This window comes from Roseovarius sp. D22-M7, from assembly GCF_037083785.1.
Taxonomy (GTDB): Bacteria; Pseudomonadota; Alphaproteobacteria; order Rhodobacterales; family Rhodobacteraceae; genus Roseovarius.
The window spans coordinates 1-57,671 of record NZ_JBAPKY010000007.1 but is presented as its reverse complement, the minus strand read 5'-3'; the positions used below and the strand labels follow the sequence as shown (position 1 = coordinate 57,671).

Here is a 57,671-nt window from a genome sequence, read left to right as displayed (position 1 = left end):
GGTGGCAAGGATGCGCCCCTGCCGGTCGGTGATGTCGGCGCGCTGCGCGAGGATGCCGGCGCCCGCGACGCTGGTGCGCGGCTCGCCCGGCTCGGATTGCGCGAGGATCGCCATGCGCCCGCCAACCAGAACGAAGGCGCACAGGAAGGCGCCTGCCAGAACCAGAAGCCGCCCCTCGGCGCGGCGCCGGGCGCGGTCGCGCATCTCCTCATGGCGCAGGCGGATGTTCTCGCGCTCGATCGCATCGGGGTTCTCGCCCCGGCTGCGGGCCTCGAGGATCCGGGCGAGCGGGCGCAGCGGGATGCGGGTCATTGCGCGGGCTCCATGTTCGACACGTCGACGGGGTTGGTGATCGGCAGCCGTGGCGGCGCGGGGAAGGCCACCTGGTCGATGCGCCCGAACTGGTCGGGCTGCATCGGCATCAGCTCCAGCGTGTCGTAATTCAGCTCGACCAGGTCCATCAGCCGGTCGGGCCGGTTGAGATAGGCCCATTCGGCGTTGAGCACCCGCAGCCGCTGGCGCGCCTCGGCGATCGATTGCTGCAGCTGCTGCGCGCGGGCCTGCGCCTCTTGCGTGCGGTAATTCTCGCGGTAGGCCCAGAAGGCAAGGCCGATCACCGCCAGCGATGTGAGAACGTAACCGAGGCTGCGCATCATGTCCCCCGCCGCAGCATCGGCATCCCGAGCACGCCGCGATCCACGGGCCCCGCCGGCGCGGCGGTGCGGGTGGCCACGCGCAGCTTGGCGCTGCGCGCCCGCGGGTTCTCGGCCAGCTCGGTTGCGTCGGGGCCGATGGCCTTGCGCGATTTCAGGGTGAATTGCGGATCGGGCCGGGCGCTCGCGGGGGCATGGCGGCTGCCGCCCCCCATCGCCCCGGCGCGCGCCTGCAGGAAGCGCTTGACCATCCGGTCCTCGATGGAATGGAAGGTCACCACCGCCAGTTGCCCGCCGGGGCGCAGCGCGCGCTCGGCGGCCTCCAGCCCGTCGATCAGCGCGGCGTACTCGTCATTGACGGCAATGCGGATCGCTTGGAAGCTGCGCGTCGCGGGATGGGTCTGGCCCGGCTTGGGGCGCGGCAGGCAGCGCTCGACGATATGCGCCAGATGCAGCGTCGTCTCGATCCGCGCCTCGGATCGCGCCCGCACGATGGCGCGCGCGATCCGGCGGCTCGCGCGTTCCTCGCCGTAAAGATAAAGGATATCGGCCAGCTCGGCCTCGGGCGTGTCGTTGACCAGATCGGCGGCGCTCGGGCCCGCCTGGCTCATCCGCATGTCGAGCGGGCCGTCCTTCATGAAGGAAAACCCTCGCCCCGCCTCGTCAAGCTGCATCGACGACACCCCGAGATCCAGCACCACACCGTCAAGATCCGTGGCAAGCGCGTCCATCTGCGCGAAATTGCCCTCGACCAGCTCCAGCCGGTCGCCAAACTCGGCACCCCAGCCGCGCGCCATCGCCAGCGCGTCGGGGTCGCGGTCCACGCCGATCACCTTGTCGGCGCCGGCCTCCAGCAGGCCGCGGGCATAGCCTCCGGCCCCCAGCGTGCCGTCCAGCCAGACGCCCGACACCGGCGCCACCGCCGCCAGAAGCGGGCGCAACAGCACCGGCACATGCGGGGCGTCCGAGGGCGTGCGGGCGGCCGCGGCCATCGCTCAGACCCCCTCGGGGTTGTCGAGCAGCGACAGCGGGTCGAAATCCTCGGGCTGCTGTTGCAGCCAGTCCTCGGTCTTCGGGGCCTCCTCGGCGGCGTAGGTCTCGGGGTTCCAGATCTGGAAGGTGTCGCCGGCGGCGATGAAAAGCGCCTCGCCCCGAAGCTGCAGCTTCTCGCGCAGCTTGGCGGGCAGCACCAGGCGCCCGGTCTCGTCGATGCTGGTGGGATGGCTGTGGCCGTGCATCACGGATTGCAGGATCTTGCGCGCGTTCGAGCCGCGCGGCAGCGCGGCGATCTTGGCATCGACCTCCTGCATCGCATCCATGGTGTAGCACTCAAGGCATTTGCGGCGCGGATCGCCGTAGACGATCACCAGTTCGGGGTTCAGCCCGTCGGTCCAGTTCGGGTCGGAGGCCTCGATGACGCGGCGAAACAGAGCCGGGATAGAGACCCGGCCCTTGCCGTCCACCTTGTGCGTGCTCTGGCCTCTGAATACCCGACCCACTGCCTCGCTGGTCCTTCTTGCACCCCCGGCCCGTGAAAAACTTTCTTCGTCGCATACGAAAACAGCGGGTTGATCTGCTGCCACCGATCAACCCGCCGCCCTCGTCCCGTCTTGCGGGGTGTCCGACTGCGCGCGCCACCTGGGGGGATGTCTGCTCGCCCGCGCGCCGGATCTCTTTGTGCGATGAAACCGGGTGCCTGTATGAAACCTGACTTGGGAGTTTTCGGGGTCTTGGCGCCCCTGTGTGATCCCGTCCTCATCGTATGTCCTGTATACTATGGGAATACCTCCCATGGCAACGAATTTCTGACTGGACTTGGCATGAAATGACCCTCAAAGCGGTTAATAATGATTAATTCGACCGTCTTTTGCAGCTTTTTATGGCTTATATGGGTAATATTGCGATCACCACCACAATATAGGTACCTATTTCAGGCGTGCTACGATTTCCCATGAATTCCAAGAAAATTCCATCAAGCCCATGGAAATCCCTGGATCGACGAGGTGCGGGGCGCAATCCTGCACGGTTTTCACCCCGGATCGCCCGCCATTCACAGGAACTTGATTCGCCGCGCGGGAATTGGTGCTGCCCTGCTGCGGCACGGCCCACGATTTCCCATGCGTTCCACGGAATCCCGCCCGGTCCCGGCCACCACGCTTGAACGCGGCGCTCCTATCCGTTGAAAAGGGGAAAGGGCCCGGCGTCAGGCCACTGCGTGGCTCAGCCGTCCAGCCATTTGTACATCACCCGCGCATCGACCAGCCCCGCTTCGGGGTGCCGAAAGGCGCGCGGCAGCCGGCCCACGGTCTCGAAGCCGAGGTCCTGCCACAGCGCGATCGCGCCGCGATTGGTCTCGACCACGAAGTTGAACTGCATGGCCAGGTATCCCATGGCGCGCGCCTCGTCCTCGGCGCGCAGGCACATCGCCCGCGCGAGACCCTGCCCGCGGGCCCGCTCGGCCACGACGAAGCCCGCATTGCAGACATGCGCGCCGCCGCCCGGCAGGTTGGTCTTGATGTAGAAGGTACCGCAGATCTCGCCCGCGACCTCGGCCACATAGATGGCGCGCGGGGCCTCCATCCACAGCGCGTACGCGCCCGCGCGCGACAGCCCCGGATCGATCGCGTAAGTCTCGCCCGCGCGGATCACGCAGCGCAGCATCGGCCAGAGCGTGGCGAAATCCGCAGCCCCCGCCGCGCGGATCGCGACCCGCCCGGCACGGCCCTCCTCACGGCCCGGCTCAGGCGTTGACATCGACCACGACGCGGCCCTTGACCTGACCGTTCAGGATGTCGCGTCCCAGACCCGGCAGATCGCCCAGGCACGCGGGCTGCACCATCTCTTCAAGCTTCTCCATCGGCAGATCGCGCGCGATACGCTCCCAGGCGCGCAAACGATTGTCGTAGGGTTGCAGCACGCTGTCGATGCCCAGCAGGTTCACGCCGCGCAGGATGAACGGCGTGATCAGCGCGCCCTCGATGGCGGCCCCGCCGGCCAGCCCGATCGCGGCGACCGAGGCGCGCATATGCATCTGCTTCAGCACGCGGCCCAGCATCGCCCCGGCCACGGCATCGACGCAGCCCGCCCAGGTCTCGGCCTCCAGCGGCTTCTTGCTGACCTCGGAAAGCTCCTCGCGCGGCACGATCCGGGTGGCGCCGAGACCGCGCAGATACGCCTCCTGCTCGGGGCGCCCGGTAACGGCGGCCACCTCGTGCCCCAGATGCGCAAGGATCGCGGTCGCCACCGATCCCACGCCGCCCGCAGCCCCGGTCACCAGCACCGGCCCGTCGCCAGGGCTCAGCCCGTGATCTTCCAGCGCCATCACCGCCAGCATCGCGGTGAACCCGGCGGTCCCCACCGCCATCGCCTGACGCGTGTCGAGACCCTCGGGCAGCGGCACCAGCCAGTCGGCCTTCACGCGCGCCTTCTGCGCGTACCCGCCCCAATGCGCCTCGCCGACGCGCCAGCCGGTCAGCACCACCTTGTCGCCGGGCTTGTAGCGGTCGTCGTCGCTGGTCTCGACGGTGCCGGCGAAATCGATCCCCGGCACGTGCGGGTACTTGCGCACAAGGCCCCCGCCCGGGCCGATGCACAGCCCGTCCTTGTAGTTCAGCGTGGAATACTCGACCGCGACCAGAACCTCGCCCGTCGGCAGGTCCGCGTCCGAGATCTGCTTGACCGCGGCGGATGTCTTGCCGCTTTCCTCGTCCTTCTCGACGACCAGTGCGTTGAACATGTCTCTCTCCTTTCGCAATCGCAGGGCCAGCCCCCTGCTTCATCTTGCCGGAAATACTCCGGGGAGCGCGAGGGGCTGGCCCCTCGCTCCCACGCTCGAAGGCCGCTCAGGCCCAGAACCGCTCTTGCACGACCCCGCGCCGCTCGCCGTCCGGGGCCACGATCCGCAACTCCGTCCCCGGATCCCAGTCGGTCATCCGCACCATGCCGATGGCGACGTTGGTGCCATGATCGGGCGACCACGCGGCGGAACTCACACGGCCCACGCGCCGGCCCTTGGCCGACAGCACCGGCCACCACTCCACACAGGGCGGCACAGCCGCCCCGTCGATGGCGATCGCACAGACCTGCTGCACGGGGCCCTCCTTGGCCACCCGCAGCAGCGCGTCGCGCCCGATGCAGCCGATCGCGGTATGGGTGTTGCAGAACCGGCCCAGCCCGCATTCATGCGGCGTGTTGTCATCGGTCATGTCGTTGCCGTAGCTCAGCAACCCGCCCTCGATCCGCTCTATCAGGTTGGGACAGCCCGCGCGCACATCCCATGGCGTGCCGGCCTCCATCAGCGCCTGCCACAAAGGCATGCCGATATCGCCGCCCTCGACGTAGATCTCGAACCCGCCCTGCTTGGAATAGCCCGAGCGCGCGATCACCATGTCGCGGCCCTGGAAATCGAAATGCCCGAAGCGAAAGAAGCGGATGTTCCGCACCGCGTCGCCGAAGACCGCCACCATCAACTCCTCGGCCTGCGGGCCCTGCACGGCCAGCGGGCTGACATCGGGCTCGTCCACCAGCACATCCAGACGCCAGCCATGCGCCGTCGCCCGCACCCAGTAGAGAAGATCCGAATCGGCGATCGAGATCCACCAGCGATCCTCGGCCAGCTTCACCGCCACCGGATCGTTCAGCATGCCGCCCGTCTCGTCGACGATCGGCACATAGGCGCATTGCCCGGGCATCATCCCGCGCAGGTCGCGCGGCGTCAGCATCTGCATCAGCCGCCCGGCATCGGGGCCGCGCAGCTCCACTTGCCGCTCGCAGGCCACGTCCCAGACCTGCACCGCCTCCTTCAGATGCCGGTAATCCTCCTCGATGGAGCGGAACACCGTCGGCAGAAGCATGTGGTTGTAGACGGTATAGGCCTGCACCCCCGCCGCCTCGACGCCCTCCGAGAACGGCGTGCGGCGCAACCGGCGCGACAGCGACAGGCGCGGCGCGGGGCTCATGCCGCCTCCGGGCCGGGCATCAAGACCCGCTCCGCTATCGGCGCCGCCAGCAGCATCAGCGCGGGCCTTTCCAGTCGATCTGGCAGATCTCGGCGCTGCGCCCGTCGAAATCCCAGACCCGGCCGAAGGCGCGCACCCGCCCCTTGGTGGCGGTGGCGACGGTGATGTCGGGACCCATCCAGTACTCGGTATTGGTGACGACGACATCCTCGCCGCCATGCCCCTCGACAGGGACCACCTCGCCCTGGATCTTCTTGCCGACCATCAGCCGACGCGCCTTTCCTTCCGTCTCGAAGATCACCGGCGCGCGCTCGGCGCCCAGGAACTCGCTGACCAGCACGCCGAACAGGCCCGTGGTGCCGCGCGCCTTGCCTGAAAAGATGTTGACCAGCGCCTCGTAGGCGTCCTCGTCGGCGCGCTCGTCGATATAGGCGGCGGCCTTCCAGTTGCCCCGCGCCATCAGGCCGGGGATCTCCAGCATCAGGCCCACGTTCAGTCCCGACAGATCGGTGTCGCCATACTGGCCCTCGTCGATCCGCACGCCCGACCAGGCCTGGCAATAGCCCTCGGTCGGCGCATGCTTTCCCAAGCTGATCACGCAAGGACAGAACACCGTGCAGTTGCAGTTGAGGATCAGCTCCCCCTTGATCGTCCAGGGCACCGTGCCCACCGTGTCCAATGCCATTCCCGGCCTCCTTGCGTCATTCAGATCGTCGTCAACAGAACCCATGCAGAGGCGGCCAGCAGCACGACCCCGAGGGGATGTGTCAGGTACCGGCCCAGATCGGGCAGCTTTTCCAGAACCATGATCACCGTGGCCAGCCCCATGAAGGCAAGGTTCATAACCCCGCCGACAAAGGCCAGCGCCATCAGCGCCCAGCAACAACCGAGGCAGACGAGCCCCAGCCGCACGCCGTTGCGCAGCGGCCCCGCCTCCCAATGCGCGATGAAGAAAGCCAGCGGGCGGCGGCATCGCGACAGGCACGCCTCTTTCATGGGGCTGAACTGGTAGGCGCCGGCCACGGCCAGCAGCCCGGCCGACAACAGTCCCGACCGGCTGTCGCCCAGGGGTGTCAGCAGCCCGGCCCGGAAGAGCGCCATCTGCGCCGCGGCAGCAAGCAGCGAGAACCCGATCCAGACCCCGAGATAGCCCGCGACCAGCGCGCCAAGGCGCGTCTCGGCGCTGTGGCCCAGATCCTCGTAGGTGGCGAAGGCCGGCAGCGCCGTGGGCGCCATCATTGCCGCCGACATCAGCGCCCACATGACGGTGATGCGCCCGAACCCGGCGGCGTCGGGTGTCACGATGCACAGGCCTTGCAAGAAGCCGTCGCCGTAGATGGCCGCGCCCTCGCGCAACTCGGCCGGCAGCGCCATGGCATACAGCGCGCCCCACGCCCCGAGGATCAGGCCGAACAGGGCCAGCCAGTGGACCCCTCCCATGCGCCTGACCTGCGTCGCAATCATCGCCATGCTCTCCGGCCCTGCGTCCCGTGATCGACAAGGTGTCACACAATCACATGCCGGACAAATGAAAAGCGCGCCCCCGACGCTAAGGACAGCACCGCCCTCGGCGACAGTGGTCTGACAAAGACGAAACCGGGGCTTCATTGTGCTGGGGATACTCGAGACTCCGCCGGCTCAGACGGCGCTGCGCTGCCAGCGATGCATCACGTCGCCGCCGACGGCCCGTGTCTCGGCCAGCGTGAACCGCCCCGCCTCGTCGAGCCGCGCAAGACCAAGCGCGCCGATCCCCGGCAACCCCTCGGCGCCGATGGCCATCCCCGCGGTGAAGCCCACGAACTCGTCGACCAGCCCGGCGCCCAGCAGCGACGCCGCCAGCGACCCGCCGCCCTCGCAGAAGACCCGGGTGAGGCCCGCGCGGCCCAGCGCCTGCAGGACCGATCCGGGGTCGACCTGCCCCGCCGTCACCTCGCAGGGTATCAGCCGCGCGCCCACCCCGCGCCACGCCGCCGCGATGCTGTCATCCACGTCCGGCCCGTGGCACAGCCAGACCGGCACCTCGCGCGCGCTGCGCGCCAGCGCCGACATCAGCGGCACGTCGAGGCGGCGCGACACCACCACCCGCACCGGCTGGCGCACGGCGCCCATGTCGCGCACGGTCAGCGACGGATCGTCGGCGCGCGCCGTGCCCGCCCCCACCATCACCGCGTCGTGGCGCGCGCGCAAGCTGTGCACCATGCGCCGCGCCCCGGGTCCGGTGATCCACTGGCTGTGGCCGGTGGCGGTGGCGATCCGGCCGTCGAGGCTGGCGGCCAGCTTCAGCGTGACCCACGGGCGCCCGATCTCGTTGCGCATCAGGAATCCCGCCAGGTCACGCGCCGCCTCGTCCACCATCACGCCGGTCGTCACCTCGATTCCCGCCGCGCGCAGCCGCGCAAAGCCGCGCCCCGACACCCGCGCATCGGTATCCTCGAACGGCGCCACCACCCGCGCCACGCCGGCGGCTGCCAGCGCCTCGGCGCAGGGCGGCGTGTGCCCGTGATGCGCGCAAGGCTCCAGCGTGACATAGACGGTCGCGCCGCGCGCGGCCTCCCCGGCCCGTGCCAGCGCCTGCGGCTCGGCATGCGGGCGGCCGCCCGGCGAGGTCCAGCCGCGCCCGACGATGCGCCCCGAATTCACGATCACGCAGCCCACGGCCGGGTTGGGCGCACATTGCCCCATGCCCCGCCGCCCGAGCGCCAGGGCCATGGCCATGAAGCGGGTATCGACCGCGCTCACCGGTCCTCGCTGCCCGGCGGCACGACCGCGTCCTCGGGGCGCAACTCGCTGACGAACCGGTCGAAATCGTCTGCTTCCTGGAAATTCTTGTAGACGCTGGCAAAGCGCACATAGGCCACGGTGTCGATCCGCGCGAGGCTTTCCATGACGATCTCGCCCACCACCTTCGAGGGGATATCGGTGTCGCCCATGCTTTCCAGCCGCCGCACGATGCCGGAGATCATCTGCTCGATGCGCTCGGGCTCGATCGGGCGCTTCTGCAGCGCGATCCGCACCGAGCGTTCCAGCTTGTCGCGGTCGAACTCCTCGCGGCGCCCGTTGCTCTTGACCACCACGAGGTCGCGCAGCTGCACGCGTTCATAGGTGGTGAAGCGCCCGCCACAGGCCGGGCAGAAGCGTCGCCGCCGGATCGAGACGTGATCCTCGGCGGGACGCGAGTCCTTGACCTGCGTGTCGATGTTTCCGCAAAACGGGCAGCGCATCGGCCATCCCCCTGATTTCAATCTCGTCAAGGCGTTATGGGCCTGCCACCCGTTCACCCGCCACGACTATAGGACAGCCGCAAGGTTTTGGGTAGGGGGGAAATCGCACCGCAAGATAGGCGCGCGGACGCGGTTTGCATCCCCGCGGCGGGGCACCTATGTGACGGGGCAACGCAAACCCGAAGGAGATATCATGGCAGTCAAGACGCTCTTCATCACCGGCGCATCCACCGGCATCGGCGCCGAAACCGCCCGCGCGGCGGTCCGCGACGGCTGGCAGGTCGCGCTTTTCGCCCGCAGCGAGGACAAGCTCGCCGCGCTCGTCGACGAGCTTGAACCCGAACTGGCCATCGCCCTGCCGGGCGACGTCACCAAGAAATCCGATCTCGACGACGCCGTGCGCCAGACGCAGGAGCGGTTCGGGTCGCTCGACGCGGTCTTCGCCAATGCCGGGCGCGGTCTGGACACCGCCGGCATCTCGGAAGGCGACCCCGACGAGTGGCGCGAGATGATGGAGATCAACGTCATGGGCATGCTCTGGACGCTCAAGGCCAGCTACGAGGCGCTGAAGGCCACGCAGGGTCACCTCGTGCTGACCGGCTCGGCGGCGGGACGCAAGCACATCAAGGGCTCGATCTACAGCGCCTCGAAATGGTTCGTGCACGGGCTCGCGGGCAACATGGCCGACGACATGCGCGACTGGGGCGGGCGCTGCACGGTGATCGCGCCGGGCATGGTCGACACGCCGTTCTTCGACAGCCCCAAGCCCGAGAAGCTCAAGCCCGAGGACGTGGCCGAGGCGGTGATGCACGCGCTCAACGCGCCCGCGCGCGCCGCGGTCGAGGAAATCTTCCTGATGCCCACCAACTGAAGAGGCCGCGCGATGACCGGCGACGAACCCGACAACGAGACTGGCGGCAAGCCGAACGAGACGACCGACCCGTCAAAAGGCCGGGGATCGACCGCCGATCCCCACCAAGCCGATCTCAACGATGTCGATCCGTGGCCCGACCCGGACGCGGACGTGCCCGAAACCCCGGACGAGGCTGAGGCCGATCCGCCCGACCCCGACGAGGTGCCGGGCACCACAAAGGATCCCAACCAGGCCGATCGGACCTGACATGAATGGAAGCACGCCGGGACGCGGCGCCTGCAACGACGTCCTGCGTGCCATCGGGCCGCACATGTGTCATGTGACGGCCCGCTCCAACCTTGATGGCATCGTCGAGCACGGGTTGTGTTCTGCGGCAGATCTCGCGAGGCGCTGCGGCCGCGCGCCAAAAGACATGGCGCTGCGACGGGATCGCAAGGTACTGACCCTGCCCGGCGGCGCGACGGCCCGACTGAATCACCAATTGCCGATCCTGCACGGTCGCCGCGCCGCCGACACCATCGTCGACGGTTTCGATGCGCGGGGCTGGGCGTGCCAGCTTGACGAGCGGATCTTCCTGTGGCCGGCTAGGCGCGGCGAGGCTTTCGGCCGCTCCATCGCGAAGGATGCAGATAGCGTGACGCTGTGGTTCGACACCGCGCGCCTCTTGGGACGCATGGCGGATCATCTCTGGCTCGCGCCATTCAACACCGGCAATTTCCGGCAGGGCGGCGCACGGGCGCAGCGCGGTAGTTGGATCTATCGCCCCGTCACCGACGGCCTGGCGGATTTTCGCAGCAACCGGCAGCGACGCGGGCTCGTGAAACGGCCCGACAGGATCGTCGAAATCTCGCTGACCGCGCCGCTGCCGCCCGACATGGTTGCCGATCTCCTCTTGGCGACGGCCTGAACGGGCGCACGTTCGATTGTGTGGCTCAACGACGCACGGCCTCCGGGGTGTGAAGCCATGCCGACACCGGTTTGATCCGCGTCAAGGCGTCGTGCGGCGACGTCGATTATCGCCGTTATACGCGGCATGCCAAGCCGCGCGCGAAAAGGAGATCCGCGATGGCGTCGATTGTCAAACTGGCCTCGGTACTGGGCACCGTCCTTCTGGTCGCGGGGTGCGCGACGCCGGACCGCTACCCGGTCTCGGGCGAGGAATGCGGTCCAGAAGATCCGGTCAGGACGATGGATACCGGCGCGACGGACTGCGTGCCGGCCGTCTGACGCGCCGGTCGGGGTTGCGGGCGTGCCGTACGCAGGCTAGGGCGTCGGCACGGCAAGACGACGAGGGACGCATGACGGGCCTGTTCGACCACCGCAACCGCACGCGCAACGCGGACACCCGCCGTGTCTACGCGGCCTACGAGATCGCGCACACCGTCGCGGATTTCATCGCGGCGATAAGCTTTCTCGTCGGATCGGTTCTGTTCCTGTGGCCGGTCTACGAGACTTCGGCGATCTGGTTCTTCATCGTCGGGTCGTTCTTCTTCTGCCTCAAGCCCAGCTTGCGGCTGGCGCGCGAGGTTCAGCTTTGGCGAATGGGCCGGCTTGCCAAGCTTGCCCAGCGCGCGGGCGAGTGAACCGGCGCCCGCGAAACCGCGTCGCCGACGGACGCGCCGGCATCACCGCGTCCCGTCCGATGCCGCGTTGCCGCGCGCGAAATGCAGCAGCGCGCGGGTCGAGGCGTCCTTGCCCGCCGCGTCGCCGCCCGCCAGCAAGTCGGCCATGTCGCGGGCCAGCACCTTGCCCAGTTCCACCCCCCATTGATCGAAGGAATTGATCCCGAGGATCACCCCCTCGACGAACACGCGATGTTCATACAGCGCCACGATCTGGCCCAGCCTTTTGGGCGTCAGCCGCTCATGGATCAGCGTCACCGAGGGCCGGTTGCCGGGAAACACCCGGTGCGCCGCCTGCCGCTCCAGCTCGGCCCCCTCATACCCTTCGGCGCGCATCAGCTCGCGCGCCGCGTCCATGCCGCGCCCGCGCATCAGCGCCTCGGATTGTGCAAGGCAATTGGCCACCAGCAGCCGGTGATGATGCGCCAGATCGGGCTCGTGGCCCTGGCACGCCACGATGAATTCGCACGGCACCACCGCGGTGCCCTGATGGATAAGCTGGTAGAAGGCGTGCTGCCCGTTGGTGCCCGGCGCGCCCCAGACCACCGGCCCCGAGGGCCGTGTCAGCGCCGCGCCCGCCACCGACACGCGCTTGCCGTTGCTCTCCATCTCCAGCTGTTGCAGATAGGCGGGCAGATGCAAGAGGCGCTGGTCGTAGGGCAGCACGGCGCGCGTCGCGTGACTGCAGCCCTGGTGGTGCCAGATCCCCACGAGCGCCAGCATCACGGGCATGTTCTGCTGCAGCGGCGCGTCCTGAAAGTGCCGGTCCATCGTCTCGGCCCCGGCGAGGAACGCCTCGAACCTCTGCGTCCCGATGGCGATCATCACGGCCAAGCCGATCGGCCCCCAGANGCCTCGAACCTCTGCGTCCCGATGGCGATCATCACGGCCAAGCCGATCGGCCCCCAGATCGAATAGCGCCCGCCGACGTAATCGCCGAAGCCGAACACGCGGGACGCATCGATTCCCCACGCGGCGGTCTTGTCCTCGGCCGAGGACACGGCAGCGAATTGCGGCCCCGGATCGACGCCCGCGCGCTGCATCCAGTCGCGGGCGGTTGCGGCGTTGGTCATCGTCTCGATCGTGGTGAAGGTCTTGGAGGCGACGATCACCAGCGTCCTCTCCGGATCCAGCCCGGCCAGCGTGTCGGCGATATCCGCGCCGTCCACATTCGACACGAAGTGACAGCGCGGTCCGTCATGGTAAGGCGTCAGCGCGCGCACCGCCATCTCGGGGCCCAGATGCGAGCCGCCGATGCCGATATTGACCACATCCGTCACCGGCCCGGCGCGGACCTGTTCGGCGAATTCCGCCATCCGCGCGCGGGTGGCGTGGATGGCGGGCATGATATCGTGGCCGTCCTGCAGCACCGGCCCGCCCGAAAGGTTGCGCAGCGCGGTATGCAGCACGGCGCGGCCCTCGGTCTCGTTGATCGGCTGGCCCTCGAACATCGCCGCGCGACGCGCGGCCAGCCCCGCCCCCTCGGCCAGGTCCAGAAGCGCCGCGCGCGCATCGCCATCCAGCGCGGTCTTGGAATAATCCAGCAGCATGCCGCCGGCGCGCACCGAGAACGCCTCGGCCCGGCCCGCATCCTCCAGCAGGTCCGAAATGCTGCGCCCCTCGGCGGCGCGGGCCGCGCGCGTCACGGCGTCCCACGGGTCGCTCATTCCGCCTCGGCCGCCTCGTCGGCCTCGAGCGCCCAATGCACCGTCAGATCGTCGAGCACCGCGGCGACCGGCGCTTCGCTGGGGTGCATGTGCGCGGCGCGCTCGACCGCGTCGCGCTTGGCCTGTCCGGTGATCACCATGTGCTTGCAGATCGCGCCGTTGAGCACCCGGGCCGACAGCGTCACGCGCGGCTCTTGCGCGTCCGGCGCGCGCATCGGCACCAGCACCGGCGCGTGGCGGTCCAGCGCCTCTTCCAGCCGGTCGGCGCCGGCGAACAGCGAGGCCACGTGCAGGTCGGTTCCCATGCCCAGCAGGCAGACATCGATCGGCAGCGCCGGGGTGATGTTCGATTCTAGCTCGGCCAGCACGGCCTCGGGCGCCTCGGCCTTGGCATAGAGCGGAAGGTAACGCGCCGCCCCCGCGCGCCCCGTCAACAGCCGCTCGCGCACCAGCCTTGTGTTGGACCGGACATGCACCTCGGGGCGCCAGCGCTCGTCCGACAAGAGCACATCCACCCGGTCCCAGTCGAGATGCGTGTCGCAGAGCGCGTCGAAGACCGGGCCCGGCGTGGTGCCGCCGGGCACCACGAACAGCACGCGGTCCTCGGTGCGCAGCGCGTTGCGCAATTCTCCGGCCAGCACGTTGGCGAGGTTGATCGCCATCATCTCGGCATCGGCGTAATCAATGATCTTCATGGTCGTATCTCCCGCCAGCGGCGCCCGTCGCGCGTCATCAGCCTCAGCGCCTCGTCCGGCCCGGACGTGCCCGGCGCGTAGGCCAGCGGCCTCTCTCCGGACCGGTCCCAGCCGGCGATCACCGGATCGGTCCAGCCCCACGCCGCCTCGACCTCGTCACCGCGCATGAACAATGTCTGATTGCCCCGGATCACGTCCATGATCAACCTTTCGTAGGCATCGGGGAAATCGGCCTCTTCGGGGCCCAGCGCCTCGGCGAAGGTCATGTCGAGCGGCACGTCGATCAGCCGCATGCCGCCCGGCCCCGGTTCCTTGATCGTCACCCCCAACTCGATCCCCTCGTTGGGTTGCAGGCGGATCGTCAGGATATTGCGGTGGCGCCCGGCCTCGGCGCCGAAGATCGAATGCGGCGCGTCCTTGAAGACCACCGCGATCTCGCTCGCGCGCTCGCGCAGCCGCTTGCCGGTGCGAAGGTAGAAGGGCGTGCCCGCCCAGCGCCAGTTGCTGACATGCGTTCGCAGCGCCACGAAGCTTTCGGTGGTGGTGTCGGGGCGTCCGACCTCGGACGTATATCCCGGGATGTCGCCCGACGCGGCGTATTGCCCGCGCACCACCTCTGATGCATCGACGGGATCGAGCGCGCGGATGACCTTCAGCTTCTCGTCGCGCACCGCGTCGGGGCCGAACTTCGCCGGCGGCTCCATGGCGATCAGGCACAATAGCTGCATCAGGTGGTTCTGCACCATGTCGCGCATCGCGCCGGTCTGGTCGTAATACTCGCCCCGGCCGCCGACGCCGCCCGCCTCGGCCACGGTGATCTGGATGTGATCGACATACTGGCTGTTCCAGAGCGGCTCGAACAGGACATTGCCGAACCGGATCGCCATCAGGTTCTGCACGGTTTCCTTGCCGAGATAATGATCGATCCGGTAGATCTGCGTCTCGTCGAAATGCGCCGCCAGCCCGCGGTTGAGATCGCGCGCAGAGGCGAGATCGCGCCCGAACGGCTTTTCCACCACGATCCGCGCATCGCCATCCGACAGGCCGTGGCGCTGCAGACGTTCCGCCAGGTCGGCGAAAAGCACCGGGGCGACCGAGAAATAGAAGGCGCGGATGCGGTCCGCGCGCAGCTTCGCCGCAAGTTCGTCCCAGCCTTTGGACCCGCGCGCATCGATGGTCACGTAATCCAGCATCGCGAGGAACGCTTGAAGCGTCGCCGCATCCGCCTCGGCGGCGCAGGTCTCGGCCAGCAGCGCGCCCACCATCTCGCGGTAGCCGGCCGCGTCCATGTCGGTGCGCGCCGCGCCGATCACGCGCACGTCGCCCTCGATCTGGCCGGCGACAAAGCGCCGGTAGAGCGCCGGCAGGATCTTGCGCCGCGCGAGATCCCCCGTGCCGCCAAATATCACCAGATCGAACGGATCGACCGGGATCACCCGAGACGCCATGTCATGCCTCCCCCTCGCTTGCCGCACGCCCGGAGACAAAGGCCCAGACGGCTGCGACAGACTGTACCACGTCGCGGGGGCTTCACAATGGCGTCAGCAGCCTTCCAATGTCCGCACACGCCCGATAAGCCGTGACTGACACCGCAAGAAAACGGATGCTGCATGAAAGATGCCGCCGCAAGCCCCGCGAATCAGGGCAAGTTCCAGGACCCCGCGCGCACCGCCGACGGCCAGCCGCGCGCGACCGTGGCGCTCAGCCATCCGCAGACGCTGTGGTTCAATACCGGCTCGCAGTGCAACATCGAATGCGTGAACTGCTTCATGTTCTCGTCGCCCACCAATGACGCGCTGGTCTACATCACCGAATCGGAGGTCCGCGACTACCTCGACCAGATCGCGGCGCGCGGCTGGCCGGTGTCCGAGATCGGCTTCACCGGGGGCGAGCCGTTCATGAACCCCGAGATCATCGGCATGACCCGCGCGGCTCTCGAGGCGGGGTTCGAGGTGCTGATCCTGACCAACGCCATGCGCCCGATGATGCGCCCCGCCATGCAGGCCGGGCTGCGGGACCTGGTGGCGCGGTGGCGCGACCGCCTGACCTTGCGCATCTCCATCGATCACTGGTCGGAGAACTGCCACGACACCGAACGCGGCGCGGGGTCTTTCGCGCGCACCATCGACGGCATGCGCTGGCTGCGCGACGAAGGGATCCGCATGACCGTTGCGGGGCGCACCGTCTGGGCAGAGACCGAGGCCGAGGCGCGCGCCGGCTACGCCCGCCTTTACGCCGAGCACGGGTTCGAGATCGACGCGCAGGACCCGGGCGCGACAGTGCTTTTCCCGGAAATGGACGAGGCCGAAGAGGTGCCCGAGATCACCACCGGCTGCTGGGACATCCTTGGCAAATCCCCCGACGACGTGATGTGCGCGTCCTCGCGGATGGTCGTCAAACGCAAGGGCGCGGCGCAGCCGGCGGTGCTGTCCTGCACCCTGCTGCCCCACGCCCCGGAATTCGAGATGGGCACCACGCTGGCCGAGGCCGAGCGCGACGTCGCCCTCAACCACCCCCATTGCGCCAAGTTCTGCGTGCTGGGCGGGGCCTGCTGCTCGGGCGGGTAGCACAGGGGTTTCAAGAGACTTTCGGGACAGCTGCGCCCTGCCCGAGAGTGCGCGCTTTTCGAAGATTGAACCCTGGCCGGTCCAGTCAATCAGCAGGGCGCGGCCACGGCTACGTCCCCGGCGCGATACGCGGCCGCAGGCCGCAGCGCCAGCGCATGTCCGCCCGTCGCACCAGAGGTGCGCCAGATAACACGGGCACGCCTCCGGCGTGGCGGACAGGCGATCTGGTGACGCTGGCGCATCGCGTCGGGCTTTTGCGGGGTGGCCGGGATAAAACGCACTGAATCTCGGTCTAGTCGCCTGCCCGCGGACATGCGCCGGCGCTGCTTCGCAAACTCTCATGTGACAGGGGAATACGCCAGCGGCGCCTCGACACCGCGCAATCCCAACAGCGCGGCAGCCCCTACCCCCCCTTCAACCGCTTCAGCAGCACCACCTCGCTGTCCTCGTGGATCGGCGTGAACCACGCGTCGTTGTAGATCTTGCCGTCGATCGACACCGACACCCCGCGCTCCAGCTCCGGCTTCAGGCCGGGGAATTGCGCCCCCAGCCCGTCCAGCAACTCGCGCAGCGTGCCGGCCTCAACCTCGACCTCACGGCTTTCTTCGGCCGCGTCGGCCAGCGACCCCCAAAGCAGCACCTTGACCATCAGGCGCCGGTCTTGTCCTGAAGCGCCGCCAGCACCTTCGGCGGCGACAGCGGCAGGTCGACCAGCCGCACGCCCGCCGCTGCCGACACCGCGTTGGCGATGGCAGCCAAGGGCGGCACGATGGAGGTCTCGCCGACCCCGCGCACGCCGTAGGGATGCCCGGGGTTGGGGATCTCGAGGATCACCGTGTCGATCATCGGCAGGTCCGAGGCCACGGGAATCCGGTAATCGAGGAAGCCGGGATTCTGCAGGATCCCGTCCTCGCCATAGACGTATTCCTCGTTCAGCGCCCAGCCGATGCCCTGCACCGCCCCGCCCTGGAACTGCCCCTCGACATAGGAGGGATGCACAGCCTTGCCGGCATCCTGCAGCACCGTGTAGCGCGCGATCCTGGCCGATCCGGTGTCGCGGTCCAGATCGACATCCACGATATGCGTGGCGAAGCTGACGCCCGCGCCTTCCGCATTGACCTCGTGATGCCCGGCGATCGGCCCGCCTGTATTGCTGGCGATCGCCGCGATTTCCTTCAGCGTCATGGGCGGGAACTTGCCCGCATTGGGCCCGGCAGGGCGCGCGGCGCCGTCCTCCCAGTCGACGGCGTCCTCGTCGATGCCCCAGACCATCGCGGCACGGCGGCACATCTCGCGCTTGGCGGCGCGGGCGGCCTCAATGGTGGCCAGACCCACGGCGAAGGTCACGCGGCTGCCATCGGTCACCTCGTTCTGGCCCAATGATCCGGTATCGGCGATGATGGTCCGCACCTGGTCATAGGGGATGCCCAGCTCCTCGGCGGCCATCATCGTCATCGACGCCCGCGAGCCGCCGATATCGGGATTGCCCTCGGACACGGTCACAGTGCCATCGGGGGTGATGTTGAGGCTCACGCAGGTATCGCCGCCGAAGTTGAACCAGAACCCGCAGGCGACGCCCCGGCCCTGACCCTCGGCCAGCGGCGCGGACCAATGCGGATGCGCCTTTGCGGCCTCCAGTGTCGCCTTCAACCCGATGGCCGGGTAGGTCGGCCCGTAGGACGCCCGCGTGCCCTCGTCGGCGCCGTTCATCAACCGCACCTCCAGCGGGTCGAGGCCGAAACCCTTGGCCAGCTCGTCGATGGCGCTTTCCACCGCGAAGGCCGCCATCGGCGCCCCGGGCGCGCGATAGGCCGCGGCCTTGGGGCGATTGGCGACCACGTCCCAGCCGATGGTCTTCACGTTCTCCAGATCATATGGCGCAAAGGCCGACATCGCGCCCATGTCCACCGGCGATCCGGGCCACGCCCCGCCCTGGTAGCGCAGCTCGGCGAACCCGGCGGTGATCCGGCCATCCTTTCGCATGCCGATCTTCACGTCGATTGATGTCGAGGATGTGGGACCGGAGGCACGCAGCACTTCCGACCGGCTCATCACCATCTTGACCGGGCGCCCCGACTTACGCGCCAGCATCAGCGCGACCGGCTCGAGAAACACGGTGGTCTTGCCGCCGAAGCCGCCGCCGATTTCGCTGGCGGTCACCCGCAGCTGGCCCTGCTCCAGCCCGAGGATCGCGGCGCAGGTGTTGCGCGCCATGTAATGGCCTTGGGTGCAGACCCACAGATCGCCCTGCCCGTCGGTGCTCATGGTCGCCACGCAGGCATGCGGCTCGATATAGCCTTGGTGGGTTGCGGCCGTCCGGAACGTCCGCTCCACGATACGGTCTGCCTGCTTCAGCCCCGCCTCGACATCGCCATGCCCGAATTGCGAGCGCGCGATCACGTTTCCGGACATGCCCGCCGGCACCGTCTCCTGCTGGCGGCCTGCGTGCAACACGGGCGCGTCGGGCGCCATCGCGGCATCGACATCGGTGACATGCGGCAGCACCTCGTAATCAACCTCGATGAGCCGCAACGCCTTGCGCGCCACCGCCGCGGAATTTGCGGCCACCGCCGCCACCGCGTGCCCGTCATAGAACGCCGTGTCGCCGGCCATGCAGTTTTCCAGCGTGTCGGCCACATCTTCCGGCACCTCGCCGAAATCGGCGCGGGTGACCACGGCCTTGACGCCGGGCAATCCTTCGGCCTTCGACGTGTCGATCGAGCGGATCCGCGCATGCGCATGGGGCGAGCGCAGGATGCGCCCCGTCAGCATCCCCGGCAGCACCATGTCCGCGCCGAACCGCGCGCGCCCGGTGACCTTGTCGATGCCGTCGGGGCGGTCCGGCCGCGTGCCGATCACCTTGAAATCCCGTGTCTTCTTCGTGTCGTCCAGTGCCATCACGAGGCCCTCCGCATGTCCGCCGCCGTCTCCATGACGGCGCGGATGATCTTGTCATAACCGGTGCAGCGGCACAGGTTCCCGGCCAGCCAGTAGCGCACCTCTTCCTCGCTCGGGTCGGGGTTGCGCTCCAGCAGCGATTGCGCCGCGACAAGGATGCCCGGCGTGCAGATCCCGCATTGCAATGCGGCCATCTCGATGAATTTCTGTTGAAGCGGGTGCAGCTGATCGCCGGTCGCCATGCCCTCGATGGTGGCCACGTCGCGGCCCTCGGCCTCGGCCCCGAGCATCAGGCACGAACAGACCAGACGGCCATCGACGGCCACTGTGCAGGCGCCGCAATCGCCGGTGCCGCAGCCCTCCTTGGTGCCGGTCAGGCCCAGCCGGTCGCGCAGCACGTCCATGAGCGTCTCGTCGGGCTCGCACAGGAACTCGGTCGCGTCGCCGTTGATCTGCGTGGTCACATGTATCTGGCTCATGCCATCTCTCCTTTCGCGCGCTTGGCGGCGATCTCTGCCGCGCGCCGGGCCAGAACGCCCGACACGTGGCGGCGGAAATCGACCGTCCCGCGCTTGTCATCCATCGGTGTCGCAGCCCGGGAACAGGCCGCGGCCAGGTCGGCCAGCGCCGCCTCGTCCAGCACCCGGCCGACCAGCGCCTCGGCGGCCTCCTCGACCAGCATCACCTTCGGCCCGACCGCGCCCAGCGCCACGCGCGCCGCGGTCACCCGGTCGGCGTCATCCAGCACCAGCCACAGCCCGCAGCCTACCACCGCGATATCCATCTCGCTGCGCGGGATGAAGCGCAGGTAGCAGTCGGCAGAGCGTGCCGCGCGCGGCGGCAGAAAGACCGAGGCGACGAACTCGCCCGGCTCGAGCGCCGTCTTGCCCGGCCCTTGTGGTACGTCGATCACCGGCACCTCGCGCGCGCCTTTCGGCCCGACGATCCGCACCACGGCCCCTGCGGCCACCATCGCCGGGACCGAATCGGCCGCCGGCGAGGCGTTGCACAGGTTGCCCGCGATCGTCGCGCGGCCCTGGATCTGCGTCGATCCGATCAGCCCCGCGGCCTCGACCACGCCGGGCCAGTCGGCGCGCAAGCCTTCGTGCTCTCCCATCTCGGCGCCCGAAACACCGGCGCCGATGCGCCAGCCGCCGGCCTCGGGCGTGATGTCGCGCATCCCCGCGATGCGCTTGATGTCGACGATCATCCCGGGCTCGATCAACTCGCCGCGCAGCCGGACCAGCAGGTCGGTCCCGCCGGCAAGCACCTTTGCCCCGGCCTCGGCGGCCAGCAGGGCCACGGCCTCGTCTTCGCGACTAGGCGCCTCGTATCGCATGGGGGTGTCCTTTCTGGCTGTGACGCGACCCCGCGGGGCCGCTGCTTCTGTCATTCTCTATATCACGCCTTTTTCGGGGCGACCACGGGGACAAGCCCCATGAACGGGCCGGCCATGCCACGTCCGGGGTCACGAAAAATTGCTTTCCCGGCGGATTACGTTATTTCCTGTCCTCTATATTACGACCATCAAATACTGTTCGATATCGACACAGTCGAAAAAGGCGCCGCACCGATGTCCATTCTCAAGCAGCTTGTGATCCTGTGCGTGCTCGGCGGTCTGGCCTATGGCGGCTACCAAGGCTACCGGACATTCCTTGCCCCGCAGATCGCCACCGAAGAGGACGAAGGCGGCCCGCGTCCCGTCACGGTGGAACTGGCCCGCGCCGAGATCCGCACGCTGCGCCGCACGGTCGAGGCCGTGGGCACCACGCGCGCGGTCAAGTCCGTCGCCATCGTGCCGGAGGTGGACGGTCGTCTCGTGGAACTGACGATCACCCCCGGCACGCCCGTCGACGCCGGCGCGGTGCTGGCGCGGCTCGACGACACGATCGAGCGCGCGGATCTCGATGAGGCCGAAGCGGTGCTGACGGAACAACGCCAGACGCTCGACCGCATCCGCACGCTGCGCGGCACCAACGCGGTCTCGCAGGCCGCGTTCGAGGACGCCACCGCCCGGCTGGCCGAGGCGCAGGCCGACATGGAACGCGCCCGCCGCCGGCTCGAGGATCGCCGCATCACCGCGCCCTTCGCGGGCGTCGTGGGGCTGACCAATTACGATGTCGGCGCGCGCGTCTCGGACGGGCAGGTGCTGACCCGGCTCGACGACCTGACAGAAGTCGAGGTCGAGTTCTCGCTGCCCGAGACAGTCTTCGCGCAGGTCCGCCGCGGCCAGGGCGTGACCGCGCAAAGCGCCGCCTTTCCCGGCCGCGCGTTCGAGGGCACCGTCACCGCCGTCGACAGCCGGATCGACCCGGTCAGCCGCGCCTTCCGCACCCGTGCCGTGATCCCCAATCCCGACAGCACGCTGCCGGCGGGGATGTTCCTGTCGCTGACGCTGGTGCTCTCGGAGGATGACCGCCTGACGGTGCCCGAAGAGGCGATCGTCTTCCAGGCGGCGGAAACCTACGTCTTCGTCGCCGATGACGGCACCGCGCGCCGCCGCACGGTTCAAACCGGGCAGCGCCGCGACGGGCGCATCGCCGTGCTGACCGGCTTGCAAGAGGGCGAGGCGGTGATCATCCGCGGCCTGCAGCGGGTCCGCGACGGCACCCCGCTCAACATCCTTTCGACCGAGGACGCCGCGACCGCCGACGCCGCATCCCGCGCCGAGCAGCCGTCATGACGCTGTCGGAACTGTCGGTCCGCCGCCCGGTGCTGGCGGCGGTGGCAAGCCTGCTGATCGTGATCTTCGGTCTGGCGGCCCTGCGCGACCTGCCGGTGCGCGAATTGCCCGACGTCGACAACGCGGTGGTGACCGTCACCACCACCTATCGCGGCGCCGCGCCCGAGGTGATCGACACCGACCTCACGGAAACGATCGAGGGCGCCGTCGCCACCATCGCGGGCATCCGCACGATCAGTTCCGAAAGCCGCCAGGGCCGGTCGCGCGTCACCATCGAATTCGAGACCGGCGTCGATGTCGATGTCGCCGCCAACGACGTGCGGGACGCCGTCGGCCGGGTGCGCGGCGACCTGCCCGAAGAGGCCGACCAGCCCGAGGTCGTCAAGTCCGATGCCGACGCCGACCCGGTGATGCGCGTCGCCGTCACCTCGGACCGGATGAGCACCGCCGAGATCACCGATTACGTCGACCGCCTTGTCATCGACCGCATCGCGACGATCGACGGCGTGGCCAATGTGAACCTGGTGGGCGAGCGCGAATTCGCCGTGCGGATCTGGATCGACCGCCGCGCGCTGGCGGCGCGCAACCTCACCGTCTCGGATGTCGAGGCCGCCCTCAGACGCAACAATATCGAACTGCCCGCGGGCGAGGTGGAATCCTTCAACCGCCAGCTTTCGGTGCGCCTCAACAGCCGGCTGGCATCGGTCGAGGATTTCCGCGACATCGTGCTCGACCGCGTGGCGGGCTACCCGGTGCGACTGGGCGACGTGGCCCGCGTGGTGCCGGGCGTGGCCGAGGAAAACACCGTGGTGCGCACCAATGGCGAGGACGCGGTGGGCATGTGGATCCTGCGCCAGAGCCAGTCGAACACGCTGGAAATCTCGCGCGCCGTCCGGGCCGAGATTGCCGCACTCGAACCCACGCTGCCCGAGGGGATGAAGATCATCGTCGGCTCGGATGACGCGCTTTTCGTGGGCGCCTCGATCCGCGAGGTGCTGATCGCGCTCTGCATCTCGCTGGGTCTGGTGATCACGGTGATCGTGGTCTTCCTGCGCAGCTTGCGCGCCACGCTGGTTCCGGCGATCACCATCCCGGTGGCGCTGATCGGCAGCTTCCTGCTGATCGGGCTGTGGGGGTTCTCGCTCAATACGCTGACGCTGCTGGCGCTGCTGCTGGCCATCGGGCTGGTGGTCGATGACGCCATCGTGGTGCTGGAAAACATCCAGCGCCGCATCGAGGAGGGCGAGACGCCGCTCGTGGCCTCGGTGCGCGGCGCGCGGCAGGTGACCTTCGCGGTGATCGCCACCTCGGTCACGCTGATCGCGGTCTTCGTGCCGCTTTCCTTCATGCCCGGCCAGGTCGGGCGGCTTTTCGTGGAATTCGGCTGGGTGATGGCCGGCACGGTCGCGATCTCGACCTTCGTGGCGCTGACCACCTGCCCCGCGCTCGCCTCCAAGGTGCTCGGCGCGCGCGCGCCGCGCGCGGATGACACGCTCCGGCACCCGCCTTTCTACCAGCGCGCCTACCGGGCCTTGCTGACCCGCGCCATCGGCATGCCGATTGTCGTGCTGCCGCTGGCGCTGGCGATCACCGCCGGCGCGGCGCTCTTCTACGACACCCTGCCGCGCGAACTGGCCCCGCGCGAGGATCGCGGGGTGGGCTTCGTGCCGCTGACAGCCCCCCAGGGATCCACCGTGCCGCATTCCGACATGGCCGCCCGTCAGGTCGAGGAGATCCTGCAACCGATGGTCGATTCAGGCGAGATCGAGACGGTCTTCACCTTCACCGGCTGGGGCGGCCGCGCATGGCGGTCCTTCGTGGTCTTCCGCCTCGCCCCGTGGGAAGACCGCGACCGTCCCATTTCGGACGTCACCGCCGAGATCGCGCCGCAGATGGGCCGCGTCACCATTGCCCGCGGCTTTCCGGTGACCCCGGCGGGGCTCGGGCTGCGCGGCAATTCGACGCCGGTGCGCGTGGTCATCGGCGGCCCCGATTTCGACAGCGTCGAGGGCTGGGCGACAGAGTTCCTCGCCCGCGCCGAACAGGTCGAGGGGCTGGTCAACCCCGAGATCAATTTCGAGGAAAACCTGCCCCAGCTCGACATCGCGATCGACCGCGAACGCGCCGACGATCTGGGCATCTCGGCCGAGGTGATCGCGACCACGCTGCAGACCATGCTGGCCTCGCGCGAGGTCACGACCTTCGTCAGCCGCGGCCGCGAATACCCCGTGCTGGTTCAGGCCGAGGATGCCGACCGCCGCACCCCCACCGATATCGGATCGATCTTCATCCGCGCCGGCGACGGCGAAACCCTCGTGCCCCTCGGCGCGCTGGTGACGCTGGACGAGAACGCCGCGACGCCGTCTTTGCGCCGCTTCGACCGCCTGCCCTCGATCCAGCTGTCGGGCGCGCTCGGCCCCGAGGCCGAACTCGGCGACGTGCTGGCCGAGCTCGAGGCGATCGCCGCCGACATCCTGCCACCCGAGGCCAAGCTCGGCTATGACGGGCAGTCGGCCACCTACAAGGATACCTCGGGCGGGCTTGGCGTGGTCTTCCTGCTGGCGCTGCTGATCGTCTACCTCGTGCTCGCCGCGCAATTCGAAAGCTTCCTGCACCCGGTGGTGATCATGCTGACGGTGCCCATCGGCGTGGCCGGCGCGATCTACGCGATGGCGGTGGGGGGGCTGTCGCTCAACGTCTACAGCCAGATCGGCATAATCCTGCTGATCGGGCTGATCTCCAAGAACGGCATCCTGATCGTCGAGTTCGCCAACCAGCTGCGCGACGAGGGGATGGCGGTGCGCGACGCCGTGATCGAGGCCTCGGTACTGCGCCTGCGCCCGATCATGATGACCGCGATCTCGACGGTGCTGGGGGCGCTGCCGCTGGTGCTGGCCAGCGGCGCGGGCGCCGAAAGCCGTATCGCCGTGGGCACCGTCATCATCGCCGGGCTCAGCCTCGCCACCCTGCTGATGCTGGTGGTCACGCCGATCCTCTTCGACCTGCTGGCGCGGTTCACCCGCCCGCGCAGCGCGATGGAGCGCAGGCTCGAAGGCGAGCTTGGCGGCACGGCGGCCCAGCCGGCAGAGTGACCGCGCCCGGCCCGCGGTCTCGCGCGAGACCGCTCTGGAATTTCCGCCCCGGTGATGCAATAGAGAACGAAACGCGGGGGGCAGAGGATGATCGACCGGTGAAGACAGCATATCTGACGCGCGCGGCATGCGTGGCGGCATTCCTCGGCTGGGCCACCCTGCCCGCAGCGGCGGTCACCGTGGGCTTCGCCGCCCCCGGCGCCTCGGACCGTTTCGAGCAGACGCTTCAGGACGCCTCGCTGGTGATCAGCACCGCGCGCGAGGGCGACGGAACCGCGCAGGATCTGCTGGCGGCGGCACGGGCCGATTACGCGCGCATGGTCGGCGTGCTTTATGCCGAGGGCTATTTCGGCGGCGTGGTGAACATCCGTGTCAACGGGCGCGAGGCCGCCGAGATCCCGCCGCTCGACGCCCCTGACGAGATCGAGCGCATCGACATCATCGTCACCCGCGGCACCCCCTTCCGGTTCGAGCGCGCAAGCGTCGCCCCGCTGCCGCGCGGTGCCGAACTGCCCGAGGATTTCGCGCTGCGCAAACGCGCCAAGGGCGATCTCATCACCCGCGCCACCCGCACCGGCATCGACGCGTGGCGCGATGTCGGCCATGCCAAGGCCGGCGTCGCGGGGCAGACGATCATCGCCGACCACGCGCGCAACCGCCTGTCGGCCGAGGTGACCCTCGATCCCGGCCCGCGCCTGCGCTTCGGCAAGCTGGTGATCGAGCAGGGCGAGACGCCCAGTTCCGTGCGAAAGGGCCGCATCCGCGCCATCGCGGGGCTGCCCCGCGGCGAGACCTTCTCGCCCGAAGAGGTCGAGGACGCGGCCAACCGCCTGCGCCGCACCGGCGCCTTCAGCTCGGTGACCATCAGCGAGGCCGAGACGCCGAATCCCGACGGCACGCTCGACATGCAGACCCGCGTCACCGACGCCAAGCCCCGGCGCATCGGCGTCGGCGCCGAGCTGTCGTCGCCCGAAGGGATCACGCTGTCGGGCTTCTGGCTGCACCGCAACCTGCTGGGCGGCGCCGAACGGCTGCGCCTCGACGCGATGATCGGCGGCATCGCCGGCGATTCGGGCGGCGAGGATTTCCGTCTCGGGGCGCGGATCGACCGGCCTGCCACCTTCTCGCCCGAAACCGGCGCCTTCCTGCTCGCCGACATCGAGCAGAACGACGAGCCCGACTACCGAGAGCGCAAGGCAGAGATCGGCGGCGGCCTCACCCACCGCTTCTCCGACGAGCTGACCGCCGAGGCGGGGCTGCGCTACCGCTACTCGGACATCGACGACGACCTCGGCAACCGCGAATTGCAGCACCTGCTGCTGCCGCTCCGCGCCACGTGGGACCGCCGCGACGAGCCGCTCAATCCGAAATCCGGACTGTATCTCGACGTGACGGTGACACCCTTCCTGCGGCTCGACGAAAGCGGAGCGGGCAGCCGGGTCTATGCCGACCTGCGCGACTACGTCACTTTCGGGGAGTCCGAACGCCTCACCCTCGCGGGGCGCGCGCAAGTGGGATCGGTCGCCGGCGCCGCGCGCGAGGACGTGCCCGCCGACTTTCTCTTCTATTCAGGCGGCGCAGGCACCGTGCGCGGCCAGGACTACCAGTCGCTCGGCGTCGATCTCGCCTCGGGCGGGACGGTCGGCGGGCGCTCGTTCATCGGGTTTTCCGGCGAGGTCCGCGGCATGATCACCGACACCCTCCAGGCCGTGGCCTTCGCCGATACCGGCTTTGTCGGGCAGGACGCGTTCGGCACGGGATCGGGCGAATGGCACAGCGGCGCCGGCCTCGGCGCGCGCTACTTCACGCCTGTGGGCCCGATCCGCTTCGATGTCGCGGTGCCGGTCGACGGCGAGGACGCGGGCGGACAACTGGAAATCTATATCGGGATTGGACAGGCGTTTTGATGCGGGTACTCATGATGCGGTTTTTATACCCGGCGCTGCTGGCGCTCGGGCTCGCGACCTCTCCGGCGCTGGCGCAGGACGAAGGCGAGGATCGAGAGGGGCGCGGCTACCTGCAGTCGCTGATCGAGGACAACCTGTCCGTCGCCGGGCGGCAGGTGCGCATCACCGGCTTCGCTGGCGCGCTGTCGTCAACCGCCACGCTCGACACGCTGACCATCGCCGACGACCAGGGCATCTGGCTGGAACTGCGCGACGTCGCCCTCGACTGGACCCGCACGGCGCTGCTGCGCGGCCGGGTCCAGGTCAACAGCCTGACCGCGGCCCAGATCACCCTGTCGCGCCTGCCCGAAGGCGAGGCCCCCGTCACCCCCGAGGATGCCGAGGCCACGCCCTTCTCGCTGCCCGAACTGCCCGTCTCGATCAATATCGGCGAGGTGTCGGCGGAAACCCTCACCCTCGGCGCACCGATTCTGGGCGAGGAGATCCGCCTCAGCCTGCGAGGCAGCCTCTCGCTGGGCGGCGGCGAAGGCACCGCGGATATCGACGTGGCGCGCCTCGACGGGCGCGGCGAGATCACGCTCGATGCCAGCTTCGACAACGAAAGCCGCGTGCTGGCGCTCGATCTCACGCTCGACGAGGCGTCGGGCGGCATCGCGGCGACGCTGCTGAACCTGCCCGACAGCCCGGCCATCGCGCTCACCCTTCAGGGCGAGGGGCCGCTCGATGATTACACCGCCGATCTGGCGCTGGCCACTGACGGCACCGACCGGCTCACGGGCCGCGTGGCGCTGACCGGCACCGATGGCGGCGGGCTCGCCTTCGACGCCGCGCTCGACGGCGACCTCACACCGCTGATGACCGAAGAGTACCGCGCGTTCTTCGGCGGCCAGAGCACGGTCGACGTCGCCGGCCGCAGCGGCGGCGACGGCGCTCTCGAGATCGACCGGCTGCGCGTCTCGGCGGCGCAGCTCGACCTCGACGGCACGCTCGCGCTGGATGCCACCGGCTGGCCGACGCGGTTCCAACTCACCGGCGAGATCGGCGCCGAGGACGGCCCCGTGCGCCTGCCCGTCGCCGGCCCGCCCGTCACGCTGGGGCGCGCCACGCTCGACGCCAGCTTCGATGCCGCCACCGGCGAGGACTGGCAGGCCGGCATCGCGCTCAGCGGGCTGTCGCAGCCCGATCTTTCGCTCGACAGCGCCACGCTGACGGGCCGCGGCACGCTGACACGCGATGCCCCGCGCAGGCTCACCGCAGAGGCCGGGTTCGACGTCTCGGGGCTGGATCTCGCCGACCCGGCGCTGGCCGAGGCCGCGGGCACCGCGTTGTCGGGCCGCGCGACGCTCGACTGGACCCAAGGGTCGCCGCTCTTGCTGCGCGCGCTGCGCGTGGTCTCGGGCGCCGCCACCCTCACCGCCGAGGGGCAGATCCGCGAACTTGCCGACGGCTTTCCCGTCTCCGGCACCGCGACGCTGGAGGCCCCCGATCTGGCGCGCTTCGCCGCCATCTCCGGCCAGGACCTCGCCGGCGCGGCAGAGGCCACGCTCGACGGGTCGGGCAGCCTGCTGGGCGGCAGTTTCGACCTCACGCTCGAGGCGCGAACCGACGGGCTGGCCCTCGGAATCGAGCAGGTCGATCCACTGATCGGCGCCCCCGCCACGCTGTCGCTCGCGGCAAAGCGCGACACCGACGGCACCACCATCGACCGCTTCCGGCTGCGCAACGCCCATCTCGACGCCAGCGCCGAGGGCGCGCTCAACAGCGATCGCGGCACGCTGGACGTCACCGCGGCCCTCGACGATCTGGCCCGCGCCGACACCCGTCTGAGCGGCCCCGTCGATCTCCGCACGCAACTCGACTGGCAGGCCGGCGGCGACGTCACCCTGTCGCAACTCGTGGCAGAGGCGATGGGCGCGCGCATCACCGGCACCGCCACCCTCTCGCCCGAGGCCGAGGGCCTGCCCGCCTCGGGCCGGATCACCGCGCAGGTCGCGGACCTCGCACGCTTCGCGGCGATCACCGGCCAGCCGCTGGAAGGCCGCATCGACGCCCGGATCGAGGGCGAGGGCGTGGTCGAGACGCAAAGCTTCGATCTGACCTTCGACGGCACCACCGACGGCGTCGTCACCGGCATCGACCAGGTCGACGGCGTCATCGCCGGCCGCGGCACGCTGCGCGTCGATGCCGCGCATGACGGGCGCGAGACCATCTTGCGCGAACTGCGGCTGAACTACGACGCCGCCCGCGCGACCGCCTCGGGGCGCGGCGTTCTCGAGGAACAAACCGGCGAGATCACCTTCGACGCGAACGTGCCCGATCTTTCGGTGATCGATCCGCGCCTCGAGGGCCCGGCCGACGCCGCGGGCACGCTGGCCCGCGATGCGGATGGCGAGATCTCGGTGGCCGGGCTCGCCGCGCAACTCATGGGCGCCGAGATCACCGCCACCGGCACCGTGCAGCCCGACCCCGCCGCGCTCGCCGCCTCGGGCGATCTGACCGCCCGCATCGCGGATCTTTCGCGCTTCGCGGAGATCGCCGGGCGGCCGCTCGACGGCCGCATCGAGGCGCAGATCATGGCGCGCGACGGGTCGGCGCCGGGCACGTTCGACGGCACGATCGACGCCAGCACGGACGGGCTGGTGACCGGCATCCCTCAGGTCGACGGCATCGTCGAAGGCCGCGGCACGCTGCATGTCGACGCCGCCCATGACGGGCGAGAGACCACGCTGCGCGAACTGCGGCTGAACTACGACGCAGCAACCGTCACCGCCTCGGGCGCCGGCATCCTCGCCGAACAAAGCGGCGAGGTGACCTTCGACGCCGACATATCCGAGCTTTCGGTGATCGACCCGCGCCTCGACGGCCCGGCCGCGGCATCGGGCACGCTGGCCCGCGCGGCCGATGGCGAAATCACCGCGACCGGGCTTGCAGCCGAAGTGATGGGCGCCACACTCGACGTGACCGGCACGGTGCAGCCCGATCCCGAAGCGTTCACCGCCTCGGGCGACGTGACCGCAAGCATCGCGGAACTGTCGCGCTTTGCGGCAATCACCGGGCAGCAACGACTGCGCGGCAGCCTCGACCTGTCGCTCAGCGGCGACGCGCGCGACGGGGCCAACGCATTCTCGGTGACCACCAGCCTCGAAGGCCGCGACCTCGTGACCGGCATCGCGCAGGTCGATCAGCTTCTCGGGGGCCGCGCGTCGCTGGCCGCCGAGGCCGGGCGCACGCCCCAGCGGATCGAGATCACCAATATCGACCTCGAAACGGCACAAATCCGCCTCGATGCCAGCGGCGACGGGGCCGGCGGGCCGGTCAGCCTCGACGCGCGGCTCGCCAATCTGGGGCTGTTCGCGCCGGGGTTCTCCGGGCCGCTCACGGCCAGTGGCACCGTCAGGCTGCAAGGCCCCGAGGCGCGGCGCATCACGCTCGACATCGATGCGACCGGGCCGGGCGGCACCACCGCCGCGCTCTCGGGCGAGGTGATCGACTACGCGCAGCGCCTCGATCTCGCGGCCGCCGGGCGGCTGCCGCTGGCGCTCGTCAACGGGCTGATCCAGCCGCGCGCATTGGGCGGCACCGCCGCTTACGACCTGCGCGTGCAGGGCCCGCCGGCGCTCGCCTCGGTCACCGGCACCGTGACCACCCAGGGCACCACCGTCGCGCTGCCTAATCTCGGCTTTGCCATCGACGATCTCAGCGGTACCGCGCGGCTGGCAAATTCCCGGGTCGAGACCGATTTCACCGCCGCGATGCGCGAGGGCGGGCGGCTGTCGATCACCGGCCCCATCGCCCTGACCCCCGGTTTCGAGGCCGGGCTGCGCATCGCGCTGTCCGACCTGGTGCTCAGCGACGGGCGGCTCTACACCACCACCGCCAACGGCACCGTCAGCCTCGACGGCCCGCTCACGGGCGGCGGGCGGATCGGCGGCACGATCAACCTTGGCGAGACCAACCTGCGCATCCCCTCGGGCGGCGGCAGCCCGGCCTCGGTGACGCTGCCCGGGCTGGTGCATGTCAACGAATCGCCCGCCGTGCGCCTCACCCGGCAGCGCGCCGGCCTGATCGAGACCGGATCCGGCAACGGCGCGCGCCCGTTCGATCTCGACATCACGATCAACGCGCCGCGGCGGATCTTCGTGCGCGGACGCGGGCTCGACGCCGAACTCGGCGGACGGCTGCGCATCGCGGGCACCACCCGCGACGTCGCCCCCGACGGGTTCTTCGAGCTGATCCGCGGCCGCTTCGACATCCTCGGCAAGCGGCTGTCGCTGACCGAGGGACGGGTGACGATGCGGGGCTCGTTCGACCCGTTCCTGCGCTTCGCCGCAGAGACGCAGTCGGCCGACACCACCATTCGTATCATCGTCGAGGGCCTCGCCTCGGACCCCGAGATCATCTTCGAATCCACCCCCGAACTGCCGCAGGAGGAGGTCGTCTCGCGGCTGATCTTCGGGCGCGGCCTCGACAGCATCTCGCCGCTGCAGGCCGCGCAGATGGCCTCGGCGGTCTCGACGCTGACGGGACGGTCCGACAACGACCTGATGGGCCGGCTGCGCAGCGCCGTCGGGCTTGCCGATCTCGACGTCACGCAGACCGAGGAGGGCGACACCGAGGTCAGCGCTGGCGCGTACCTGTCCGATGACATCTACACCGAGGTCACCGCCGACAGCGCCGGACGCCAGCAGATCAACCTCAATTACGACGTCACCCGGTCGGTCACCGTGCGCGGCAGCACCTCGAACGAGGGCGATACCGGCGTCGGGGTGTTCTTCGAACGTGACTACTGAACAGGCAGGGGATCCGGAAAAGCGGCAATAAAAGACTCGCGCGGCCGCGGTGCACTCTGCCACAGTGACAGGAACACGCATGACAGCGGAGGGGCCTCTTGCGGTACATCCCATTACTCATCTTCATCGGCCTGGTGGTCTGCGGGCTGGTGCTCGCCCTATGGGTGCCGTTCTGGGGCGGGGTCCTCGCCGCGATCGCGACGGTCGTGTCGGCCCTCGGCCTCTACGACATGTTCCAGACCAAGCGCGCGGTGCTCCGCAACTACCCGATCTCGGCCCGGCTGCGCTTTCTGTTCGAGCATTTCCGCCCCGAGATCCGGCAATATTTCCTCGAAAGCGACCACGAGGAAACGCCCTATTCGCGCGAACAGCGCGCGCTGGTCTACCGGCGCGCCAAGGGGATCGAGGGGCTGCGCCCGTTCGGCACCCTGCGCAATGTCAACGAGATCGGCCATGAATGGATCAACCACTCGATGGCGCCCACGCATCTCGACAGCCACGATTTCCGGGTGCGCATCGGCGGGCCGGATTGCACGCAGCCCTATGACAGCTCGCCGCTGAACATCTCGGGCATGTCCTACGGCGCGCTTTCGCCCAACGCGATCGAGTCGCTGAACTGGGGCGCCAAGATCGGCGGCTTCGCGCATACCACCGGCGAGGGCTCGATTTCGCGCTTCCACCGCATCCATGGCGGCGACCTGATCTGGCAGGTGGGCTCGGGCTATTTCGGCTGCCGCACGCCGACCGGCGGGTTCGATCCCGACCGCTTCGCGGCCACCGCCGCCGACGACCAGGTCAAGATGATCGAGATCAAGCTGAGCCAGGGCGCCAAACCCGGCCATGGCGGCATCCTGCCCGGCGCCAAGGTGACCGATGCGATCGCCGAGGCGCGCGGCGTCGAGGTCGGCGAGGATTGCGTCAGCCCGCCCGGCCATTCGGAATTCTCCACGCCCGAGGGGCTATGCGCCTTCATCGCCCGGCTGCGCGAGTTGTCGGGCGGCAAGCCCGTGGGGCTGAAGCTTTGCGTCGGCCACCCGTGGGAATTCTTCGCGATGGCCAAGGCGTTCCGTCAGACCGGCATCACCCCCGATTTCATCACCATCGACGGGGCCGAGGGCGGCACGGGCGCGGCACCGGCCGAGTTCGCCGATCACAAGGGCGCGCCGATCCGCGAGGGGCTGATGCTGGTGCACAACACGCTGGTGGGGATGGGGCTGCGCGACCGGATCCACCTCGTCGCCTCCGGCAAGCTGATCAGCGCGTTCGACATGTGCCGGATGTTCGCGCTCGGCGCAAATGGCTGCAACATCGCGCGCGGCTTCATGTTCGCCGTGGGCTGCATCCAGGCGCAGGTCTGCCATTCGGGCAAGTGCCCGACCGGCGTGACCACGCAGGATCCCGGCCGCTACAAGGCACTGGTGATCGCCGAAAAGTATCAGCGCGTCGCCAATTTCCACCGCAACACGATGATCGCGCTGAAGGAGGCGGTGGAATCCTCGGGCCTGCGCGCGCCGCAGGACTTCACCCCGCATCACCTGATGATCCGCGTCAACAGCCGCGAGGTCCGCTCGGCGGCCAGCCAGTATCTCTGGCTCGAACCCGACGAGTTGCTGAACGGCGAGGTCACGCATCCCGCCTTCGCCAAGTACTGGGCCGCGGCGCGCACCGACAGTTTCGATATCGTGGCGTGATCGGCGCGGGGCCGCGCGGGTGTCACTCCTGCGCCGTTGCGGTCTCCGCAGCCGCGCCCGAGGGCTGTCGCGCGGGCAATGCGTCGGGATAGGCCCGCTCGAACCGCTTGCACCGGATCTTGTCGCGGTTGGCATCTTCGCGACAGAAAGCGAGCGAGGCGTCGTATTGCGCGCGTTCCTCGCCCGTCAATATCCCCACGGCGCTTGCCGGTTGCGCCATGGCAGCCGCCGCCCAGGCGACGCACAGCGCAGCGCCCAGCCCCGGGATCGCGCACGCCCTCAACACCGCACCCTGCACGGCACCGGGGTGCGGGACTTCAGCCATCCCGTCAGGGTGTCGATCCGCTCGTCGAAGCATCGACTGCCGTCACGGACATGCCGCAGAAGGGTTCGCGTGTCTTCCTGCTTGACGCAGACGACCTTTCCGGACCCCTGCGCGGTGCGCACCCCGTCCATGCGGTCCATGCGGGGCTGGTCCCGGTCCGCGTCGCGGGCCGGGGCCGCGCCGCCCGGCACCCCGGCGAACGCCGCGCCCCGGGACGACGCTGCGACCTTCTTCTCCACATGCTGCTGGATATCGACCCAGACCATCCGGAAATCTCCGGTCGATGTCTGGTATCTCACGAGAATGTCGCCGGTGGCCTCGCACAGGACCGGATCGACCTTCAGATCGCCGACGGTCACCGGGATGAACTCCTCCTTGAGACATTGGGAATCGACCGCGACATTGCGCAGGAACATTTCCTGCTGCTGCTGGGCCTCCTTGAAGGTCCGATCCCCGAGATCCTTGAGAATGGCGCGGCCCTGATCCATCCAGTCGGGAACGGCCGTCACCAATGCGATCCCGAAGGTCGGGTAGAGGAAAAACCATTGCCACCAGCTTGGCCGGTGATGTTTAGACGGGGTTTGCTGTTGCGGGGGACTCTCCGGAATCTGCTGGTCTGCCATTGCCATCATCCTCTGGCAAATGTTGATAAAATGAAATCAAGTAATGGTTAACGATACGACAGTATCCGTTTTCGATCAAGTCCCCTGACATCCGCCGTGCCGTATCGTCGCCGTCAACGGTCTCACGCCATGCGCACCGACAGCGTCGATGTCTTGGCATCATCGTGCTCCAGGGCGGGGCGCATCGCGGGATCGGGTTGGCGGGGACGTGGTATGCGACACCCCCGGCGCGATACGCGCCGCGACGCGCCGCAGCGCCAGCGCATGTCCGCCCCGTCGCACCGGAGGTGCGCCAGGTTTTACCTGCACGCCTTCGGCGTGATGGACAGGCGATTTGGTGACGCTGGCGCATCGAGTTCGGCTATGACGGGGTGGCGGGAGTAAAGTGCGCTGAAAACCGGTCGGGTCGCCTGCCCGCGGACATGCGCTGGCGCTGCTCGTGCGACGGTTGGCAACAGGCCGGTCGCCGCCCCTACCCGTCCAGCGCCTGCCCCAGATCGGCGATCAGGTCGCCCGCATCCTCGATCCCGATCGACAGGCGCAGCAGCGTGTCGGGGATGCCGCTTTGCGGCTCGATGGTCTGGCGGTGCTCCACCAGGCTCTCGACCCCGCCCAGCGAGGTCGCCCGGTGGAACACGCGCAAGCGTCCCACCACGTCGAGCGCCCGCGCGCGGTCGCCCGTCACCAGCACGGACAGCAGGTAGCCGTAACCGCCGCACATCTGCCGCTTGGCGATCTCGTGCCCGTCATGCCCGGGCAGCCCGGGATAGAGCACCGCGGCGACGTCGTCGCGCCCGTCGAGGTACTCGGCCACCTTCTGCGCGTTCTGGCACATCCGCTCCAGCCGCAGCGGCAGGGTGCGCATCCCGCGCATCAGCAGCCACGCCTCGAACGGCCCCAGGATCGCGCCCGCATGATGCCGGTCGCGGGCGATCTCCTGCCACATCGGCTGGCCGGGGTCGCGGCAGGACAGCGCGCCCGCCAGCACGTCCGAATGCCCGTTGAGCGCCTTGGTCGCCGATTGCATCACCATGTCGGCCCCCAGCGCCAGCGCGCGGGTCAGCACCGGCGTCGCGGCGGTGCCGTCGACCACCAGCACCGCGCCGGCCTTGTGCGCCATGCCCGCGGCCGCGGCGATATCGGTGGTCTTCAGCCACGGGTTCGACGGCGTCTCGACCCAGACCATGTCGGCCGAGGACCGGCACGCCTCGGCAAGCGCCCCCGCATCCGCCGCGTCCACCTCGTCGAGCAGGATCGCCCGGCGCACGCAATAGGCGCGCACGAAGGCCGCGGTGCCGTGATAGATCCCCGATTGCAGCACCACCCGCGCCCCCGAGGGCAGCGCGCGGAACACCGCCGCCACCGCCGCCATCCCGGACGGGAACAGCAGGCTGGCCCCGGCGCCTTCAAGCTGCCGGATCACCTCCTCGGCCTGGCGCACGGTGTCGTTGTGGTCGCGGCCATAGGTGTTGTCCCCGCGCAGCAGCGCGTAATCCGGACCGCGCCCGTATGTCGTGGCCATCGAGATGCCGGGCACCACGCCGCCGGTGGCACTGTCCACGGCCCCCGCCGCCTGGGCCGCGATCGTCGCGGGCTTGCCGTCATTGTGGCTCATCGGGCTCCAACTCCAAGTGTTTCCAGATCGAACAGACGTCCCGGCCCCCAGCCGCGCGCCTCCACCTCCGCCAGCCGCAGCATGTCCCATAGCAGCGCCTGGTTCGAGCTGACCACCGGCACGCCCAGCGCGTCCTCGACCGGCTCGATCACGTTGAAGGTGCGCAGGTTGGTGCAGCTCGTGAAGATCGCCTCGACCCCCTTGGCGCGGCCGACCTCCAGCATCGCGGCATGGGTCGAGGCCTCGGCGATCCGCGCCACGGTCCAGTCCTCGTGCTGATCGAAACTGACGGCGCTGACCACCTCGATGCCATGTGCTGCCAGCGCGTCGCGCATCGGCGCGCTCACCTCCTTCACGTAGGGCGTCACCATCGCCACGCGGGCCGCCCCCAGCGCCCGCAGCGCCGCGATTACCCCGCTCAACGGATTGGTGACCGGCGTGCGCGGATGCACCTCCTGGATGCGTCGGCTCACCTCTTCGGGGCCGATGATCGCACTGGCCGAGGTGCAGCCGTACCCCACCACCGACAGATCCTTCGGCAGCAGCGCCGCGGTGCGCGTCATCTCTGGCGCCATGGCGCGCAGATCCTCGGGCGTCACGTCGGCGCGCGCCGGGATACGCGTGTGCAAAAGGTTCAGGTCGTGCCGCGCCAGCGTGCCGCGCACCTCCCATTCCAGCGTCTCGTCGGTCGACAGGACAACCAGCCCAAGCCGCTTGCCCTGCCCCGCACCCAGATCCAGATCGTAATTCATCACGCCTCCAGCGGACGGCTGACTATGCCGCCCGAAACCGGCCTGCGCACCCCGGTCGTGCCGGGGCAGGACGTGGGCAAACCGCGCGCCACGCGCACCGCCAGATGGGCAAAAGCTTGCGCTTCCAGCATGTCACCGTCAAGCCCCGCCACCTCGACCGGGTCCACCGGACAGGCGAGGCTCTCGGCCAGCATCCGCATCATCACCGGGTTGTGCCGCCCGCCGCCGGCGACCAGAAGCCGCGCGGGCGCCACCGGGCAGGCCTGAACCCCGCGCGCCACCGACGCGGCGGCGACCGCGGTCAGCGTGGCCACCGCATCCGCGTCCTCCAGATGCGCGACCTGCCCCTGCAACGCGGCGAACGCGTCGCGATCCAGCGATTTCGGCGGCGCGCGCCGAAACCACGCGCCCGCCAGCACCGCCTCCACGATGTCCCGCGCTACCGTGCCCGCCCCGGCCAGCGCGCCGTCGCGGTCGCATGGCTGGCCGGTCCGCGCCAGCACCGCATCGTCGATCGGCGCATTCGCGGGCCCGGTGTCGAAGGCCAGCAGCGCGCCCTCGTCCTCGGGGCGCGCGCAGCCGGGATCGACCCATGTCAGGTTGCCCACCCCGCCGAGGTTCAGGAATGCCAGCGGCGCATCGGCTTCTATCCAGCGCGCGCAGGCGAAATGAAAGAACGGCGCCAGCGGCGCCCCCTCGCCCCCCTGCGCGATATCGGCGCTGCGGAAATCCCAGACCACCGGCAAGTCCAGCGCCTGCGCCAGCCGCGTGCCGCGGCCCAGCTGATGGGTGCCGCGCCCGCGCGGGTCGTGCGCCAGCGTCTGGCCGTGAAAGCCGACGATCCCGGCGTCGTCGATGCCGCCCAGCACCTCCAGATGCGCGCGCTCGACCAGCGCCTCGGCCTCGTCGAGGTCCTCGCCCGGCCATTTGCCCAGAGCATCGGCCAACACCGCCCGCTCGCCCGGCAGATAGGCGCGATAGGCTGTCGGCCCGAACCCGAAGATCGTCTCGCCATCGGTCTCGACCATCGCCGCATCCACCCCGTCCAGCGAGGTCCCCGACATCGTCCCCAGTGCCCGCACAGGGCCCGGCTGCAACATGGCCTTTTCCTTTTCCCGCCAACTGCATATACATGCCGCGCAAATCAAGCCGGGACAAGCCTCATGACATACCACCCCAGATCCGAATTCATGTCCGTGATGATGGAACGCGGCTATCTTTCGGATTGCACGGATTACCAGGGGCTGGACGAGGCTCTCGGCAACGGCCCGGTCACCGCCTATATCGGCTATGACGCGACCGCGAAATCGCTGCATGTCGGGCACCTGCTGAACGTGATGATGCTGCGCTGGCTGCAGAAATGCGGGCACAAGCCGATCACCCTGATGGGCGGCGGCACCACCAAGGTCGGCGATCCCAGCTTTCGCGCCGACGAGCGCCCGCTGCTGACCAACGCCCAGATCGACGAGAACATCGCGGCCATGAAACGCGTCTTCGCGCGCTACCTCGCTTACGGCGACGGGCCGACGGACGCGCTGATGCTCGACAATGCCGAATGGCTCGACGGGCTGAACTACCTCGCATTCCTGCGCGACATCGGGCGGCATTTCTCGGTCAACCGGATGCTTTCGTTCGAGTCGGTGAAATCCCGGCTCGACCGCGACCAGTCGCTGTCGTTTCTCGAATTCAACTACATGATCCTGCAGGCCTACGACTTTCTGGAACTCAATCGCCGCCATGGCTGCACGTTGCAGATGGGCGGCTCCGACCAGTGGGGCAATATCGTGAACGGCATCGACCTGACGCGCCGGGTGATCGACACCCAGGTCTACGGGCTGACCTCGCCACTGCTGACCACCTCGGACGGGCGCAAGATGGGCAAGTCGGCGGGCGGCGCGATGTGGCTCGACCCCGAGATGCTGTCGCCCTACGAATTCTGGCAATTCTGGCGCAACACCACCGATGCCGATACCGGCCGCTTCCTGAAGCTCTACACCGAACTGCCGGTCGACGAGTGCGAGCGCCTCGGCGCGCTGCAGGGATCCGAGATCAACGAGGCCAAGATCATCCTCGCCAATGCGGTGACCACACTTCTGCACGGCTCCGACGCGGCCGAGGCCGCCGAGGCCACCGCCCGCGAGGTGTTCGAGAAGGGCGGCGTGGGCGACGACCTGCCCACCGTCACCGTCACCGGGACCGAACTCGCCGATGGCATCTCGATCGTGCAGCTGATCGTTCGGTCGGGTCTGGCAAAATCGGGCAAGGAGGCCAAGCGCCTGATCGCCGAGAACGGCGCGCGGCTCGACGACACCCCGCTGACCGATCCCGGGCTGATCATCGACGCCGGGTCACAGGGCGGCACGATCAAGCTGTCGGCAGGCCGGAAACGCCACGCGCTGGTGAAACTCGGCGACTGACGGCGCGCCGCGCGTGAATTGCGTACGCAACGCGCGTACGAAGTGTACATCCTGTACGCTCAGCCGCGCGCGGCCAGGGCGTCTGCCAGCACGGCGCGCACCGCATCGGGCGGCACGTCCGAGGTGATGAACGCCTCGCCGATCCCGCGCGCGAGGATGAAGCGCAGCTTGCCGTCCTGCACCTTCTTGTCCTGCGCCATCAGGCCGATCAGCCCGTCGACGTCCGGCAATTCTCCATAAATATTAACCAGCTCCGCCTTCATCTTCATGTCACGCAGATGCGCGCGCACGCGGGTCGGATCCTCTTGCGGGCACAGCCCAAGCCGCGCCGACAGATCGAAGGCCAGCGCGCAGCCGATCGCCACACCCTCGCCATGCAGCAGGCGCGACCCATCATAATGTGTCGCAGCCTCCAGCGCATGACAAAATGTATGACCAAGGTTCAGCAAGGCCCGATCCCCCTGCTCGGTCTCGTCGCGCATCACGATCTCGGCCTTCATCTCGACCGCGCGCTTCACGATGTGGTTGCGGGCGTCCATGTCCCCCGCTGCGGCACATGAGGCGTATTCCTCAAGCCATTGGAAATAATCATAATCCCCTAGCAGCCCGTATTTCACCACCTCGCCGTAACCGGCGAGGTAATCGCGCTCGGTCAGCGTATCCAGCACGGCGGTATCGGCCAGAACAAGGCTCGGCTGATGAAACGCCCCGATCAGGTTCTTGCCCTGCGGCGCATTGATCCCGGTCTTGCCGCCCACCGAACTGTCGACCTGCGCCAACAGACTGGTCGGCACCTGGACAAAGCGCACGCCGCGCCGCAGCACGGCGGCGGCAAAGCCCACGAGATCGCCGATCACGCCGCCCCCGAGGGCGATAACCACATCGTTTCGCTCGATTTTCTGCTCCAGAAGCCATTCGACTACGCGCTCGAAATGCGGCCAGGATTTGGTCGCTTCACCCGCTGGCAGCGCCATCGCGACGCGCGCGATTCCGCTGCGGTCCAGCCCCTCGCACAGCATGTCGAGATGCAGCTCCGCGACCGTCTCGTCGGTGACGATCGCCACCCGCGGCCGATGCAGAAGCGGCCCGATCAGGTCCCCGGCCCGGTCCAGCAGACCTGCGCCGATATGGATGTCATAGGCGCGGCCTTCCAGCCCGACATGAACGATTTCAGTCATTTAGCCCCCTTCCAGCACATCGCCGCGCGTCGCCAGCGCCGCCTGCACGCGCCCGGCCATGTCGTCGATCGAATACCGCGCATCCGCGCGCACGCTCAGATCCGCCAGCGCATAGATCGGCACCCGTGCATCGAAGATCTCGCGCAGCGTCTCGTATGGTTGAGCTGTGCGCAGCAAGGGTCTGGTAGACTTGCCTTTTACGCGAGACCACAGCAGATTCAGATCGGCATCCAGCCAGACCGAAACGCCCTTCGCGGAGATCGTCTCGCGATTGATCTCGGACAGGAACGCACCCCCGCCGGTCGACAGGATACCAACCGGGCCGTCAAGCAGGCGGTCGATCACCTCGCTTTCGCGGGCACGGAAGAAGCGCTCTCCATCCCTTTGAAAAATCTCGGCAATCGTCATGTTGGCGGCCTTCTCGATCTCGGCGTCGGAATCGAGGAACGGCACACTCAGCCGCGCCGCAAGCGCCTTGCCCACGGCCGTCTTGCCCGCGCCCATCATGCCGACCAGAACCACGGTCTTCTTAAGTTTCAACACACCCGAACGCGACACCTGCGGCGCTCCCCTGCCTTATTGCGAAGTTTTTCACTCAATGACGTGATCTTGCGCAAAAGGCCAGTTATAACTCGGCAAAGGGCCGTATCCCGCCGCCAGAGGTATCCATGTTTCGACTGATCAAATGGCTGTTAATACTCGCTATTCTGGGTTTCGCAGCCCTCGTCGTCTATGCCTATGTCGGGCCGTTCTTCGGGGCCGATTTCTCGCCCCCCCAGACCGAGATTCGCGACAGTGTCATACTTGAAACACAGTAGCGCCGCCTGTTTCGTCATGTTCTGGGCGGCCGCCGCCGCCGCGCAGGAACCGCTCTCGGCCATCGACTGGCTCGACGAGATCGAGACGGTCGCACTGCCCGCCCCGTATGGCAGCATCCCGTCGGAACCGCCGGCCGCCGATGCCATCACCCGGCCCGACGTCACCGTGACCCCGCTCGAGGCGCCGCGTGCCGACGCGGTCGGCCTGCTGACCGGCGCGACCACCGGCCTGCCCGCCACGCTTTGGCAGGCCAGCCCGACCCCGGCCCTGATCCGTCACCTGGAATCCCTGCCCGACATGCCCCTGCCCGCCGTGCAGGCGCTTTACTACACGCTTCTCCTGGCCGAGGCGGACGCGCCCGCCGACGCGGGACGGGCGGCGGGTTTCCTGTCGGCGCGGATCGAAACCTTGCGGCGCTTCGGTGCGGTCGAGCCGGCGCTTGCGCTCGTTGAACGTGCGGGTGGCGCGGTGCCACGGCTTTTCGATCAATGGCTCGAGCTGTCGCTGCTCAACGGGACCGAGGATCGCGCCTGCGAGGCACTTGCCAATAAACCAAGCCTGACCAAGAGCTTGAGCGCACGGATCTTCTGCACTGCAAGGACCGGTGACTGGAACACCGCGGTCCTGACCTATCACGGCGCGACGGCGCTCGGCGCGCTCGGAGAACCGGATGCGACCCTGCTTGCCCTGTTTCTTGATCCCGAGCTGATCGAGACGATCGACCCGCCACCACCGCGCGAGGACGTCACTGTCCTGCAATTCCGCCTCTTCGAGGCGGTCGGCGCCGCCCTGTCCACGCGCAACCTGCCGCGCGCCTTCGCCATGGCCGACCTGCGCGGCACCGCCGGGTGGAAGGCCGAGATCGAGGCCGCCGAACGGCTCGCCCGGACCGGGGCGCTGGCCAGCTCGCGGCTTCTGGGCCTTTACACGGCGCGCGAGCCCGCGGCGTCGGGCGGGGTCTGGGATCGCGCCGCCGCCGTGCAGGCACTGGACAGCGCCCTGACCGCGGACGCCCCCGACGCGGTCGCCGACGCCCTGCCCGCCATGTGGTCCGCCGCGCGAGAGATGCAGCTTGAAACCGTCATGGCCGATCTGTTCGCTGAGCGTTTGCTGCGCATGACGTTGCCCGACCGGGCCCGTGCGCTGGTCCTCGAGATCGCGCTGCTTTCGCCGCTTTACGAGACCGCAGCGCGAACCCTGGACCCCGCCACGCCGCGTCAGCGTTTCGCCGTCGGGCTGGCACAGGGCGCCCCTTCGGCCGACAAGGCGACAACCGCAACGGAAACGGCCATCGCCGACGGGTTTGCACGCACGGGTCCGGCCCCGGAACACCAGCCGCTGCTCGACGCGGACCGTCTGGGCGAAGCCATTCTGAATGCCGCAACGCAGCTCGATGCCCATGCCGAGGCGACACGGGACGGCCTCGGCGCCGCCCTTGCCACCCTGCGCGCGATCGGGCTGGAGGAAACGGCGCGCCGCGCGTCGCTCCAGATCACCTTGTTGGAGGACATGAGGTGAGCCGAGCCATCCATTGGATTTCCACGTTTCTCGAGGCACAATCGGCCGAAGTCGGCGCGGCGAACAACACGCTTTTGGCGTATGACCGCGATCTGCGGGACTTCGAAAGCTGGCTTTCGGCCAAAACCTGTGATGTCGAGACGGCGACGCGGCGCGATGTCGAAGCCTACCTCGTCGCCTGCGCGGCCCAGGGGCTTGCGCAGGCGACGCGTGCGCGCCGGCTCTCGGCGATCCGGCAGCTTTACCGCTTCGCCTTCGAGGAACGGCTGCGCACCGACAATCCCGCCATCGACATCATGGGCCCCGGCCGTGCGCAGCGGCTGCCGAAAACCCTCGGCGAGGACGAGGTCAACCGCCTGCTGGAGGCGGCCCCGAGGGTTGGGCGCACCACCGCCGACAGGTGCCGCAACGGCTGCCTCATGGCGCTGCTTTACGCGACCGGAATGCGGGTGAGCGAACTGGTCTCGCTGCCCGTCGCGGCGGCGCGGGGCGATCCCGAGATGCTGCTGGTGCGCGGCAAGGGGGGCAAGGAACGCATGGTCCCGCTGTCGCCGCCGGCGCGCGTGGCGCTCGGGGTCTGGCTGGCGCAGCGCGATGCCGGGCAGGATCTGGCGCGCGAGAAGGGGCAAGCGCCCTCTGCGTATCTCTTTCCCTCGACCGGCGCGGCCGGGCACCTGACGCGGCACAGGTTCTATCAACTCATCAAGACGATATCCCTCGAGGCCGGTGTCGATCCGGGACGGGTCACGCCGCACACTCTGCGGCATGCCTTCGCGACGCATCTTCTGGCGCACGGCGCCGATCTGCGGGTGATCCAGACGCTCCTTGGTCATGCCGATATCGCCACGACCGAGATCTATACCCATGTGCTCGACGCCCGCCTGACGGCGCTGGTGCAACAGCACCATCCGTTGGCAACCGCGGCTCGGCGGGAAACCCCTGCAAAACCGTCTTCGGAAGACAGCACCTGATCCGCACCGTCTTGAATGCGCGCCGCGCAATCGTCATAACCCGCCCATTCGAAAGAGGTTGACACGACATGGACGCGATTCCGGCCACCTTCGACCTGACCTTCTGGATCATCACGGTTTCGATCCTCGCACTGCTGGTCCTGTCGGGCTTCTTCTCGGGGAGCGAGACCGCACTGACCGCTGCATCACGCGGCAAGCTGCGGACGCAATCCGACAAGGGATCGAAGGGGGCGACGGTCGCGCTGAAGATCACCGAGGACAACGAACGCCTGATCGGGTCGGTTCTTTTGGGCAACAACCTTGTCAACATCCTGGCCGCGTCGCTTGCGACCGCGCTTTTCACGCGGCTTTTCGGCGAAAGCGGGGTCGCCCTGGCCACGCTGGTGATGACGATGCTGGTGCTCATCTTCGCCGAGGTGCTGCCCAAGACCTACGCGATCACCAATGCCGAGACCGCCGCTTCGTTCGTCGCGCCGGTGATCCGGATCGTCATCAAGGTTTTCGATCCGGTCGTCGCCGCGGTGCGCTGGTTCGTGCGGATGATCCTGCGCTGCGTCGGTGTCCAGACTGATCCCGACAGCCATATCCTTGCCGTGCGCGACGAGATCGCCGGCGCGCTTTTCCTGGGACAGTCGGAAGGCGTGGTCGAGAAGGAGGACCGCGACCGTGTGCTGGGCGCCCTGGATCTGGGGGAACGCGCGGTCGAGGAGATCATGCTCCACCGGTCGCAGATCGAGATGATCGACGCGGCGGCCGAGCCCGAGGAGATCCTCGATCAGTGTCTCAAGAGCAACCACACGCGGCTGCCAATCTATCGCGACGATCCCGACAACGTGATCGGCATCGTGCACGCCAAGGATCTGTTGCGGGCCATGCACGCGCTTGCCACCGGCGCCGAGGGCGGCGCGGCGGAGCTGCGCGAATTCGACGTGTGCAGCATCGCCCGAGAGCCGTATTTCGTGCCCGAGACGACAACGCTCGACGACCAGATGCGGCAATTCCTGCGGATGCGCAGCCATTTCGCGCTTGTCGTGGACGAATACGGCACGCTTGAGGGGCTGATCACGCTGGAGGATATCCTCGAGGAGATCGTCGGCGAGATCACCGACGAGTTCGATCCCGACGGCGAACACCCCATCCGCAAGGCCGAGGACAACCAGTTCCTCGTGGACGGGGCGATGACGATCCGCGATCTCAACCGCGCGACCGACTGGACCCTGCCGGACGAGGCGGCCAACACCGTGGCGGGTCTGGTGATCCACGAGGCGCAGATGATCCCGGCCGTGGACCAGGTGTTCATCTTCCACGGCTTCCGCTTCCAGGTGGTCGCCCGCAAGGACAATCGGATCACCAAGCTCAAGATCCGCAAGCTTTGAGGTGAGAGACCGGACAGCGGTCCGGTACGTCCTCATGCGGTCGCGGTCGGCTTCTCGATATCCACCTTGACGCTTTGCGTTTCGCCGGCCTTGGATTCGCCGAAATAGATCGTCTGGTGCGGAAACGGTATCTCGATGTTGCGCGCATCGAACACCTTCTTGAGCACGCCGTTATAGGCCCGGCCGATGCCCCATTGCCGTCCCGGGACGCATTTGATCCGGGCGCGCAGCATCACCGCGCTGTCACCGAAGCTGTTCACGCCGAACCACTCGATCTCGTCGAGAATGCCGTCGGCCTGTGCGGGATCGCCCTTCAGTTCCGCGAAGGCATCCAGCATCGCCTGTTTCGCCTCTTCAATATCCTCACGGTAGGCCACGCCCATGTCGCAGACGAAGTACCCGTAATCCCTCATGTAGTTCGACACCATGTCGACCGACGAGAAGGGGATGATGTGGAACACGCCCTGCAGGTCGCGCAGGCTGACAGAGCGGATCGTCAGTCTTTCCACCGTCCCGGTCACGCCGCCGACGGTGACGACGTCGCCCACGTTCATCGCATTCTCGAACTGGATGAAGATGCCGGTGATGATGTCCTGCACCATCTTTTGCGCGCCGAAACCGATGGCCAGGCCCAACACACCCGCAGAGGCCAGAAGCGGCCCGATGTCGAGCCCGATCTCGGACAGCACGAACATCAGCGTGATGACCACCAGCGCGATCGTCGCGGCATTGCGCAGAAGCGTCAGAAGCGTCTGTTCGCGCGCGGTCGCCACCTTGCCGAACTCGGGATTGAGGCGGTAATCCACCCACGATGTCAGCGCTAGCCAGATCCCGAACGACACCAGCAGAACCAGCGAGACCGACAGGATCATGCCGGTCAGCCGCAGACCGAACTGACTGACCATCCAAGCCCGCAGGTCGATCAGGCCGATGGCGTTGAGCGCCAGCAGCACGACCGCGAGGAAGATCACGCCGCGCAGGACGATCAGCACCTTGGGCACGAACGCGTTGAGGCGCCCCTGCAGCAAGGGCACGCGACCCGAGACGCCGGGGGGCAGGATCACGCCCTTGACCAGGGCGCGGCTGATGAAGCCCGACGCGGCAAAGCCGAGCAACCCGACGACCAGCACCTGTCCCGAAGCGAGGAAGGTCTGAAACATCGCATCCCCTGGTCGCAGCACGACGATGACGAACATCGCCAGCAGATAAGCCAGGGCGGGCCAGTGCCAGCGCCGCGCGAGGAATCCCAGCGTACCACGGGACCGACGACCCCGGTCCTGCGGCTCGGGTGCCGGGCCGTCCCGTGCCACCAGTGCCTCGTCGGTTTCTACCGATGGCGCACCGAGCAACCAGTCGGTGACCAGTTTGCGGTTGCTCAGCACAAGCCAGATCGCGAAGCCCAGCACGGCGACAGCGATCAGGACAGACACGGCAAGCCCGGCCGCCGAGGATATGTTGCTGTTGATGATGGGCACGATCAATAGCTGGCCATACCCCACGACCCCGACGATCAGGTTGATCCGCGACGCAAGATAGGACGCCGCGCGGTCTCCGATCGGCAAGGGCCGCAGCGATGTGGCCGATGGCGACAGCACAAGCCGCACCGCGACCTTGGCCATTTCCACCAGAAGGAAGGCATTGAGGTAGAGGGTCTGGCGGATGCCGATCTGTCCGAAGTCCCCGAGCGCGAGAACGGCGAGCGCATAGCCCGCGCCCCAGGCAAGGATGACGATGACCGCATCGATCAGGGCCGAGGCGACGAACAGCGTCGCCGTTCGCACCACGCCGCCCTCGCGCGCCGAGACGCTCATGTTCGCGTAAACCGACTTGCCGAACCATCGCAGGACGAGGAACACTGCAAGCGTGCCCGCGATCACCAGCGCCAGATCCCAGAGCGTATCGACAAGCACCCCGATCTCGCCGCCGCTGAGCCCTTCGAGCACCTCCGGGGCGCGCATCAGCTGATCCCAGAAGCGCGCACCAAAAGCCACGACGTCCTCCGCGGCCTGTTGCGTGAAGAGCGCGACCTGACGCACGAAGGACATGTCCTCGGCCGATGCGGTGTCGGCTGTCAGCGCATCGGGGATCACCTCGTCCGACGCCTCGGCGGGCGCGGAGTCGCGGGCGCGCAACCGCTCGATCAACTCGGTCCGCGCCGCGTCGTCCTCGATGACCTCGAGCAACAGATCGACGCTCGACGCCGGGCCGGGCGCGTCCGCGGAACTTCCGGCATTTTCCTGGGCCTGGGCCGTGCCGAGGGAGATGGAAAGAAAGACCAGAAGGCTCGCGACCGGTCGCAGAAACTGCATGTACCTCTGCCCTTTTCTCTTGGAGAACGACATCATTCCCGCCTTGTGTTCAGCACGTCCGGCGAACGGTCGAGCGCGTGGTCGCCAAAGTCCTAGTCCTAAAGGGGGTTTTAACGACGTCAAGCAACAATCACCGTACGGGATGCACCCCACGCGCCGCCACCCGACACGGTGACGGATTTCCGATGCAGGTCGCGGCGGAACGCTGCGCGATCGCGCGACTTCAAGCCGCGTTGGAAAACCTCCAAGGTGGCGGCCGCGCGGGTCCTGAAGCGGGCTACGGGGAAACTGCGTCGATGGTGTGGCGACGACTGCCTAAACGGTGCGATTGAAGTCGGCCGCGTCACCGAAATCGCTGCAAGGAGTGTGAGCGGTGCTGACAACACTCTGGGTTCCGGCGCGACTGTCGTGTCGTGCCAGAGCGAGACATGCAAATCCGGCTTGGACCGGGCCCGCTGGGCGCGGCCGATGCTGTTCTGTGATGGATGTTCGGCGATGGATCACCCGGTATGTGTAACATTTCAGATAGGCCAGCACGGCTTCGGGGCCGTAGAAGGCTGGTTTGGCGTCGTGTTCCAGACGTGCCTCCGGCACGATGTCGACGATCTCGAGGTAGCAGACCACGGCTGTGCGCGGTGACGCGCCGGCGCATCGGCACGGCAGTGATCTGCGAGAAAGAGCGGGAATTTTACCTTCCGCCCCCGTCCCCGCCACCATCAGCGTCCGCGTCCACGTCGAAATCGGCTTCGGTTTTCTGCGCGGGCATCTGGTTGCGCGCGCCCTGAACCGACGCCTTCGACCGATCTGCCATCTGACCGGTAGGCGCGGCCTCTTTGCGGATCCAGAGTTCCTGCTGCGGGAAGGGAATCTCGATACCTTCTTCGGCAAAGCGCCGGGCGATGTTGAAGTTCATCTCGGAATGCACGTCCATGATCCAGTTGACGTCGCGCAGGATCGCACGGATCTCGAAGTTGAACGTGCTGTCGCCAAAGCCCCGGAACAGGATGGTCGGCGGCGGGTTCATCAGCACGAGGGGATGGTCTTCGGCGATCTCACGCAGGATGGCCTCGACCTTGCGGGCATCACTGCCGTAAGCCACGCCCACGGGCACGATGACCCGGCCCACGGTATTGCCACGCGTGAAGTTGGTCACGGTGCCGCTGACGAAATCGGCATTCGGCACGATCACGTCGGTGCGGTCGAAGGTCTCGATCCGGGTGGAGCGCACCGAGATCGCCTTGACATAGCCGTGTTGCCCGCCGACCTCGATCCAGTCACCCTCGGAGATCGGGCGTTCGATCAGCAGGATGATACCGGCCACGAAGTTCGACACGATGTTCTGCAAACCGAAACCGATACCGACCGACAAGGCACCGGCGACGATGGCGAGCGAGCTGAGATCGATGCCCGCGCTGGTGATCGAGATCAGCACCGCGAGAAGGATCCCGACATAACCGACGCCCGACACGATCGCGTTGCGCCCCCCGGTGTCGAGCTTGGTCTTGGGCAGGATCGTGGTCCGGAGCGTCCCCTGTACGAGCCGCGTGATCAGCAGGCCAAGCGCGAAGACCACGGCGAGGGTCAGGAAGATCATTGGCGAGATCGTGGTGCCGCCGATGGTCACCCCCTCTATGATGCCGGTCCAGACCTGCCGAAGCTGGGCGGGACGCGCCCCCCAGATAAGCGCGAAGGCCGGCAGCGACAGCACCCCGAGGAAGAAGCTCGCGAAAACCGGCACCAGGGATTCTTCGGCGTTGGCGCGATTGCCGGTGAGCAGGACGTAAAGTTCGGACAGGAACCGCTGCACGATCATGATCGCTGCCAGCAGGATGATCGACAGCGCGGCGGGCAGCATGATCGCCGTGGCTGCGTTCATGTATCCGATGCCTGCAAGGATCGGGCCGAGTACCGCCAGCACGACCAGCAGACGCGACAACATGCCCGCGACCCGGTCGCTGACCTTGGAGTCGGTCTCGGGATCATCCTCGTGGGCGCGGCTGTGCTGTTTCAACAGGCTCGACAGCCGCCACAACAACAGCCCGCTCAGAACGATGAGCGGAAAGAGCACCACGTTGGTCGAAGGCTCGCCCCACCGCGCGCCTTCGGACACGGACCTTACAAGGTGGAGCCCGGCGACCACCAGACCCAGCGACGCACTGTAGAGCCGGCCCGAATAGCAGCACTGTTCATCGAGGTTGAATATCGGTGCGCGTCGTTCGTCGCGCGGGAACAGGCGCTGTCCCAGCCAGCGTGTCAGGAAAAAGATGAACGCGGCGGGCAGAAGATTGGTCAAGACAAGCTCGCCGGTCGATCCGGAGAGGCCGCTGATCCGCGCCGCCTGCACGATCGCGGCGAGACCGAGGAAGGGCAGCACCCATTCCCCGAGTGAAATCAGAAAAGAGGTGATCCAGCGTCCCGCGCTCGGTTCTTCCTTACGCAGCCTGCGCATCAACCGCACGGTCCAGATGCGGCCGCGCGTCAACAGCAACAGGCCCGGCAGCAACAGCCCGATCACGCCGGGCAGGTTGTCGATCAACACCTGGTGGCCCACCGGGCTTTTCCAGCTTTGAACCGCCTCGGCGCGGATACTGTCGAACAGGCTGTAAAGCGCGCTCACCGCCCGAGGCCAGGATTGCGGGTTCACCGGCGCCGGCCCGAGCCGCAAGAACTCTGCGGTCTGCCGCGCGCGGATTTCCTCATCGATCGCGGCGATCAGACCGTCGGCACGGCGCTGAGCAACCTCGGCGGTGCGCACCGGCGCTTCGAGCCGGGCAAGCCGCCTGTTCAGTTCCTCGCGCTGTGCGGCGATCTCGGAGGGTTCGCTGCCGTCTTCGGGCGGGGGCCCAAGTGCCTGAAGCTGATCTCGGACCGTGCGGATGGTCGCCGAATTGGTTCCCTGCGCGTCGATGAATTGCTGCCGCCACTCGACCAGTTGCCGCCGGAGGTCTTCGAGGATCGGCGTACTGACCTCGCCGCTTTCGAGGGCGCCTTCGACACGGGTCGTGAACGCTTCCCATGCCTCGTAATCCGGCCCGTCCATCGATTGCTGGGCCTGCGCGCCCGGCGTGACGATCACCGGGGCCACGATGCCAAGGCCAAGCGTCAGCGCAAGGCACAGAAGCGAAAGCAGTCGTATCATTCGGCGAAGACTCCGGGGATCGAACGTGGTGCCTGGTCCAGCCAACCGGGCGTCGGAAGCCCCTTTTCGCGCAGGAACTCGGGATTGAACAACTTGGACTGATACCGCGTGCCGTAGTCACACAAGATCGTTACTATCGTGTGACCGGGCCCCATTTCGCGCGCCATGCGCATCGCCCCGGCGACATTCACGCCCGTCGACGCCCCCATGCAAAGACCCTCATGTTCGAGCAGATCGAAAACGATCGGCAACGCCTCTTCATCCGGCACCTGACAGGCAAAATCCGGGGTGAAGCCCTCGAGATTGGCCGTGATCCGCACCTGCCCGATGCCTTCCGCGATGGAGGACCCCTCGCTCTCCAGCGCGCCGGTGGTGTAGTAGGAGTAAAGCTTGGCACCCATCGGATCGGCGAGGCCCATCTTCACGCCCTTGGGTTGCAGCGCCATGCCCACCCCGGCCAGCGTTCCGCCCGATCCGACGGCGCAGATGAAACCGTCGACCTGCCCGCCGGTCTGGTTCCAGATCTCGGGGCCGGTGGTCTCGACATGCGCCTGGCGGTTCGCGACATTGTCGAACTGGTTGGCCCATATGGCCCCGTGAGGTTCGGTTTTGGCAAGTTCTTGCGCCAGACGCTCTGAATAGCGCACGAAATTGTTCGGATTCGAGTACGGCGCGGCGGGCACCTGCACAAGGTCGGCGCCGGAAAGGCGCAGCATGTCCTTCTTTTCCTGGCTTTGGGTTTCGGGGATGACGATCACGGTCTTGAACCCGAGCGACGCGCCGACCATCGCAAGACCGATGCCGGTATTGCCGGCCGTGCCTTCCACGATGGTGCCCCCAGGTTCGAGATCGCCCCGGGAAATGGCGTCGCGGATGATGTAAAGCGCGGCGCGGTCCTTGACCGACTGTCCCGGGTTGAGGAATTCGCATTTCCCGAGGATCTCGCAGCCGGTTTCCTCGCTGGCGCGACGCAGCCTGAGCAACGGGGTGTTGCCGACAGCGGCGGCCAGATCCTGTGCGATGCGCATGTCCGTTGCTCCCCGTATGCGTGATGTCGCTCGGGTTTAGGACGTCATCCCGCGGAACTCAAGGCATCGCGCCGCTCTCATGTCATGGTGCGCAGACGCGCGCGTTCCCGTTGCAGCCAGATCAGTGCGAGGATCAGCGGGCCGTTATTGGCCTCTCCTGTCTGCAGCAGGTCCATCGCCCGGTCGAAGCCGATGACATGCGTGCGGATATCCTCGTTTTCCGTCGCAAGCCCGCCGGACCCCTGCGCGAGATCCGGCAGATCGCAGATCCCGAGGAAGAGGTGAAATACCTCTGTCGAATAGCCGGGCGTGCAGTAATGGCTGGAAATCCGCTCGAGGGCGCGAAGCTCCAGCCCGGCCTCCTCGCGGCATTCGCGAAAGGCGGTGTCCTCGGGTGCCTCGCCGGCGTCGATGCGGCCCGCGACGGGTTCCAGCATCCAGGGATGCGGGTCACCGCGCCCGTACGGACCCATGCGGAACTGTTCGACCAGAAGGAGGCGGTCATGCGCGGGATCATAGGGCAGCACGAGGGCCGCATCGGTGGCGACGAACACCTCGCGGCGCAAAAGCGGGCTTGAGTTACCGTCGAAATGCGGGTGACGCAGGCTGTAACAGCGGGTGCGGAAAAACCCCGCATGCGGTATCTCGACGCGCTCGGTTTCGACCGCGTCGGCCCGAAAGCTGCTGCGCAGATCGGTGGGCGCGCTGTCACGTGCCGCGACACGGGCCGCGGCGCGCGACAGGATCATGGCCTTTGTCGCGGCAAGCTCCGCGACAGGACGCTCCGCCATGTCGCCGACGATCTCGCGCACCGCCTCGTCGAGCGTCCTTTGCGAGGTCGTCGACCAGCGCTCCGGCAACCAGTTGCGTTCGCCGTGCGCGCCGGAAAATGCCCACGCCGCGAGATCGCGCGCGCCGCGATGCACGCGCACAGATTGCAAGGGCCCGAGGCGCAACGCCTCGGCGGTATAGATCAGGCGCTTGATCGCCTCGGGGTCCTCTATGATCCGGCCATGCACACCCGCACTGCCCTGCGCGAGCCCCGGCAGCGGGAACGCATCCGCAGGCGCGGACAGCCGGTGATCGGGCAGCAGCGCCTCCGCCGCGCGATCCGCCGCCGCACCGATCGCCACCTGCAGGAAACTGCGGGCCGCCATCGGCCCGTAGAGGAAAAGCGGGGCGACCGCCGGCATTCAGGCGGGCCTGGCTATGGTGATCTGCGTGACATCGCAACTGCCGCCCTTGAACGCCCCCGCGCAGGACGTGAGATAGAAATTCCACATCCGGCGAAACCGCTCGTCAAAGCCCATCTCGGCGATCTCGTCCCATCTCTGGTTGAAGGCTTCGTGCCAGCGGCGCAGGGTTTCGCTGTAGCTTTCGCCGAATTCGATGGACCGCGCCACCGTCAGCCCTGCGCGCTGGATCTCGTCGCGCAGGACGCTCGGGCTGGGCAGCATGCCTCCCGGAAAGATGTACTTCTGGATGAAATCGACGTCGTTGCGGTAGCTTTCCCAACGGCTGTCCTCGACCGTGATGATCTGCAGCGTCGCCTGCGCCCCGGGGCACAGACGGTCGCGTAGCGTGTTGAAGAACACCGGCCAGTATTTCTCGCCCACGGCCTCGAACATCTCGATGCTGGCGACGCCATCATAAGTGCCACGCTCGTCGCGGTAATCCTGCAGTTTCAGCGTCACACGGTCGGTCAGCCCGGCGCGGGCGATCCGCTCTTGGGCATATGTCAGCTGTTCCTCGCTGATCGTCAGACCGGTGACATGCAAGCCACGCGTGCCCGCGGCATATTCGGCGAAGCCACCCCAGCCGCAGCCGATCTCGAGCACGTGATCACCCGGCTTCACGCCCATCTGGTCGACCATGCTGCCGTATTTGGCGATCTGCGCCTGCTCCAGGCTGTTGCGCCCCTCGTTGAACAGCGCGCTGGAATAGGTCATCGTGTCATCCAGCCACAGACGGTAGAAATCGTTGCCCAGATCGTAGTGATAGCTGATGTTGCGCCGCGCCTGCGCCTTGGAATTGCGCTTGAACCAGAAGCGGATGCGCTCGTAAAGCTGCACGATCCTCTGGCCCGGGTAGCCGTTATAGATGCCGTCATCCTCGTTGAGCAGGTCCATGAAGGACTGCAGGTCGGGGGTGGACCAGTCGCCTTCCATGTATGCCTCGCAGAACCCCAGGTAGCCCTCGCGCACCAGCCGCGCGAAGACTTCGACATCGTGGATGCGAAGCTCTGCCACCGGGCCGGGCTGCGCTCCTTCGGCGCGGAACGTGCGGCCATCGGGCAAGATGATGTCGAGCCGCCCGGCACTGATCTGGCCGGCCACGGCAAAACATCGGGCGAAATAGCGCGGCAAGTCCTTCTGTCCGCGTGTCTGTGTCAGGATCATTCGATCATTCCCTTGTTTTTTCCCGGCATGGTCCACACCGCCTTGCGACGGCCGGACATGCGCGCGGGCGGCGTCGCCCTGCATTCAGAAGTCTCGCGTTTCATATGCGGCCAGCGCGCGCTTGCGCCCCTCTTGAAGGCCGACAACCGGATCGGGATAGGCATCGCGCGGCGACAGCCCCCATGCGTGCGGGATCGCGTCGAAATAGGACAGTGCCGTAGCGCTCGGGGCGTCCGTGCCTTCGGCGATCCAGCGATGGATGTAGTCGTGCCCCGGGTCGAATTTCCGGAGCTGCGTCTCGGGGTTGAAGATGCGGAAATAGGGTGTGGCATCCGGCCCGCAGCCCGCCGCCCATTGCCAGCCAAGCGCGTTCGACGCCGGATCCCAGTCGGTCAGGCAGTCGGTGAACCAGTCATGCCCGATCTTCCAATGCGTCATCAGGTGCTTGGTAAGATACGAGGCCACGATCATCCGGCCGCGATTGTGCATCCGGCCCGTAACGTACATCTCGCGCATCGCGGCATCGACGAAAGGCACGCCCGTCCGTCCCTGTTTCCACGCGACGACCTCGGGGCGCGCAGAGTCCTCGTTCCATGGGAAGGCATCCCATTCCTCGCGCCAGTTTCGGGTGGTGATGCGCGGCGTGTGATAGGTCAGGTGATAGGCGAATTCGCGCCAGACAAGCTCTTTCAGCCATGTTTCGGCGTCGTCCGCGCCGTCGTGCAGCGCGCGCAGCCCGGCATGCCAGCACCGGCGCACCGAGATCTCGCCATGGGTCAGGTTTTCAGAAAGGTTCGACGTACCGGCCGTCGCGGGAAGATCGCGGCCCGTGCCGTAGTCCCGGATCGCGCCGCCAACAAAGGCCTCGAGCCGCGCTTGTGCCGCGGTTTCGCCGACGCATTGATGGGGCCGGACCACATCTGCGCCACGATGCATGGCCGTGCCAAGCGCCCAATCCGCCAGATCGTCACTCGCGGGCCAAGCGTCAGGGGCCGGGATGCGCGGCGGTGCGGCCTCGGGTTCGGGCACCTCGCGATCCTTCACCGCGCGCCAGAGCGGGGTGTAGACCTTGTAGAAACCGCCCTGCTGCGTCTCGACGGTCCACGGCTCGAACAGAAGATGCGCGTTGTGGCTATGGGCCGTGATGCCGCGCTCTTTCAACGCCGCCTTGACCGCTCTGTCTCGCTCGATCGACTGCGGGTCGTAAAGCCGCGACCAGTGCACGCTCCGGGCGCCGGTCTCGGCGATCAGCTCCAGAAGCGTGGTCAGCGCATCGCCTTTGCGCAGGATCAGACGGCTGCCCTTCGACGCCAGCGTTTCCGACAGGTCCGCCAATGACAGGCCAAGCCGCCATGCCGGGGCGGCGCCAAGCCCGGCGACCCCCTCGTCGTGGATGAAGACCGGGATGGCAGGGCCGCCCTCCGCACAGGCAGCCCGCAACGCCGGGTGGTCGTCGAGCCGCAGGTCACGGCGCAACCACAAGATGGTCGGTGCGTTCTGTGTCATCCCCGGCCCTGATCCTTCAGATGCATGTACGTGGCTTCGAAGCGCCGATCATAGGACATCCTCCAGCGCCGTCAAAAGCGCGTCGACCTCGTCACGCGTCGTGTAATGCACGAAACTGAGGCGCAAAACGCCTTTGTCAACATCGACACCCATGGCCTTCAGCGGGCGCACTGCATAGAAATCGCCGCCCCCAGCCATGATGCCATGCTGCGCGAGATCCGCAGCGACCTCGGCACCCGGGCGGTCGAGGGCCACGGCGACGGTCGGCGCGCGGAGGGTTGCGTCCGACGGCCCGATGAGGCGGGCCGAATTGCGATCCGCGAAGAAGTCGAGCAGCGGCTGAAGCAACTCGGTTTCATGCGCGCGCATGAGGTCGTGCACGCCCTTGCTCCGCGCCCGCGCGTCACCGTCGATCCCGTGACGCCCTGCCAAGGCGTCGATGTAGTCGGCGATGCCCGCACTCGCCGCGATTTGCGCATGATCCGGCCCTGCCGGGGTGAACCGCTTGTAAAGCGTGTCGCCGTTGAACCAATGCGCCTGGTTGGGCAGCAGGTCACCCAGTTCGCGCCGGATCACCATGATGCCCTGGTGCGGGCCGTAGGTCTTGTAAGCCGAGAAAAGATAGATGTCGGGCCCCATGCGCCCCACCTCGGGCAGGCCGTGCGGCGCGTAGCTGACCCCGTCGACACAGACGAAGGCCCCGGCGGCATGGGCGAGCGCGGTGATCTCGACCACCGGGTTGATCGCGCCGACCACGTTCGAGCAATGCGGAAAGCAGACCAGCCGCACGCGCTCGTCCAGAAGGTGTTCGAGATCGACCGGATCAAGACAGCCGGTGTCGGGGTCGATCTTCCATTCGCGCAGCTCGAAACCCTCGTCGGCGAGGCGCCGCCAGGGCCCGGAATTGGCCTCGTGATCCTGGTTGGTGACGATGATCGCGTCGCCCGGTTCCATCCATTGCCGGAAGGCTTGCGCAAGAACATAGGTGTTCTGCGTGGTCGAAGGGCCAAAGCTCAACTCCTCCGTCGCGACCCCCATGATGGCCGCCAGGCGCGTGCGCGCCTCGTCCATCTCCGCGCCTGCCATCTGACTGGCCTCGTAGGGCGCGTAGGGCTGTACCTTGCGCTGCCGGTAGAACCGCTCCAGCCGGGCGATGACGGGTGCGCAGGTGAACGAGCCGCCGGCGTTCTCGAAGAATGCCCGGCCCGCGAGAGACGGCTCTGCAAAGGCCGGGAATTGCGCCCGCACGAAGTCATGATCGAGTGCCAAGATCGGTGTCTCCCGTGTTTTTGCCGTAGAGAACACCAAAGCCCCCCGGCGTGCAACACTGACGCATTCCGTCCGGTGGGAGCTTTGAGCATCCAGACCTGTCGCGTGATGCGCGGCAGGTCCTTGCTATTGTTTGATAAATTACCAAATCCACTATCGGGAAGACAGACCGATTTCCGAGACTTTTTTCTCCGCGGCATCATCCGCCCACAACGTTGTCGCATTACCGTCGCCTGAGTTCTGCAACAATGCCTTGTGACCGCCCCGCGACGGCATCGATGTGCCAAGGTGGGTCTGCGATGATCCACTAACAGGCCGCTGAAGAAGTCTGTTTGGATGGACGTTTTCCCGTCTGCCGTGGCCTGAAGACCGGTCATCCGCGGGTGCGGAACCGGGGCTCGCCCAGACCAGGTTGGGCCGGGTGACGGGCAGTTTCCGCAGCAGATAGGGGTAGATCTTGTGCCCGGGCGCCGGTTTCGAGGTGTTCGGCTCGCGATAGAGCGCCTCGATGCCCATGCGCTTCATCAGCGTGGCGACGTGCAGCCGCCCGACCTTGAAGCCGTCCTGCACCAGCAGACCCGGCAGCATGCGGCTGCCCGCGAATGGGAATTCCATATGCAGCTTGTCGATCCGGTGCATCAGCTTCAGATCGGCGTCGGGCACCGGGCGGGGCTTGTAGTAGACGCTGCCCCGGCTGATCCCCAGCACCTTGGCCTGGCGGACGACGCTCAGCCTTGCACTGGGATCGGTTCGCCCGTTCCCTCGGACCAGTGGCGTTCACGGGCTCACTTACTTGCGCTCGGCAACAGACCCGCCTTGCCGAGCGCGCCGGACAAAAAATCGNCGGTTCCGGCTCAGCTTTCACGCTGTCGCCGAACACCCCGGTCGCACCTTCGAGCAGCTGGTCGCGCCACTGCTTGATCTGGTTGGGATGAACGTCGAAATCCTGCGCCAGCTCGATCAGGGTCCTCTCGCCCTTGATCGCGGCAACCGCCACTTTCGCCTTGAATGCCGGGGCTGTGGTTCCGGCGCGGTCGTCTTGCCATGGTCTTCTCCTTGCTCGCAGCATCATGCCGCTGTTGCACGGAAAATCCACCTATCCCGGCTGT

At 67.8% G+C, this 57,671-nt stretch carries 47 protein-coding genes and 2 pseudogenes (1 of these 49 running past the window's edge); 16 read left to right on the top strand and 33 right to left on the bottom strand.

Going from position 1 to position 57,671, the window contains the following annotated elements; translation table 11 throughout:
• The 11 genes from V8324_RS05025 to nrdR all read right to left on the bottom strand — a co-directional run.
• Positions 1-312: the beginning of a peptidoglycan D,D-transpeptidase FtsI family protein gene (locus V8324_RS05025; RefSeq protein WP_336418826.1), read on the bottom strand. 1,470 nt of this gene lie to the left of the window's left edge; the window shows 312 of its 1,782 coding nt (coding positions 1-312); the start codon lies at positions 310-312; its stop codon lies off the left edge, out of view.
• Positions 309-653: a cell division protein FtsL gene (gene ftsL / locus V8324_RS05020; protein WP_336418882.1), complete on the bottom strand. Its 345-nt coding sequence runs from the start codon at positions 651-653 to the stop codon at positions 309-311. Before ftsL ends, V8324_RS05025 begins: the two co-directional genes overlap by 4 nt.
• The gene (gene rsmH / locus V8324_RS05015) at positions 653-1,645 is read right to left on the bottom strand and encodes a 16S rRNA (cytosine(1402)-N(4))-methyltransferase RsmH (RefSeq protein ID WP_336418825.1); all 993 of its coding nucleotides are present in this window, start codon (positions 1,643-1,645) and stop codon (positions 653-655) included. Before rsmH ends, ftsL begins: the two co-directional genes overlap by 1 nt.
• A gap of 3 nt (positions 1,646-1,648) precedes the next feature.
• Entirely contained in the window at positions 1,649-2,152 is a 504-nt protein-coding gene (gene mraZ, locus V8324_RS05010; RefSeq protein ID WP_336418824.1) for a division/cell wall cluster transcriptional repressor MraZ, read from the bottom strand.
• A 721-nt stretch (positions 2,153-2,873) separates the two neighbouring features.
• Positions 2,874-3,407 (bottom strand): GNAT family N-acetyltransferase, encoded by a 534-nt coding sequence (locus tag V8324_RS05005; RefSeq protein WP_336418823.1) that lies wholly within the window; start codon positions 3,405-3,407, stop codon positions 2,874-2,876.
• A complete protein-coding gene (gene acuI / locus V8324_RS05000; protein ID WP_336418822.1) occupies positions 3,394-4,389 on the bottom strand; it encodes an acryloyl-CoA reductase in 996 nt (331 codons plus the stop codon). The genes V8324_RS05005 and acuI overlap by 14 nt, the downstream gene beginning before the upstream one ends.
• 106 nt (positions 4,390-4,495) lie before the next feature.
• Positions 4,496-5,611, bottom strand: a complete 1,116-nt coding sequence (locus V8324_RS04995) for a dimethylsulfoniopropionate demethylase (protein WP_336418821.1) — start codon at positions 5,609-5,611, stop codon at positions 4,496-4,498.
• Positions 5,612-5,666: 55 nt separating this feature from the next.
• Positions 5,667-6,296, bottom strand: coding sequence for a DUF1326 domain-containing protein (locus V8324_RS04990; protein ID WP_336418820.1), 630 nt, complete (start codon positions 6,294-6,296; stop codon positions 5,667-5,669).
• Positions 6,297-6,316: 20 nt separating this feature from the next.
• Complete coding sequence (locus V8324_RS04985; RefSeq protein WP_336418881.1) at positions 6,317-7,051, bottom strand: DUF2182 domain-containing protein; 735 nt, start codon at positions 7,049-7,051, stop codon at positions 6,317-6,319.
• A 198-nt stretch (positions 7,052-7,249) separates the two neighbouring features.
• Positions 7,250-8,326, bottom strand: coding sequence for a bifunctional diaminohydroxyphosphoribosylaminopyrimidine deaminase/5-amino-6-(5-phosphoribosylamino)uracil reductase RibD (gene ribD, locus V8324_RS04980; protein WP_336418880.1), 1,077 nt, complete (start codon positions 8,324-8,326; stop codon positions 7,250-7,252).
• A gap of 20 nt (positions 8,327-8,346) precedes the next feature.
• Positions 8,347-8,832 carry a transcriptional regulator NrdR gene (nrdR, locus tag V8324_RS04975; protein ID WP_336418819.1) on the bottom strand — a complete coding sequence of 162 codons (486 nt, stop codon included), beginning with the start codon at positions 8,830-8,832 and terminating at the stop codon, positions 8,347-8,349.
• Between the two features lie 193 nt (positions 8,833-9,025).
• On the opposite strand from nrdR, the gene V8324_RS04970 reads away from it, so the two are divergent.
• From V8324_RS04970 to V8324_RS04950, 5 genes are all read left to right on the top strand, one after another.
• Positions 9,026-9,703, top strand: coding sequence for an SDR family oxidoreductase (locus tag V8324_RS04970; RefSeq protein ID WP_336418818.1), 678 nt, complete (start codon positions 9,026-9,028; stop codon positions 9,701-9,703).
• A gap of 12 nt (positions 9,704-9,715) precedes the next feature.
• On the top strand, positions 9,716-9,952 hold the full coding sequence (locus V8324_RS04965) for a hypothetical protein (protein ID WP_336418817.1): 237 nt from the start codon (positions 9,716-9,718) through the stop codon (positions 9,950-9,952).
• Between the two features lies 1 nt (position 9,953).
• Positions 9,954-10,613, top strand: coding sequence for a DUF7002 family protein (locus V8324_RS04960; protein ID WP_336418816.1), 660 nt, complete (start codon positions 9,954-9,956; stop codon positions 10,611-10,613).
• Between the two features lie 158 nt (positions 10,614-10,771).
• Positions 10,772-10,933: a hypothetical protein gene (locus tag V8324_RS04955; protein ID WP_336418815.1), complete on the top strand. Its 162-nt coding sequence runs from the start codon at positions 10,772-10,774 to the stop codon at positions 10,931-10,933.
• A 71-nt stretch (positions 10,934-11,004) separates the two neighbouring features.
• On the top strand, positions 11,005-11,289 hold the full coding sequence (locus tag V8324_RS04950) for a YrhK family protein (protein ID WP_336418814.1): 285 nt from the start codon (positions 11,005-11,007) through the stop codon (positions 11,287-11,289).
• A gap of 42 nt (positions 11,290-11,331) precedes the next feature.
• Here V8324_RS04950 and V8324_RS04945 read toward each other — a convergent pair.
• The 3 genes and pseudogenes from V8324_RS04945 to zwf form a co-directional block, all read right to left on the bottom strand.
• Positions 11,332-12,995: pseudogene (locus V8324_RS04945) on the bottom strand (glucose-6-phosphate isomerase).
• Positions 12,992-13,690 (bottom strand): 6-phosphogluconolactonase, encoded by a 699-nt coding sequence (pgl, locus tag V8324_RS04940; RefSeq protein ID WP_336418813.1) that lies wholly within the window; start codon positions 13,688-13,690, stop codon positions 12,992-12,994. The pseudogene V8324_RS04945 and the gene pgl overlap by 4 nt, the downstream one beginning before the upstream one ends.
• Positions 13,687-15,138 carry a glucose-6-phosphate dehydrogenase gene (gene zwf / locus V8324_RS04935; protein ID WP_336418812.1) on the bottom strand — a complete coding sequence of 484 codons (1,452 nt, stop codon included), beginning with the start codon at positions 15,136-15,138 and terminating at the stop codon, positions 13,687-13,689. Before zwf ends, pgl begins: the two co-directional genes overlap by 4 nt.
• Positions 15,139-15,300: 162 nt before the next feature.
• Here zwf and V8324_RS04930 point away from each other — a divergent pair, with 162 nt between their 5' ends.
• The gene (locus V8324_RS04930) at positions 15,301-16,257 is read left to right on the top strand and encodes a radical SAM protein (RefSeq protein ID WP_336418811.1); all 957 of its coding nucleotides are present in this window, start codon (positions 15,301-15,303) and stop codon (positions 16,255-16,257) included.
• A gap of 403 nt (positions 16,258-16,660) precedes the next feature.
• Here the strand turns inward: V8324_RS04930 and V8324_RS04925 are convergent, their stop codons facing one another.
• From V8324_RS04925 to V8324_RS04910, 4 genes are read right to left on the bottom strand one after another with little or no spacing between them, the layout of a single operon-like run.
• Positions 16,661-16,906 (bottom strand): MoaD/ThiS family protein, encoded by a 246-nt coding sequence (locus V8324_RS04925; protein WP_336418810.1) that lies wholly within the window; start codon positions 16,904-16,906, stop codon positions 16,661-16,663.
• Positions 16,906-19,155: a xanthine dehydrogenase family protein molybdopterin-binding subunit gene (locus V8324_RS04920; protein WP_336418809.1), complete on the bottom strand. Its 2,250-nt coding sequence runs from the start codon at positions 19,153-19,155 to the stop codon at positions 16,906-16,908. Before V8324_RS04920 ends, V8324_RS04925 begins: the two co-directional genes overlap by 1 nt.
• Positions 19,155-19,634, bottom strand: a complete 480-nt coding sequence (locus V8324_RS04915; RefSeq protein ID WP_336418808.1) for a (2Fe-2S)-binding protein — start codon at positions 19,632-19,634, stop codon at positions 19,155-19,157. The genes V8324_RS04920 and V8324_RS04915 overlap by 1 nt, the downstream gene beginning before the upstream one ends.
• Entirely contained in the window at positions 19,631-20,494 is an 864-nt protein-coding gene (locus V8324_RS04910) for an FAD binding domain-containing protein (protein WP_336418807.1), read from the bottom strand. The genes V8324_RS04915 and V8324_RS04910 overlap by 4 nt, the downstream gene beginning before the upstream one ends.
• Before the next feature lie 234 nt (positions 20,495-20,728).
• Here V8324_RS04910 and V8324_RS04905 point away from each other — a divergent pair, with 234 nt between their 5' ends.
• The 5 genes from V8324_RS04905 (at position 20,729) to V8324_RS04885 (ending at position 33,318) form a co-directional block, all read left to right on the top strand.
• The gene (locus V8324_RS04905; protein ID WP_336418806.1) at positions 20,729-21,838 is read left to right on the top strand and encodes an efflux RND transporter periplasmic adaptor subunit; all 1,110 of its coding nucleotides are present in this window, start codon (positions 20,729-20,731) and stop codon (positions 21,836-21,838) included.
• Positions 21,835-24,930: an efflux RND transporter permease subunit gene (locus V8324_RS04900; RefSeq protein WP_336418805.1), complete on the top strand. Its 3,096-nt coding sequence runs from the start codon at positions 21,835-21,837 to the stop codon at positions 24,928-24,930. Before V8324_RS04905 ends, V8324_RS04900 begins: the two co-directional genes overlap by 4 nt.
• A gap of 98 nt (positions 24,931-25,028) precedes the next feature.
• The gene (locus V8324_RS04895) at positions 25,029-26,837 is read left to right on the top strand and encodes an autotransporter assembly complex protein TamA (protein WP_336418804.1); all 1,809 of its coding nucleotides are present in this window, start codon (positions 25,029-25,031) and stop codon (positions 26,835-26,837) included.
• A complete protein-coding gene (locus V8324_RS04890) occupies positions 26,837-31,627 on the top strand; it encodes a translocation/assembly module TamB domain-containing protein (RefSeq protein WP_336418803.1) in 4,791 nt (1,596 codons plus the stop codon). Before V8324_RS04895 ends, V8324_RS04890 begins: the two co-directional genes overlap by 1 nt.
• Before the next feature lie 98 nt (positions 31,628-31,725).
• A complete protein-coding gene (locus tag V8324_RS04885; protein ID WP_336418802.1) occupies positions 31,726-33,318 on the top strand; it encodes an FMN-binding glutamate synthase family protein in 1,593 nt (530 codons plus the stop codon).
• A gap of 22 nt (positions 33,319-33,340) precedes the next feature.
• On the opposite strand, the gene V8324_RS04880 is transcribed toward V8324_RS04885, so the two are convergent.
• The 5 genes from V8324_RS04880 to V8324_RS04860 all read right to left on the bottom strand — a co-directional run bounded on the left by V8324_RS04880 (position 33,341) and on the right by V8324_RS04860 (position 37,733).
• Entirely contained in the window at positions 33,341-33,538 is a 198-nt protein-coding gene (locus V8324_RS04880) for a hypothetical protein (protein WP_336418801.1), read from the bottom strand.
• Between the two features lie 59 nt (positions 33,539-33,597).
• The gene (locus tag V8324_RS04875; protein WP_336418800.1) at positions 33,598-34,152 is read right to left on the bottom strand and encodes a hypothetical protein; all 555 of its coding nucleotides are present in this window, start codon (positions 34,150-34,152) and stop codon (positions 33,598-33,600) included.
• A 586-nt stretch (positions 34,153-34,738) separates the two neighbouring features.
• On the bottom strand, positions 34,739-35,881 hold the full coding sequence (locus tag V8324_RS04870; RefSeq protein ID WP_336418799.1) for a trans-sulfuration enzyme family protein: 1,143 nt from the start codon (positions 35,879-35,881) through the stop codon (positions 34,739-34,741).
• Positions 35,878-36,633, bottom strand: a complete 756-nt coding sequence (locus V8324_RS04865; RefSeq protein WP_336418798.1) for a maleate cis-trans isomerase family protein — start codon at positions 36,631-36,633, stop codon at positions 35,878-35,880. The genes V8324_RS04870 and V8324_RS04865 overlap by 4 nt, the downstream gene beginning before the upstream one ends.
• Positions 36,633-37,733, bottom strand: a complete 1,101-nt coding sequence (locus V8324_RS04860; protein WP_336418797.1) for an anhydro-N-acetylmuramic acid kinase — start codon at positions 37,731-37,733, stop codon at positions 36,633-36,635. Before V8324_RS04860 ends, V8324_RS04865 begins: the two co-directional genes overlap by 1 nt.
• Before the next feature lie 63 nt (positions 37,734-37,796).
• On the opposite strand from V8324_RS04860, the gene tyrS reads away from it, so the two are divergent.
• A complete protein-coding gene (gene tyrS, locus V8324_RS04855) occupies positions 37,797-39,050 on the top strand; it encodes a tyrosine--tRNA ligase (protein ID WP_336418796.1) in 1,254 nt (417 codons plus the stop codon).
• Between the two features lie 59 nt (positions 39,051-39,109).
• Here tyrS and aroB read toward each other — a convergent pair whose 3' ends face one another.
• Both aroB and V8324_RS04845 read right to left on the bottom strand, forming a co-directional pair.
• On the bottom strand, positions 39,110-40,228 hold the full coding sequence (gene aroB / locus V8324_RS04850; RefSeq protein WP_336418795.1) for a 3-dehydroquinate synthase: 1,119 nt from the start codon (positions 40,226-40,228) through the stop codon (positions 39,110-39,112).
• Positions 40,229-40,735 (bottom strand): shikimate kinase, encoded by a 507-nt coding sequence (locus V8324_RS04845; RefSeq protein WP_336418879.1) that lies wholly within the window; start codon positions 40,733-40,735, stop codon positions 40,229-40,231.
• A gap of 161 nt (positions 40,736-40,896) precedes the next feature.
• Here V8324_RS04845 and V8324_RS04840 point away from each other — a divergent pair, with 161 nt between their 5' ends.
• The 4 genes from V8324_RS04840 to V8324_RS04825 all read left to right on the top strand — a co-directional run bounded on the left by V8324_RS04840 (position 40,897) and on the right by V8324_RS04825 (position 44,912).
• Positions 40,897-41,046, top strand: coding sequence for a hypothetical protein (locus V8324_RS04840; RefSeq protein ID WP_336418794.1), 150 nt, complete (start codon positions 40,897-40,899; stop codon positions 41,044-41,046).
• On the top strand, positions 41,033-42,565 hold the full coding sequence (locus V8324_RS04835; RefSeq protein WP_336418793.1) for a hypothetical protein: 1,533 nt from the start codon (positions 41,033-41,035) through the stop codon (positions 42,563-42,565). The genes V8324_RS04840 and V8324_RS04835 overlap by 14 nt, the downstream gene beginning before the upstream one ends.
• Complete coding sequence (locus tag V8324_RS04830) at positions 42,562-43,536, top strand: site-specific tyrosine recombinase XerD (protein ID WP_336418792.1); 975 nt, start codon at positions 42,562-42,564, stop codon at positions 43,534-43,536. The genes V8324_RS04835 and V8324_RS04830 overlap by 4 nt, the downstream gene beginning before the upstream one ends.
• A 68-nt stretch (positions 43,537-43,604) precedes the next feature.
• The gene (locus V8324_RS04825) at positions 43,605-44,912 is read left to right on the top strand and encodes an HlyC/CorC family transporter (RefSeq protein WP_336418791.1); all 1,308 of its coding nucleotides are present in this window, start codon (positions 43,605-43,607) and stop codon (positions 44,910-44,912) included.
• 32 nt (positions 44,913-44,944) lie between these two features.
• Here the strand turns inward: V8324_RS04825 and V8324_RS04820 are convergent, their stop codons facing one another.
• From V8324_RS04820 to V8324_RS04785, 8 genes and pseudogenes are all read right to left on the bottom strand, one after another.
• Positions 44,945-47,221 carry a mechanosensitive ion channel domain-containing protein gene (locus tag V8324_RS04820; RefSeq protein WP_336418790.1) on the bottom strand — a complete coding sequence of 759 codons (2,277 nt, stop codon included), beginning with the start codon at positions 47,219-47,221 and terminating at the stop codon, positions 44,945-44,947.
• A gap of 688 nt (positions 47,222-47,909) precedes the next feature.
• The gene (locus tag V8324_RS04815) at positions 47,910-50,360 is read right to left on the bottom strand and encodes a DUF3772 domain-containing protein (RefSeq protein WP_336418789.1); all 2,451 of its coding nucleotides are present in this window, start codon (positions 50,358-50,360) and stop codon (positions 47,910-47,912) included.
• Entirely contained in the window at positions 50,357-51,388 is a 1,032-nt protein-coding gene (locus V8324_RS04810) for a cysteine synthase A (protein ID WP_336418788.1), read from the bottom strand. Before V8324_RS04810 ends, V8324_RS04815 begins: the two co-directional genes overlap by 4 nt.
• Positions 51,389-51,465: 77 nt before the next feature.
• A complete protein-coding gene (locus V8324_RS04805; protein WP_336418787.1) occupies positions 51,466-52,581 on the bottom strand; it encodes an NUDIX domain-containing protein in 1,116 nt (371 codons plus the stop codon).
• Positions 52,582-53,787 carry a cyclopropane-fatty-acyl-phospholipid synthase family protein gene (locus V8324_RS04800; protein ID WP_336418786.1) on the bottom strand — a complete coding sequence of 402 codons (1,206 nt, stop codon included), beginning with the start codon at positions 53,785-53,787 and terminating at the stop codon, positions 52,582-52,584.
• 84 nt (positions 53,788-53,871) lie between these two features.
• Positions 53,872-55,293 (bottom strand): cryptochrome/photolyase family protein, encoded by a 1,422-nt coding sequence (locus tag V8324_RS04795; protein ID WP_336418785.1) that lies wholly within the window; start codon positions 55,291-55,293, stop codon positions 53,872-53,874.
• A 48-nt stretch (positions 55,294-55,341) separates the two neighbouring features.
• Entirely contained in the window at positions 55,342-56,562 is a 1,221-nt protein-coding gene (locus tag V8324_RS04790) for an aminotransferase class V-fold PLP-dependent enzyme (RefSeq protein ID WP_336418784.1), read from the bottom strand.
• A 399-nt stretch (positions 56,563-56,961) separates the two neighbouring features.
• Positions 56,962-57,608, bottom strand: a pseudogene (locus V8324_RS04785) (transposase); the annotation flags it as partial.
• Positions 57,609-57,671 lie beyond the last annotated feature (63 nt).

Coding starts and splice junctions, on each gene's coding strand:
- zwf (WP_336418812.1), bottom strand. CDS start 15,138: ATGGCGTCTCGGGTGATCCCGGTCGATCCGTTCGATCTGGTGATATTT.
- V8324_RS04965 (WP_336418817.1), top strand. CDS start 9,716: ATGACCGGCGACGAACCCGACAACGAGACTGGCGGCAAGCCGAACGAG.
- V8324_RS04955 (WP_336418815.1), top strand. CDS start 10,772: ATGGCGTCGATTGTCAAACTGGCCTCGGTACTGGGCACCGTCCTTCTG.
- V8324_RS05005 (WP_336418823.1), bottom strand. CDS start 3,407: ATGTCAACGCCTGAGCCGGGCCGTGAGGAGGGCCGTGCCGGGCGGGTC.
- V8324_RS04995 (WP_336418821.1), bottom strand. CDS start 5,611: ATGAGCCCCGCGCCGCGCCTGTCGCTGTCGCGCCGGTTGCGCCGCACG.
- V8324_RS04805 (WP_336418787.1), bottom strand. CDS start 52,581: ATGCCGGCGGTCGCCCCGCTTTTCCTCTACGGGCCGATGGCGGCCCGC.
- V8324_RS04845 (WP_336418879.1), bottom strand. CDS start 40,735: ATGATGGGCGCGGGCAAGACGGCCGTGGGCAAGGCGCTTGCGGCGCGG.
- V8324_RS04930 (WP_336418811.1), top strand. CDS start 15,301: ATGAAAGATGCCGCCGCAAGCCCCGCGAATCAGGGCAAGTTCCAGGAC.
- V8324_RS04870 (WP_336418799.1), bottom strand. CDS start 35,881: ATGAGCCACAATGACGGCAAGCCCGCGACGATCGCGGCCCAGGCGGCG.
- V8324_RS04825 (WP_336418791.1), top strand. CDS start 43,605: ATGGACGCGATTCCGGCCACCTTCGACCTGACCTTCTGGATCATCACG.
- V8324_RS04990 (WP_336418820.1), bottom strand. CDS start 6,296: ATGGCATTGGACACGGTGGGCACGGTGCCCTGGACGATCAAGGGGGAG.
- V8324_RS04860 (WP_336418797.1), bottom strand. CDS start 37,733: ATGTTGCAGCCGGGCCCTGTGCGGGCACTGGGGACGATGTCGGGGACC.
- V8324_RS04800 (WP_336418786.1), bottom strand. CDS start 53,787: ATGATCCTGACACAGACACGCGGACAGAAGGACTTGCCGCGCTATTTC.
- tyrS (WP_336418796.1), top strand. CDS start 37,797: ATGACATACCACCCCAGATCCGAATTCATGTCCGTGATGATGGAACGC.
- V8324_RS04970 (WP_336418818.1), top strand. CDS start 9,026: ATGGCAGTCAAGACGCTCTTCATCACCGGCGCATCCACCGGCATCGGC.
- pgl (WP_336418813.1), bottom strand. CDS start 13,690: ATGAAGATCATTGATTACGCCGATGCCGAGATGATGGCGATCAACCTC.
- ribD (WP_336418880.1), bottom strand. CDS start 8,326: ATGGCCATGGCCCTGGCGCTCGGGCGGCGGGGCATGGGGCAATGTGCG.
- ftsL (WP_336418882.1), bottom strand. CDS start 653: ATGCGCAGCCTCGGTTACGTTCTCACATCGCTGGCGGTGATCGGCCTT.
- V8324_RS04840 (WP_336418794.1), top strand. CDS start 40,897: ATGTTTCGACTGATCAAATGGCTGTTAATACTCGCTATTCTGGGTTTC.
- acuI (WP_336418822.1), bottom strand. CDS start 4,389: ATGTTCAACGCACTGGTCGTCGAGAAGGACGAGGAAAGCGGCAAGACA.
- V8324_RS04950 (WP_336418814.1), top strand. CDS start 11,005: ATGACGGGCCTGTTCGACCACCGCAACCGCACGCGCAACGCGGACACC.
- V8324_RS04810 (WP_336418788.1), bottom strand. CDS start 51,388: ATGCGCATCGCACAGGATCTGGCCGCCGCTGTCGGCAACACCCCGTTG.
- V8324_RS04915 (WP_336418808.1), bottom strand. CDS start 19,634: ATGAGCCAGATACATGTGACCACGCAGATCAACGGCGACGCGACCGAG.
- V8324_RS04985 (WP_336418881.1), bottom strand. CDS start 7,051: ATGGGAGGGGTCCACTGGCTGGCCCTGTTCGGCCTGATCCTCGGGGCG.
- V8324_RS04905 (WP_336418806.1), top strand. CDS start 20,729: ATGTCCATTCTCAAGCAGCTTGTGATCCTGTGCGTGCTCGGCGGTCTG.
- V8324_RS04795 (WP_336418785.1), bottom strand. CDS start 55,293: ATGACACAGAACGCACCGACCATCTTGTGGTTGCGCCGTGACCTGCGG.
- nrdR (WP_336418819.1), bottom strand. CDS start 8,832: ATGCGCTGCCCGTTTTGCGGAAACATCGACACGCAGGTCAAGGACTCG.
- V8324_RS04865 (WP_336418798.1), bottom strand. CDS start 36,633: ATGAATTACGATCTGGATCTGGGTGCGGGGCAGGGCAAGCGGCTTGGG.
- V8324_RS04920 (WP_336418809.1), bottom strand. CDS start 19,155: ATGGCACTGGACGACACGAAGAAGACACGGGATTTCAAGGTGATCGGC.
- aroB (WP_336418795.1), bottom strand. CDS start 40,228: ATGACTGAAATCGTTCATGTCGGGCTGGAAGGCCGCGCCTATGACATC.
- V8324_RS04815 (WP_336418789.1), bottom strand. CDS start 50,360: ATGATACGACTGCTTTCGCTTCTGTGCCTTGCGCTGACGCTTGGCCTT.
- V8324_RS04960 (WP_336418816.1), top strand. CDS start 9,954: ATGAATGGAAGCACGCCGGGACGCGGCGCCTGCAACGACGTCCTGCGT.
- V8324_RS04890 (WP_336418803.1), top strand. CDS start 26,837: ATGCGGGTACTCATGATGCGGTTTTTATACCCGGCGCTGCTGGCGCTC.
- V8324_RS04820 (WP_336418790.1), bottom strand. CDS start 47,221: ATGCAGTTTCTGCGACCGGTCGCGAGCCTTCTGGTCTTTCTTTCCATC.
- rsmH (WP_336418825.1), bottom strand. CDS start 1,645: ATGGCCGCGGCCGCCCGCACGCCCTCGGACGCCCCGCATGTGCCGGTG.
- V8324_RS04910 (WP_336418807.1), bottom strand. CDS start 20,494: ATGCGATACGAGGCGCCTAGTCGCGAAGACGAGGCCGTGGCCCTGCTG.
- V8324_RS04925 (WP_336418810.1), bottom strand. CDS start 16,906: ATGGTCAAGGTGCTGCTTTGGGGGTCGCTGGCCGACGCGGCCGAAGAA.
- V8324_RS04880 (WP_336418801.1), bottom strand. CDS start 33,538: ATGGCGCAACCGGCAAGCGCCGTGGGGATATTGACGGGCGAGGAACGC.
- V8324_RS04900 (WP_336418805.1), top strand. CDS start 21,835: ATGACGCTGTCGGAACTGTCGGTCCGCCGCCCGGTGCTGGCGGCGGTG.